The organism is Solidesulfovibrio alcoholivorans DSM 5433, from assembly GCF_000702665.1.
Taxonomy (GTDB): Bacteria; Desulfobacterota; Desulfovibrionia; order Desulfovibrionales; family Desulfovibrionaceae; genus Solidesulfovibrio; species Solidesulfovibrio alcoholivorans.
The window spans coordinates 167,986-223,421 of sequence record NZ_JNJA01000004.1; the positions used below are offsets into that span (position 1 = coordinate 167,986).

Consider the following 55,436-nt stretch of genomic DNA (forward strand, 5'->3'; position numbering starts at 1 on the left):
GGAGCAGCGCAGGATCGATTCCGGGTCGTCGATGACCACGAGGCCTTCGGCCATGGCCTTGCGCGCCATGCGGTAGGTATGGTGGTCCACGTTGGTCGTTTCGCGGATGAAAAGCGCGTCGAATTCCGACAGGCGGTTGGAATCCTCGCGGGTGATGAGTTCCACGCCGACGCCGAGGGTTTCGGCGGCCTTGACGAAGCGCTTGAGGGCCTTGGCGTTCGACGGGGGCCGCGTCTCCTCGGGATCGTGCAGGATGGCGATGTCGTAGCGGGACACGGGCCGCTTGGGGATGATGAGCTTTTTGCCGGCGAAATACTCCGTGGACACGGATTCGGCGAAGTCGCGTTCCTCGGGCGGGATGTCCTTGACCGACAGCGGCGAGACGTTTTGCAGCTGCCAGCCGTTTTGAAACGACAGGTCGGCGCGCAAAAACGGCGATGGAAAGAGCTTGAACAGCCGTGAGGCCAGCTGTTCGAGGCCTTTTTCAGGAGTTTTTCCGAAGTAGGCGGAAAAGCTCAGTTTCTCTGGTAGATGTTCGGCCAGGGCCTTGGCCATCACCTCCTCGAGTTCGTCGGAGGCGAGGCGGATGATGCCTATGGACTTCATGTCCTGGATGGCCGTTATGGATGGCACGGGCTTGTGTCCGCGCGCCTCGGCCAGAAGCGACACGTAGTAGCCCATGGATTGGTAACGGTAGGAGCGGCAGATGTTGATGATCTTGACGCCGCGGAGGCCGGTGAAGGTTTCGTCGGTAAGATAGGCCCGGGCCGCAACCGGCTCCACGCCGGAAAAAACCAGGGAACAGTCCTCGGGGTTTTCAATGACCACCAGAACGGACACGAGAGGAGGCTCCTTTTTTGCCGCCCTTGGGCGCGGCGTTCTTGCGGGGCGAGAGCACGAGCAGGTTGGCGTCACGGGTGATGATGCCGAGCATGACGGCGCATACGAGGTGGTTGAGCGTCACTTCGTAGTACTGGCCCTCGCTAAGGGGATTGGGCAACAGCGGATCGGCGATGTGTGCGGTGCGGTTTTCCCGGTCGTAGCCGCCGATGACCACGAAATGCCCGGAGGGCTCGCCACGCAGGTCGTCGTAGACCGTCCTGCCGTCCGCGTCGTCGCGTTCGCGCGCGGTGCGGTAGAGGTAGGTGGCGGAAAGCCCGGCCAGGATGGGCCGGTCGCGCTTGAGGATGTCGCGGATGAGCCCGGCGGTGAGGTCCTCGAAACGGACCTCGCCGCCCTGGCGCAGGAAATCCAGCATGGCGTCGGTGGTGGCTTGCAGCCGCGAACTGCGCTTCACGCGGCGCTGGCGGGCCAGCTTGTCGGCGAGGTCGACGCCGTGCGTGCCGTTGAACCACGTGATGTCGAAGACGGTCAGGTCAAAGGTGTAAAGCCTCGCCGCATAGCCCCGGCGCAGGGCGTGGCAGCCGAGCCAGGCGGCCAGCGTGCCGCCTCCGGGCAGGGTCGTGGTCTCGGCGATGACCGCGGACAGGGCCACGTCGTCCCCGTAATAGCGGTAGATGGCTTGCAGGCAGGTGGGGCCGCAGGTGGTGTCGTCGGGCTGGGCCCCGATGGGTATGTCGAGCATGGAGCGCACGGGTTTGCCAACTATCACGGCCCATGGGGGTTGGCCATGGGCGTTTTATGACGATTTTACGGATTTGTGCCGTGATGGCAAGTCGTTAGGAAAATGTGGCATCTGCTGGGAGGGCACGGGAAAACGCGCGATGCGGGGAAGGATCGCCTGCATCCCGGCGGGAAAGGCCGCCTCGTCCCGGTTGCTGTCGGGAAAGCCTTGCAAAACCGTCATGGCCGGCCGGCCGTTTATTCGAAGTGGATTTCCTCTTCCTTGACGATCTGGAAGGCCTTGTTGGACTTGACGAGGCCCGGGATGCCCCGGAACTTGCGCACGCCCTGGATCTCGGCGTCGAGCAGGTCGTCCACGTCGTTGTCGAGCATGATGATGTCCCCGGGCTTTAAGGAAAGCAGCTGGCGGCCGGTGATCTGGGAGCGGCCGAAGCGCACGAGCATCTCCACCGGGGTCTCCATGAGCCGCTCCTTGAAGCGCGCGATCCAGGCGTGGTCCACTTCCAGGCGCTCGGTCTGGAAGGAGGCGTAGAGCTTGGTGCGGATGGGCTCGATGGTGGCGTAGGGCAGGCAGACGATCAACGAGCCGATGGCGTTTTCCAGCTCCACCTCGAAGGTGACGACGATGACCACGTCGCTTGGGGGCACGATGGCCGCGAACTGGGGGTTGACCTCGCTGCGCACGAGCTCGATATGCACCTCGTGCACGGGTTGCCAGGATTCCTCCATGTTTTCCAAGGCGATTCGCACGACCCTGTTGATGATGGCCTGTTCGATGGGTGTGAAGTCGCGACCCTCGATCTTGGGTTGCGAACCGGCCCCGCCGAAAAAGCTCTCCACCATGGCGAAGACCAGGCGCGAGTCCACGACGAGGATGGCGTTGCCGCGCAGGGGGTCGAGCTTGAAGATGTTGATGGAGGTGGGCACGGGCAGGGAGCGCATGAAGTCCCCGAACTTGGACATGTCGATGGAGATGGGGTTGACGTCGGCGCGCTTGCGCATGGCGTTGGCCATGGCGTTGGAGGCCAGGCGGGCGAAGCGGTCGTTGATGATTTCGAGGACCGGCATGCGGCCGCGGATGATGCGGTCCTGGTTGGACAGGTCGAAGACCACGACCCCGGAGTCGTCCTCCAGGATGTCGTTTTCCGCTTCGATCTCGCCGCCGGAAAGTCCGCGCAGCAGCGCATCGACTTCGTCCTGATCGAGAATCTTGCTCATGTCCCCACCTTTCGACCGTTAACCCTTTGACTATAGGGGCGTCGCCCCGAAAAGGAAAGGGGCGTAAACGCGAACCGGCCGCTGGCGAGGCGGCCGGTCGTATCCGCGCGGCGGCGCGGCAGGGCATTGGGGGCCGCGGCTGCGGCGACCTACGGCCTAGAAGCTGACGTTGAGGCCTAGCGTGCCGCCGAAGCCGTTGACGCCCTGGTTGTTGAACTGGCCGATGTGCAGGTACTTGACCGAGCCCTTGATGCTCAACTGCTGGGTCAGGGCGTAGCTCGCGCCGAGCTCGCCGTTTTCGGTCACGCTGTTCTCGAAGCCGTTGTAGGGGACCTTGGCGTCGGCCCACAGACCGCCGAGGCCCGCGCCGACAAAGACCGTGGCCGGGCCGGTGTTCACGAAGTGCCAGCGGGCGTTGAAGTTTCCGCCGATGCCACTGGCCGGCGAGGACTTGCTGCCGATGCCGTAGGCGGTCTCGAAGCGCTTGTTCTGGTCCACGTAGACGCCCATGCCTTCCACTTCCACGCCCACGTTGTCGAAGATGAAGTAGGTCAGCGCGCCGCCGTACATGTAGATCGAGTTGACGCGGTCGTTAGTGGTGCCGAAGGCGCTGAAGCGCGGTTCGAAGCTGAAGCTGCCGGCCGCCAGGTTTTGCTGCGCCAGGACCCATCCGGCCGAAGCGGCCAGGATCAGGCAGGCGAACCCGAGGGCCATGAGCATTTTGCGAAACAGAGCATCCATATCCTTCTCCCTGTGCGAACGGTTTGCAATCGCCAGGAACAGATCAATTTCCATGCCAACGACAGGAGAAAGGAATGGTGGTGCTAATTACTTGCTTATGCAGAATAAAGCTCTCCGGCGCTCGGCGGAGACAGAGGAAGAAGCCTGGAGAATCGTGTGATTTTTTCAAACAATGAAACAGAAAGCGCGGACAGGAAAAACCGCGACGCCGGCGCAGACACGTGTTGGAAGGATGCTTTGAACCCGGGGAAATGACTGGTGAACGTGCAGGCGGCGGCAGGGCGCGCCGTCCCGCCCGCGGCCGCGGGCGGGACGGCGGAAGGCGGCGGATCAGACGGCGGCGCGCTTGTCGGCCAGGCGGCGGCGCAGCCAGTCGTACCAGGCGTCGAGGCCTTCGCCGCTGCGGGCGGAAACCGGAAAGACCTCGATGCACTCGTTGAGCACCCGGGCATGACGGCTGGCGCGCTCGAGGTCGAAGTCCACATAGGGGAGCAGGTCCACCTTGTTGAGCAGCAGCGCTGCCGAAATATGGAACATTAGCGGATATTTCTCCGGTTTGTCATCCCCTTCGGCAACGCTAAGAAGCGTGATCTTGAAATCCTCGCCCACGTCGAACTCCGCCGGGCAGACGAGGTTGCCGACGTTTTCGATGAAAAGGATGTCCAGGTCTTCGAGGTCGAGGCTCTTGATCGCTTCCTGGACCTGGGAGCTGGTGAGGTGGCAGCCGCCCTCGGTGTTGATCTGCACGGCCTGCGCGCCGGTCGCGGCCACGCGGCGGGCATCGTTGTCGGTTTGCAGGTCGCCTTCGACCACGGCCATGCGCATTTCCGGGGCCAGGGCGCTTAGGGTGCGCTCGAGCACGGTGGTCTTGCCTGCGCCGGGCGAACTCATGAGGTTCAGGACGAGGATGCCTTTTTTCGCGAAAAAGTCCTTGAGGTCCGCGGCGATGCGGGCGTTGGCCTCCAGGATGTTGCGCACCACGGGAATCTGCATGGCAAGCCTCCGCTATTCGAGTTCGAGGTATTCGATGTAGAGTTCGCGACCGGAGAGCACGGCGTGGCCGAGTTCCTCGCCGCAGGCCGGGCAGGGGGCGAAGGCCGAGGACCCTTCGGGCGTGAATTCCCTGGCGCAGGCCCGGCAGCGCAGCACCACGGGCGTTTCCTCAAGCACGATTTTGGCCCCGGCCAGGCGGGTGTCCATGGTCAGGGCGGTAAAGCCCATCTCCAGGGCCTCGGGCACCACGGCGGAAAGACGACCGTGCTTGATCTTGACGCTGACCAGGGTTTCTTTTCCGTGCTTGGCCATCTCGTCCTCGATGAGGGCGATCAGGCTTTGGGCGATGGAGAGTTCGTGCATGGCGGCATCGGTTTACGGCAAAACGCGGGCCGCGTAAAGGAAGGTTGGCGAAAACGGCGTCAGGTGAAATAGGGCGCGAGCAGCACGGCCACGACCATGGCCGGCAGCAGGTTGGCGACGCGGATCTTGAGCAGCCCCAGCATGTTGAGACCTATGGCCACGATGAGCAGGCCGCCGACCGCCGTGAGCTGGGTCAGGCGGTCCGGGGTGCAAGAGCCCTGGGCGGCCGCGCCGAGATAAACGAGCAGGCCTTCGTAGAGGGCCACGGGCAGGCTCGAGAGCAGGACGCCGGCTCCGTGGGTGGTGGCCAGGATGAGCGCCACGGAGCCGTCCAGGGCAGCCTTGGCGAAAAGGAGCGTGTAATCGCTTTTGAGGGCTTCGTCGAAGGAACCCAGAATGGCCATGGTGCCGGTGCAGAAGATGACCGAGGCGCTGACGAGGCCGTCGGTGAAAAGCGCGTTATCCGAGCGCAGGCGGGCTTTGACGGCGTCGCCGGCACGGGCCATGAGGCGTTCGATGTCGAGGAGTTCGCCGGCCACGGCACCGGCGAGCATGCTGATGACCACGAGCAGGGGGGCGTTGCCGGTCAGGGCCATTTTGAGGCCGATGAGCAGGATGGACAGGCCCAGGGCGTGGAACATGGTGGCGCGCACGCGGTCGGGGAAGCGGCCGTGCAGGGCGAGGCCGAGGAGGCCGCCGGCGACGATGGCCGCGCCGTTGACCAGGGGACCGATGGGGATCATGGGGATGCTCCTTGCCGGCGAGGGCAGGGGAGGGCTACCAGTTCCGGACGGGGGGCACAAGAGGGAAAAGATTTGACAGGCTTGCGCGGGTTCGGCTATATTTCTTAATTCGAGCCGGGATGGCGGAATTGGTAGACGCAGTGGACTCAAAATCCACCGGCCGCAAGGTCTTGCGAGTTCGAGTCTCGCTCCCGGTACCAGCATAATATCAGCGGGTCGCAGTTGGCCAGAAAGGCGCTGCAACCCGCTGTCTTTTTGATTTCAGCTGGTTTGTCCCACTGCTCCCCCCACCAGCCCCTATCCGTACGCGCCCTATCGGGTTTTCCTGTTCGGCCTTGCTCGCCCATGCGAAGGAGCCGTGCCCCGGCTTCCTGCATGACAGCCCCGGAAAAGCCCCATGACGCTGTCTGGGAAAAACGCTACGATCCCACGGTAAACGGGCGGCGGCGACGTTGGCGCGTCCCGCGAGCCGGAGGGCAGAGACATGATGCGACAACGCGCTCAAAGCCGCTTCCCGATCGTCCTTGCGGCGGTTTTCACGCTCTTTTTCACCCTGCTCGCCGTCCACCCGGCGTCGCGGGAGGTCTGGTGGGCGGAAAACATCCCGGTCATGGCCATGTTCGCGCTGCTGGTCGTCACATATCACCGCTTCCGCTACAGCGACACGGCCTACGCCATGATGGCCGTCTGGCTTTTCCTGCACGCCATCGGCGGCCACTACACCTTCGCCAACGTCCCCTTCGGTTTCGTCACGGACCTGTTCGGCTTCTCGCGCAATCATTTCGACCGCGTCGCCCATTTTTCCGTGGGCTTTTACGCCTATCCCCTGGCCGAGCTGCTGACGCGAAAACGCCTGGCCCATCCGACCGTGGCCTTGTTGTTCGGGCTGACCACCATCATGGCCGTGGCCTGCGCCTACGAAATCATCGAGTGGGGCTACGCCGTCCTCGAGGGCGGCGAGGCGGGCGTGGAATTTCTGGGCAGCCAGGGCGACGTCTGGGACGCCCAGAAGGACATGCTCGCGGATACGCTCGGCGCGGTGTTCGCCCTGGCGGTCTTTCGCCTGCGCCGTGAATTTCGCGACACGCGCGGCGCGGCGCGTCCCTCTCAGACCGGGTCGTAGCCCCGGCACAGGTAATGCCGGCGCAACAGCCGCGCGGCCAGGAACGGATAGACGAGCCAGGACAGCCCGAGCGTGGCCACGGCCGCCGCGAGGCAGAGCGCGGCATGGAACCAGGCTCCCCGCCAGGCGAAATACAAGGGGCCGAACAGGAGCGTCCACAACCAGGCGTAGCCGAAACGGATCACGCGCCCGGTCGCCGGGTCCACGAACGCCCGGGCGGTGAAGATGCCGCGCAGGGGACCCTTGGCGTGTTCGTGGGAGTGGTTTGCCCCGAAAGGGAGATCACACACCGGACAGCGGGTTTTGCCCTCGAGGTCGGCGGCGTTGAAGGCGATGCCGCACGCCGGACAGCGGAATACGGTTTCGGCGGTCATGGCGGTTCTCCTTGTCGAAAGCCCGGACGGGAAGAACGGGGTGGACGCGAGAGAATCCCGGAGCCGTCAGGCGGCCCATGCATCGCTTGAAGGAAACCGTATCGGCGCGACGCGGCCGCGTCGGGAGCATCGTGTGCCTTTAGGATAACGCGCGCGGAAAACCCTGGCAATGCGCGCGTCACGATTTGCCGGCGCGCGCGGCGGCGCGGGAATGCCGGCAGGGGAGCCGCATGGCCGGGGTGCCCCGGCTTCGCCCTCTTGCCATTCCCTGCCCCGTCACCATAATGTCACCGTGACCCCGGCGACGCCTTGTTCCCCGGCCGGGGCGCCAAGGAGAATACATGCCCTTCGATCACGCCGCCGCAAGCCGGCTGCTGGAAAAAAAACTCGCGGACATCACGAAGAAAACCGTGCTGCCCGCGCCCATGCTGGTCCTCGTCGCCGCCGCCGCCCGGGCGCAACTCGAAGCGCGGGCGCAGGAGACCGTGACGATCGACGCCGTGGACCTGGAGGACGTCGAGCGGGTGCTGCGCGGCGCGCCCCTGCTCCCCCGCGACGCTTTTCCCCTGGATATGGCCCGGGCGGCGGCGTTTTTCGACGATCTCACGCGCCTGGTCGGGGCGAGCGAACCCCACCTGGCCGAAGCCATGGCCGTGATCCGCGCCGACCGGGAGGCCGGCGCCCTGGATCTGCCCAAGGCCTTTTCCCGTTTTACGGCCGGCGACGATGCCTTTTTCGCCGCCTATGGCGAGAAGACGCCAAGCGCCCCGCGCCTGCTGTCCTTCCTCGTCCAGGCGGCGCTGACGCCGCGTCTGGCTGCCGTGGCCGAGGCCGTCTACGTCCATTTCCCCGAAAACCGCACCTGGAGTTTCGGCCAGTGCCCGGTCTGCGGCAGCCCGCCGCTCATGGCGCGCCTGGTCGGCAAGGTCGGGGCCAGGCATTTGACCTGCTCGTTTTGCCAGCTGGAATATCGGGCCAAGCGGCTCATGTGCCCCTACTGCGGCGAGGAGGAGCACAAGATGCTCGAGGTCTTCACCGCCCCGGACGAGCCCGGGTACGCCGTGCATGTCTGCCTGCGCTGCAACAACTACATCAAGACCACGGACTTTCGGGAGCTGGACCGGCCGAGCATCCCGGTCCTCGACGACCTGGAATCGCTGCCGCTCGACCTCGCCGCACGCAACCAGGGGTTCACGCGGCCGGTGCTCTCGGCCTGGGGGTTTTGACGTGGAGGCGCCGCTGACCCGGGAAATCGCCTGCCGGCGTTTCAAGAACGGCGTCATGCGGCCGTTTTCGGACGACGTGGCAGTGGAGATCCGCGTCCGGCTGCGCCTTGCCGGCTACGGGGAGCGGGAGCTTTTCGCCGCGCCCATCGACCCCGAGGGCCTCGCCCTGGGCCATGCCGCCCTGGACATGCTGCCGCAGGGCCTCGTGCCGGTCGTACGCCGGGCCGAGAGCCTGACGTTCGACCTCGACGCCGTGCCGGACCCGCGCCCGGCCGCCGACCCGGCTTTGCCGCCGCCCGTGGCCGCGCCGGATCTCCTGAGGCTCGTGACGCGGTTTATTGCCGCGCCCGGGCTCTGGGACGGCACGGGCTGCTTCCACCGCGCCGCGCTTTTTGACGCGGGACGCGGCGAATTCCTCACCCGGGCCGAGGACATCGGCCGCCACAACTGCCTGGACCGCCTTGCCGGCTACGGCGTGCGCCAGGGCGTCAGCCTTGCCGGGCAGCTTCTTTTCCTGTCCTGCCGGGTCACGGCCTCGATGATGGAAAAGGCCTTGCGCGCGGGGTTTCGCATGGTGGTCAGCCGCTCGGCCGTGACTGGCGCGGCCTATGACGCGGCCGTGGCCGCGGGCGTCACCCTGGTCGGATTCGCCCGCGACGCCGAAGCGCGTTTCACGGTCTTCACCGACGCCGCCGGCAGGGTGGCGGCGTGAACGCCGCGCCGCAGACGCCGCTCGGCGTGATCCTCGCCGGCGGCAAGTCGAGTCGCATGGGCCGGGACAAGGCCTGGCTCTCGTTTTTCGGCCAGCCCATGCTCGCGCGCGTGGCTTCGGTCGTGCAAAATGTCACCGGCGAGTTGTGCGTCTCGGGCCGCGACCCGGCCGTCTTCGGCATCCACGCGCCCTGGCTGCCCGACGTCCTGTCCGGGCAGGGGCCTGCCGGCGGCGTGCTCACCGTACTCGAGGCAACGGGCCGATCGTGCCTGGTGGTGTCCTGCGACCTGCCGTTTCTGGACGAGGCGACCCTGGCGCGGCTGGTCGCGGCCTGGCGGAATCGTCCGGCCGGGGCGCGCATGACCACCTACCGCATCGCGGACACGGGCTACGTGGAGTCCCTGGTCGCGATCTACGACCCCGAAGGCGCGCCGCTTTTGCGCGAGAGCCTCGCCCGGGGCCAGCGGCGGCTTTCCGCGATTTTTCCGGAATCGTTGCGGTGCCACATCGATTACGACAAGGCCGACCGGGATACGGCGCGGGCCTTTTTCAACGTCAATGCGCCCCCGGACCTGCTGCTGGCCCGGGACATGGAGACCGGGTCATGACAACGACGCACAAACGCCTACGCGACGGGCGGGGCAGGGAAGTCAGCTACCTGCGCCTTTCCGTCACCGACCGTTGCAACCTCAATTGCATGTACTGCCGGCCCAAGGACAAGGTGCCGTTCATTCCGCACCCGGATATTTTGCGCTACGAGGAGATGCTCGACCTCGTGTCGCTCGCGCGCGACCTCGGCATCGCCAAGGTGCGCCTGACCGGAGGGGAACCCTTCGCCCGGCGCGACATCATGGTCTTCATCGAGTCCCTCATGGGCCGCTACCCGGAACTCGACCTGCGCCTGACCACCAACGCGACCATGCTGGCGGGCAAGCCCGCGACCCTGGCCGCGCTCGGCGTTTCGGCCGTCAACATCTCCTGCGATACCCTCGACCGCGAGAAATACGCCCGCATCACGGGCAATGACCGCCTGGACGCCGTGCGCCGGGCCATCGACGAGAGCCTTGCGGCCGGGCTTCGCGTCAAGATCAATGCCGTGGCCCTGCGCGGCATCAACACCGACGAGGTCGCCGATTTCGTGCGCTTGGCCATGCAATTTCCCCTGGACGTGCGCTTTATCGAATTCATGCCCGTGGGCGACGGCAACCTCTGGAAGCCGGAAAACTACATTTCCGCCCAGGACGTCCTGGAACTGGCGCGGGGCGCGGCGGAGCTCACCCTCGAGACCAACCCCCACGAAACGGGCGGGCCGGCCAAGATGCACCGCATCGCGGGCGGACTTGGCCGCTTCGGCGTCATCTCGCCCTTAAGCGACCATTTCTGCGCTTCCTGCAACAGGCTGCGCATCACGGCCGACGGCAAGCTGCGCACGTGCCTGTTTTCCGAACGCGAATTCAAGTTGCGGCCCCTGCTGCGCAACCCCAAGCTGGGACTGCCCATGGTGCGGCGGGTGATCGCCCTGGCCCTTCGCGACAAGCCGCTCGGGTACGAGGTCCTCAACCCCGGCGCGACCCCCGAAGCCCGGGAGATGTCGGCCATCGGCGGCTGAGCGCGTCGCCGCGATGGCCCTGGACATCCGCCGCCACGCCAAGACGGACGCGGGCGCAAGGAAGGTCATCGAACGCCAGTGCTGGCCCGGCGGGCGCACGACGTGTCCGCGCTGCGGCGCGGTAAAGGCCTATGCCCTGGCCGAAGGGCGCATGCGCTGCGCCGCGTGCCGCTACACCTTCCACGCTCTGACCGGCCGTTTCGCCGGGCTGGCCGGGCTCACGCCCCGGCAGTGGCTGCGCCTGCTCGAGCTCTTCGCCGCCGAGGAAACGGCCAACGCCATGGCCGCGACCCTCGGCGTCGCCTACAACACCGCCTACAAGGCCGCCAGCCTCGTGCGGTTGGCCATCCTGGCCGCGAGCTTCGACGGCTTGGCCATCCTGCGCGGACCGCTCGGCCGCGAGCTCGGCTTTTCCGGCAAGACCCTGCGCCCCGTCTCCGCCGACGCGCCGCTGGCCCAGGTGCCGGTCTTCGGCATCCTGGAGCGCGGCGACATGGCCTTCGTGGACTACCTGCCGGACATGACGCCCGAGGACATCCTGCACTTCAACCTGCACTTCTCCCTGCCGCTGTCGCGCCTGGGGGCCATCGTCTTTTCCGACCGTTACCAGCGCTACCAGACGCTCGTGACCTGCGGGGCCGAGGTGCTCACACGCCGTTTCGTCGAGGTGGCCGGGCGCATGCCGGCCGTCGCGCCGCGCCAGGAGGGCTTCTGGGCCTACGCCCGCGACCGGCTCGTGCGCTTCCACGGTGTCACGGCCCGCAAATTTCCGCTCTATCTCAAGGAACTCGAGTTTCGCTTCAACTCCCGCGATAATGATATCTTGCCGATTTTGCTCGCCAATGTCTGCACTTTCGTGCCAGAACTTGCGTAATTCTTTTTTCTTTGACCGTGACTCTCCTGTTTTCTAGTTAATAAGTGACTCTTATTACGGAAGTCTATGTTATTTTTAACTTATGCTAAATTTAGCATAAGAAAGCGGCAAGCTCTCCCGACGGGAGGGGAAACGGCACGCCTGGCGGCGAAGGAGACGAGTTATGGAATGGAACCGGCGCGAGTTCCTCAAGATCGCGGGCGCGACCACGGCCGTGGCCGCGTTCGGCGGGCTGGGCTTCGACCTGGGGCAGGCCCAGGCCCAGGCGGTGGCGCAGGCGGACAAGCTCAAGTTCACGAAACAGAGCACCTCGGTGTGTTGCTACTGCTCCGTGGGCTGCGGGCTGATCGCCAGCACGGACAAGAACGGCGAAGGCAAGGTCGTCAACATCGAGGGCGATCCGGACCATCCGATCAGCGAAGGTTCCCTGTGCCCCAAGGGCGCGTCCCACTACCAGCTCGGGAAAAACGACCGCCGCATCTACAAGGTGCTCTACCGCGCGCCGTACGCCGAGAACTGGGAAGAAAAAAGCTGGGATTGGGCCCTGGACCGCATCGCGCGCAAGGTCAAGGACGTGCGTGACGCGAGCTTCACGGCCAAGGACGCCAAGGGCCGCACGGTCAACCGTTGCGAAGGGCTGGCTTCCGTCGGCTCCGCGGCCATGGACAACGAGGAATGCTGGATCTACCAGGCCATGCTCCGGGCCATGGGGCTGACATACATCGAGCACCAGGCCCGTATCTGACACAGCGCCACTGTAGCGGCTCTGGCAGAGTCGTTCGGACGCGGGGCGATGACGAACCACTGGATCGATCTCGCCAACTCGGATTGCATTCTTATCATCGGCAGCAACGCCGCCGAGAACCATCCCATCTCGTTCAAGTGGGCGCTTCGGGCCAAGGACAAGGGCGCGAAGATCATCCACGTCGATCCGCGCTATACGCGCACTTCGGCCCATGCCGATATCTTCACCCGGTTGCGCTCGGGATCGGACATCGCCTTCTTCGGCGGGTTCATCCGCTATATCCTGGCCAACAACCTGTACTTCAAGGATTACGTCGTCAATTACACCAACGCCTCGTTTATCGTTGGCGACAAGTTCGACTTCAAGGACGGCCTGTTCTCCGGCTACGACAGCGCCAAGCGCGCCTATGACAAGTCGGCCTGGGCGTTCGTCAAGGACGAGAACGGGTTGATCAAGAAAGACCCGACCCTGCGCGATCCCCGCTGTGTGTTCCAGCTCATGCGCAAGCACTACGACCGCTACAACATCAAGGCGGTCTCGGAGATCAGCGGCACGCCCGAGGCCGACCTTCAGCTCGTCTACCAGACCTTCGCGGCCACGGGCAAACCGGAAAAATCCGGCACCATGCTCTATGCCATGGGCCAGACCCAGCACACCGTGGGCGTGCAGAACATCCGGGCCATGTCCATCGTGCAGCTGCTCCTCGGCAACATCGGCGTGGCCGGCGGCGGCATCAACGCCCTGCGCGGCGAGGCCAACGTCCAGGGCTCCACGGACCAGGCGCTGCTCTTCCACATCCTGCCCGGCTATCTTCCCATGCCGACGGCGGCCTTGGAAAGCCTCGCGGTCTACGGCGAGAAAACCACGCCCATGACCAAGGATCCCCAGAGCGCCAATTGGTGGGGCAACCGGCCAAAGTACATGGCGAGTTTCCTCAAGTCGCTCTATCCCGAGCAGGATCTGGAAACGGGCTACGCCTACCTGCCCAAGCTCGAGCCGGGCAAGGACTACTCGTGGTTGTCCATGTTCGACGCCATGCACAAGGGAGCGTTCAAGGGCTTTTTCGCCTGGGGCCAGAACCCGGCCGCGAGCACCGCCAACGCCAACAAGACCCGCGAGGCCATGGGCAAGCTCGACTGGATGGTCACGGTCAACATCTTCGAAACCGAGACCGGTTCCTTCTGGAAGGGGCCGGGCATGGACCCGAAGAAGATCAAGACCGAGGTCTTCTTCCTGCCTTGCGCCGTATCCTTCGAAAAAGAGGGCTCCATCTCCAACTCCGGCCGCTGGATGCAGTGGCGCTACGCCGCCCAGAAGCCCTCGGGCGACACCAAACCCGACGGCGACATCATCTACGAGTTGTTCGAGAAGATCCGCGCCCTCTACGCCAAGGAAGGCGGCGCCTTCCCCGATCCCATCAAGAACCTCAACTGGGACGTGGCCACGAACCACGTCTTCGACCCGCACAAGGTCGCCAAGCGCATCAACGGCGTCTTTCTCAAGGAGAAGACCCTGAAAGTCGGCGACGCGGACAAGACCTTCAAGCCGGGCGATCCCGTGCCGAGCTTCGCGCTGCTTCAGACCGACGGCTCCACCTGTTCGGGCAACTGGATCTATTCCGGGTCCTACACCGACAAGAACATGGCCGCCCGTCGCGACAAGACGCAAACGCCCATGCAGGCCGCCATCGGCCTCTATCCCGGCTGGACCTGGGCCTGGCCTGTCAACCGGCGCATCCTCTACAACCGCGCCTCGGTCGATCCGCAGGGCAAGCCCTACCAGCCGCAAAAGGCCGTCATCGAGTGGAAGGACGGCAAGTGGATCGGCGACGTACCCGACGGCCCCTGGCCGCCCATGGCCGACTCCCAGAAGGGCAAGTACCCCTTCCTCATGCAAACCGACGGCATGGGCCAGCTCTTCGGCCCGGGCCGCAACGACGGCCCGTTCCCCGAGTACTACGAGCCGCTCGAATGCCCCGTGGGCGAACATCCCTTCTCCAAGCAGCTCAACAACCCCACGGCACTCAAGTTCGAGGGGCCGACCGAGGTGCACGCGACCTGCGATCCGCGCTATCCGTTCATCTGCTCCACCTACCGCGTCACCGAGCACTGGCAGACGGGCGTCATGACCCGCAACTCGCCCTGGCTGCTTGAGGCCGAACCGCAGATGTTCTGCGAGATGAGCCCCGAACTCGCCGCGATGCGCGGCATCAGGAACGGCGAAAAGGTCATCCTCGAAAGCACGCGCGGCTCGCTGTGGGCCAAGGCCATCGTCACCGAGCGCATCAAGCCCTTCACGGTCATGGGCCACACCGTTCACCAGGTCGGCGTGCCCTGGCACTACGGCTGGACCTGGCCCAAGCAGGGCGGCGATTCGGCCAACATCCTGTGCCCGTCCGTCGGCGATCCCAACACGGGCATTCCAGAAACGAAGGCCTTCATGGTCAACGTGAAGAAGGCGTAAAGGAGCGATGCCATGAACGGAAAGACCTTCTTCGTGGACCTGTCCCGTTGCACCGGCTGCCGCGGTTGCCAGGTGGCCTGCAAGCAGTGGAAGAACAAACCCGTGGAGCCGACCGAGAATACCGGCTCCCACCAGAACCCGCCCGACCTGTCCTGGCAGACGCTCAAGGTCGTGCGCTTCACCGAGACCACCATCGACGGGAAGTTCCATTGGCTGTTCTTCCCGGACCAGTGCCGGCACTGCCTGGACGCGCCCTGCAAGATGGTGGGCGATTCCGAGGTCCCGGACGCCATCGCCCAGGACCCTGAGACCGGCGCGGTGGTGTTCACCGACAAGACCAAGGGGCTCAATGCCGAAGCCGTGCGCGAGGCCTGTCCCTACGACATCCCGCGCGTCGATCCGGCCACGAAGCTCATGTACAAATGCGACATGTGCAACGACCGGGTCCATGCCGGCATGCTGCCGTCGTGCGTGAAGACCTGTCCGACCGGCACCATGAACTTCGGCGACCGCGAGGAGATGCTGACCCTGGCCAAGGAGCGCCTGGCCAAGCTCAAGCCGGCCTATCCCAAAGCCGAGCTGGTGGACGCCGGGACGGTGCGCTGCATCTTCCTGTGTCCGCAGCCGCCGACCGCCTACTACAAGTACGTCCAGTACGGCGACGCCGGGCCGCGGATGCTCACGCGCAAGGCCTTGTTCGCCAAGGTCCTGCGTCCGCTGCGCGCTTTCGGCTAGCCCCTTGTGCCCTTTGCGGGCGCTGCGCGGTGCAGCGCCCGCAAAGGCGTTGTTGTCCCGCAGACCCGCAAAGGCGGGGCTGCGGGACGATGCACGAGGCCGTTTCCGCTGCCCCGGACCGGCGCGTGTTCCCCTCCGTCCGTTTCGGGAGGCCGCTGCCACGGCCTCCCGGACCGGCCGGTTGCCTCCGGTCGCGGTTGACCGGAACAAACGATCTGGTATGCCCCCGCCATGACAGCACGCATGCCGCGCCAATTTTTCGTTTCCCTCCTGGCCGTCCTTTTTCTGACGTCGCTTGCGTCCTGCTCCCGGTCGCCAACCGCGGAGGAGATGGACGCAAGCACGCCGGGTGTGGGCGACGACCTCGTCGTGGTGGGTTCGTCCCTGCCGCTGACCGGCCATGCCAGCTACCTGGGCCGGCAGACGCTTTTCGGGGCGATGTCTTATATCAACGCCGTCAACGACGCGGGCGGCGTGGCCGGGCGGCGCATCAAGGTGATCGCCCTGGACGACGGCTACGATCCTCCGCGCTGCGTGGCCAACACGCAGCGCCTGATCGTGGACGACCGGGTCTTTTGCCTGTTCAGCTACGTGGGCACGCCGACCACGGCCAAGATCATACCGCTCCTGGAAGAGGCCAACGCGCCGCTGGTCGGCAGCTTCACCGGGGCCGACGCCCTGCGCACGCCGTTTCGGCGCGTCATCGTCAACATCCGCCCCTCGTACTACCAGGAGACCGCCGCCGCCGTGGACCACATGGTAGGCGATTTGCACCTCGACCGTGTGGCCGTCTTCTACCAGTACGACGCCTACGGCTTCGACGGCCTGCGCGGCACGGAAATGGCGCTCAAAGCCCATGGCCTGGCGCCGGTCGCCCGGGGCACGTACATCCGGGGCACCATGGAGGTGGAGGAGGGCATCTCGCGCATCCTCGAGGCCGACCCCACGGCCATCGTCATGATCGGCACGTCCGGGCCCTGCGCCAAGGCCATCCGCATCGCCCGAAGCAAGGGCTACACCGGCCTTTTCTATGCCGTCTCCTTTGTCGGGGCGGACGAACTCGCGCGTATCCTGGGGCCCGGCGACGACACGCCGCTCGTCATGTCCCAGGTGGTGCCGCCGCCGGGCCTGCCCGATACCGAGGGCCTGCTCTCCGGGGTGGTGGAATACGCCAGGCTGCTCGCCCGCTATTTTCCGGAGGAAAAGCCCAATCTGGTGGGACTCGAGGGGTTTATCAACGCCAAGGTGCTGGTCGAGGGTCTGCGCCGGGCCGGGCGCGACCTCACGCGCGAGCGCTTTCTCGACGCCATCGAATCCGTCCGGAATTTTTCCGTCGGCATCGCCAGTCCGGTGAGCTTCGCGCCGGACCGCCACCAGGGGCTCGAGCGCGTCTATTTCACGCTCCTCGACAAGGGGGCGTTCACCCTCGTTGCGGACTGGACCGGCCTGCGCGAGCGCCTAGCCGCGGCCGCGCGGCAGGGCGAGGCGTCCCTACCGGCTGCGGCGCCGGACACCCCTGCGGCCACGCCGGCCGCGCAGGGGCGGGAGTAGCCACCATGTTCGCCTACCGGCGGGTCAGCCTCAAGCTCAAGATGTTCGGCGGCGCCATGGCCGTGGTGCTGCTGGTCAGCGCCGTCATCGCGCTGCTTGCGCGCTGGATTCTCGTCACGAGCCTCAACAGGGAACTCGAACAGCGCGGCGTGGCCATCGGCCAGAGCCTGTCCGAGCGGGCCAGCGGCTTCATCCTCGACAAGGACAGGGCCAACCTCGTCAGCCTCGTCTTCGACGCCGCCCAGCTCGGCGAACGCCGCATCCTCGTTTCCTACATCTTCATCGAGGACACCGAGGGCCGCATCCTGGCCAACACCTTCATGCGCCCCTTTCCCAAGGAACTCCTTCGCGTCAACCGCATTCCCGAGGGCGCGGAATCACGTATCCGCCTCGTCGATTTCGAGGGCGCGCAGGCCATCGACATCGCCGTGCCCGTGCGCGAGGGCATCTACACCCTGGGCGCGGTCCATGTGGGCCTGTCCAAAAGCCACATCGATTCCCTCGTCGGGACGCTGCGCACCACGTTCCTCGGGTTTATCGCCGCGGTCACGGTGGTCATGTTCCTCATCGTCCTGCGTCTGTCCAACGCCGTGGCCCGGCCCATCACCCGCCTGACCAAGGCCGCCGACGCCGTCAGCCGCGGCAGCCTGGAAGAGCCGGCCAACCTGCTCGGGCTGCGCGACGCCGCGCCCCGGGATTGCCCGGCCTACGCCAACACCGACCTGCCGTGCTGGCACTTCGACCAGAGCCGCTGCGACGAGGCCCTGGCCGGCAGCCTGGAAAACGCGCCGACCTGCCGCGAGTGCCGCTTCTACCGCAAGGACGGCGGCGGCGACGAGGTGGCCCAGCTCGCCGAGTCCTTCGGGAACATGATCTGGAGCATGCGGCTGTACCGCCGCCGGCTGCGGGAATCCGAGGAAAAATACCGTTCGCTTTTCGACAGCAACCCCGATCCGGTCTTCGTCGTGGACGCGGAGAACGGGTGCATCCTTGACGCCAACTCCCAGGCCGAGGACGCCTACGGCTATACCCGCAAGGAATTGATCGGTCGCCCCGTCGCCGACCTGGAGCCCGATGCCGGCGCGCGCGGCGTCGCCGCCTATCTCACCGACCGCGACGCCCCGGAGCGGGTGCTTTTGCCCAAGCTGCGCCACGTGAAAAAGGACGGCGCGCCGCTCTACGTCAACCTCCACGCCTGCCGCATCGCCTACCGGGGCCGCGACGCGGTCATCGTCTCGGCCACCGACGTCACGGAGCTCGTGGAAAAGGACGCCCAGCTCATCCAGGCGAGCAAGATGAAGACGCTCGGCGAAATGTCCGCCGGCATCGCCCACGAACTGAACCAGCCGCTTAACGCCATCAAGATGGGCAGCGACTACCTGCGCCTGCTCAGCGAATCCGGCCGCGAGCCCCCGGCCGGGGACCTCGACGCCGTGACCGCGCAAATCAGCGAACAGGTGGACCGCGCCGCGGCGATCATCGCCCATTTGCGCGATTTCGGCCGCAAATCGCAGCCGACCTTGGAACATGTGGACATAAACGATCCCATCCGGGGCGTTTTCGCCATCATCGGCCATGAACTCTCCCTCCAGGGCATCGCCGTGAACCTGGACCTCGGGGCGCTTGCGCCGATCAAGGCCCACGCCAACCGGCTGGAACAGGTTTTTTTCAACCTCGTGGTCAACGCCCGCGACGCCCTGATCCAATCGCCCCGGCAGGGCGCGCCCGAGGGGCTGCGCAGCATCGACATCGCCACGCGCATGGCGGACGGCCGCGTCACGGCGACCGTGTCCGACAACGGCTGCGGCATCCCCGAAAGCGAGCGGCACAAGATCTTCGAGCCGTTTTTCACCACAAAGCAAGCCGGGCAGGGGATGGGGCTCGGGCTCGCCATCACCTACGGCATCGTCAAGGATTACGGGGGCGAGATCGTCGTGGACGAAACCCCCGGCGGCGGCTGCACCTTCCGCCTCACCTTTCCTGCGGCGTGCGATCCGGGCAATTTCGGGGCTTGACGCTTCCCCGGCTGGCAGCCACAAGGTAATCGGCACACTCGGGAGCACGGCATGCGCACGATTCTGGTCATCGACGACGAGCGGCCCACCCTCAGGATGTTCGAACTCTACCTCGGGGCATACGGCTACCACGTCCTGACCGCGGCGAGCGGTGAGGAGGGGCTCGGCATCTTTGCCGCGCAGCTCCCTCCCATCGTGCTCACGGACATCAAGATGCCGGGCATGGACGGCCTCGCCGTGCTGCGCGCCATCAAGGAACGGCGGCCGCAGACCGAGGTCGTCGTCATCACCGGCCACGGCGACGTGGATCTGGCGCTTACGGCTCTGGAACTGCGGGCTACGGATTTCATCGACAAGCCCATTCGCCGCGAAGCCCTGGAAGCGGCCCTGTCCCGGGCCACGGCGCGGCTTTCCCAGGCCGCGGCCTGCGAGGACAGGGGGGGCGTGGATGTGGAGCAGGATGCCGACGTGGCCGTTCTCACCATCCGCGGCAGCCTCACCGGAGAGGCCGAGCCCTACCTCGCGCGGGCGCTCAAGCAGACCGAAAACGCGGCCAAGCTCCTGTTCGCCTTCAGCTCCGACGCCTCCATCAACGGCGCGGGCCTTGACCTGCTCGTGCAGGCCGCCGAAGATGCCGGGGGCGGCGGGCGGCCCGTGGCCCTGTGCGGGCTTGCGGAGAATTTCGCCAAGGTTCTCGACAGGCTCGGCGTCACGGCCAGGGCGCCCCGGTTTGCCGGGCGCAAGGACGCCATGGTCCATCTTGCCGGGCAGGGCGGCGAAGCGCGCGCCGCAAAGACGGCCCCGGGCGACGGCTGATCGCAAACGGGCGTTTACACGCCGCCCCGGCCCCCTTATATTGCCGCCACCGCGAATCGACGACCGGAAACGGGCGCTTGTATGACAACCCGACGTGACCTCATCGGCCGGGGCTGCCTCTGGTGCAGCCTGGCGGCGCTGTACACCCTGCTCGGCATGAAGGCCTACGTGGCCTGGCGGGACGGGGTGTGGCTCGACTGGCCGCTCGGGAACGCCCTGCCCGACGCCCTGGTGCGCTGGGTGTTTTCCCTGCCGGACGGCCCGTTCCGCGCGGTCCTGGAGTGGCTCATGCGCCAGGACGTCATCTACCACGCCGCCGCCGTCACCCTGCTGATCTGGCTGCTCGGCCTTGTTGCCGGGTCGCCGGACGACAAGGGCGACGACCCGTCCGGACGCGTCAAGGAGGTTTGATTGATGCGAGGCTTGTTGCGGGCTCTGGCCCTGACCCTGGTGTTTTGCGGGGCGGCCGCCCAGGCCGGCGAGGCCGTGAATCTCGCTGGTCGGTGCACGGGCGTGTTCCAGTATCCCAAGACCGAGACCGTCTGCCTGTCCTTTGAGACGACGGACAAGAAGACCTATATGATCTGCGACGACGTGACCGCCAAGGAGATCATCGAACAGCTCTTCGCCCTGGGCAAAAAGGATGCCGCCTGCCTCATCGAAGGCTCCGTGGCGAAAAAGTCCGGCGAGGAAACCTACCTCAACGTCACCCGCGTGACCGAGGGTAAATAGCCCCGGCCGCGACGCCACAACCCCGATACCTTTCCATGCAGCACAATTCCCAAGCTCCCGCCCGCCATCCCACCCGCGCCGTGATCCTCCGCGGCGTCGGCGTCGGCGGCGAAAATCCCGTGCGCGTCCAGAGCATGACCAACACGGACACGCGCGACGTCGCGGCCACGCTCGCGCAAATTCGCGCCCTGACCGACGCCGGCTGCGAGATCGTGCGCCTGGCCGTGCTCAACGACGACGCGGCCAAGGCCCTTGCCGCCATCCGCGCCGGCACCGACGCGCCGCTTGTCGCCGACATCCACTTCGACCACCGCCTGGCCGTGGCCGCGCTTAATGCCGGCATCGACGCCCTGCGCATCAATCCCGGCAACATCGGCTCCGAGGCCGCCGTGGACACCGTGGTCGCCGCCGCCAAGGCGCACGGCGCGCCCATCCGCATCGGCGTCAATTCCGGGTCCGTGCAAAAAGACCTGCTCGCCAAATACGGCGGCCCCACGCCCGAGGCCATGGTCGAAAGCGCGCTCACCCACATCGCCCTGCTCGAACGGCGGGGCTTTCACGACATCAAGGTGTCGCTCAAGTCCTCGAGCGTGCCGCGCACCGTGGCCGCCTACCGTCTGCTCGCCGCCAGGGTCGATTATCCGCTGCACATCGGCGTCACCGAAGCCGGCACGCCCATGCGCGGCGCGGTCAAGTCCGCCGTGGGCCTCGGCATCCTGCTCGCCGAAGGCCTCGGCGACACGCTGCGCGTGTCGCTGACCGGCGACCCCGTGACCGAGATCGGCGTGGCCTACGAAATCCTGCGCGCCCTGGACATCCGCGCCCGCGGTCCGGAAATCATCTCCTGCCCCACCTGCGGGCGCACGGAAATCGATCTCGTCGGCCTGGCCGAGGCCGTGGAGGAGCGGTTGCGCGGCGTGACCGACGTCTTCACCGTGGCCGTCATGGGCTGCGTGGTCAACGGCCCCGGCGAGGCCCGCGAGGCGGACATCGGCATCGCCGGCGGACGCGACTGCGGCATCATTTTTCGCAAGGGCGAAATTCGCGGCAAGGTGCGCGGCGGCGAAAAACTCATTCCCGCCTTCATGGAAGAACTGGAACACTATCTCATGGAAAAAAAGGAATCCGCATGCGACTGAGCCGCTACTATGCCCCGACCCTCAAGGAGACCCCGGCCGAGGCCGAGGTCGTAAGCCACAAGCTGCTGCTGCGCGCCGGCATGATCCGCAAGCTGACCGCCGGCATCTATACCTATCTGCCCCTGGGGCTCAAAGCGCTCAACAACGTCGCCAGGATCGTGCGTGAGGAGATGGACCGCGCCGGGGCGCTCGAAATCCTCATGCCCGCCGTGCAGCCGGCCGACCTGTGGAAGGAATCCGGCCGCTGGGAGTTCTACGGCCGGGAACTGCTGCGCTTCGTGGATCGCCACGACCGCGAATCGTGCCTCGGGCCCACCCACGAGGAGGTCGTCACCGACCTTGTGCGCCACGAAATCCGCTCCTACCGCCAGTTGCCGGTCAACCTCTACCAGATCCAAACGAAGTTCCGCGACGAGATCCGCCCGCGCTTCGGCCTCATGCGCGGCCGGGAATTCGTCATGAAGGACGCCTATTCCTTCGACAAGGACGACGCCGGGGCCGATGCCAGCTACTGGAGCATGTACAAGGCCTACGCCCGCATCTTCGAGCGCCTGGGGCTCAAGTTCCGCGCCGTCTCCGCCGACTCCGGGGCCATCGGCGGCTCGTTCTCCCACGAATTCATGGTCCTGGCCGCAACCGGCGAGGACACCATCGCCTCCTGCCCGGCCTGCGACTACGGGGCCAACCTCGAAAAGGCCGAGGCCCTGTGTCCGCCCCCCGGCGAAATCGCCCCGTGCCCGCCGGCCGAAACCGTGGCCACCCCGGACCAGCACACCGTGGAGGAGGTCGCCGCGTTTCTTGGCGTCGCCGCCGCGAAGATCGTCAAGACCCTTGTCTATATGGCCGACGGCAAGCCCGTGGCCGCCCTCGTGCGTGGCGACCGGGAGCTCAACGAGATCAAGCTCAAGAACCACATCGACGCCAAGGACCTCCGCCTCGCCTCGCCCGAAGAGGTCGTGGCCGCGACCAAGGCCCCGGTCGGTTTCGCCGGCCCGGTGGGCCTTGCCGGCATCGCCATCTACGCCGACCAGGAACTCGCCCTGGAAAACGCCTGGATCGTCGGGGCCAACGCCGCCGACGCCCACCTGAAAAACGTGGACCTCGGCCGCGACGCCAACGTCGCCGCCTTCACCGACCTGCGCGAGGTCGCGCCGGGCGATCCCTGCCCCAAATGCGGCGCGCCGCTTTCCTTCACCAAGGGCATCGAGGTCGGCCACGTCTTCAAGTTGGGCCTTAAGTATTCCAAAGCCCTCGGCGCCACCTTCCTGGACGAAGCCGGCAAGGAACAGTTCATGATCATGGGCTGCTACGGCATCGGCGTCTCGCGCATCGTGGCCGCCTGCATCGAACAGAACAACGACGAGGCCGGCGTCGTCTTCCCGCCGCCCATCGCGCCCTTCGAAGTGGCTCTTTTGAACCTCGGCGCCAAGGACGAGGCCGCCGTCGCCAAGGCCGACGAACTCTATGCCGCGCTGACCGCCGCCGGTGTCGAAACGCTCCTCGACGACCGCGACGAACGCCCGGGCGTCAAGTTCAAGGACGCCGATCTCATGGGCTTCCCCATCCAGCTGACGCTCGGCGGCAAGGGCCTCGCGCGCGGCGTCGTCGAGACCAAGGACCGCCGCACCGGCGAGAAGGGCGAACTGCCCCTGGAAGGATTTTTGGAGGCCTTCATGGCCTGGCGCGAGACCGTGCGCCAAGGCTGGGGCCTGGAGTAGCAGGGGAGAGGAAGAGAAGATCAGGGCTCCGCCCCGAACCCCGCCGGGACGCTGTCCCGGACCCTGGCAGGGCGCTGCCCTGCACCCGCCGGGGGGGATCATCCCCCCCGGACCCCCTGGGCGGCGTCGTGTCGCGGGGAGGGCTGCGGTCACCGGCAGGGCAGGGTGAGGCGCTGCGAAGAAGGGGCCGGAATTTCGCCTGCCGCTGCCGCCGCTGTCGCGGCAGGCTCGGCAGGCGAAATTCCGGCCCCGGCCCGTCGCCCCTTCGGGGCGAAGTTCTTGGATTTTTTGCTTTGGAAGCCTGCTGCATCGCTGGTGCGGGCGCCCTTTTCACCCTTTAAAAGTTTTTCGGGGAAGGTGGGGGTCTGGGGGAGGGAACCCCCTTTTTTCAAAAAGGGGGTTCCCTCCCCCAGATTCTCTCGCTTTCCGATAATCTCATGCCACACGTGTTCGAAGTCAGCGAGCTGACCAGGTCGGTCAGGGACGTCATCGAGTCCGAGTTCCCCTTTGTCTGGGTGCGCGGGCAGGTGGTGAATTTGTCGCGTCCGGGCTCGGGGCATTTGTATTTTTCGTTGCGCGATGCCGAGGCGTCGTTGGCCGTGGTCTGGTTTCGGGGCGCGCAGGGCGGCAAGGCTTTGGCCGGAGGCGGGCGGTACGATCCGCTGACGGGCGAGGTGTACGAGCAGTCGCTGGCCGAGACGCTTGCCGACGGCATGGAGGTCATGGTCGCCGGCCGGCTGACGGTGTATGCGCCGCGCGGTAGTTATCAGCTGGTGGCCGAGCTGGTCCAGGAAGTGGGGGAAGGGCGGCTGTGGCAGGAGTTTGAAGCCCTCAAGAAGGACCTGGCCGCCAAGGGCTATTTCGAGCAGGAGCGCAAGCGGCCGCTGCCGCGCCATCCGACGCGGGTGGCCGTGGTCACCGCGCCGAAGGGTGCGGCGGTGCGTGATTTCATCCGCATCGGCCGCGAGCGGGGGTATGGCGCAGCCGTACGCGTCTATCCGACGCTGGTGCAGGGCGACGCCGCACCGGTCGGCATCGTGCGCGCGATGCTGCGCGCCGTGGCCGACGACTGGGCCGAGGTGGTGGTGCTCATTCGCGGCGGCGGTTCCCTCGAGGATTTGTGGGCGTTTAATACCATCGAAGTGGCCAAGGCCATTTTCGCCTCGCCGTTGCCGGTGCTGACGGGCGTGGGGCACGAGGTGGACGTGACCATCGCGGACATGGTGGCCGATGTGCGGGCGGCGACGCCGAGCCATGCCGCGCAGCTGCTTTGGCCCGAGCGCGTGCAGCTCGCCCAGCGCCTTGACGACCTGGAGATGGGGTTGCGCCGGGGCGCGGCGCGGCTTCTGGCCGTGCGCGAGCGCGAACTGGCCGCCCTGGCCCGGGGACTCTCCTGGTTGTCGCCGGCGAACCGATTGCAGCGGCTGGAGGAGCGTTTTGCCGCCGCGGGCGAGCGGCTCTCGCGGGCCGGCGAGGCTTGGCTCGACGTTCTTGGCAGGCGCGTCGGGAAACTCGGCGACCGTCTGGGCCTGCGTTGCGGGCCGCAGAGCCTGGAAGCGCGCGGACAGGAACTGGCGCGGCGGGCCGATGCGCTGGAGGCCGCCATGAAACTTTATGCAGCGGATCGCGACCACCGTCTGGAATTGGCGGCGGCGCGCCTTTCCGGCCTGGATCCCGAAGCGCCCCTGGCCCGTGGCTACAGCCTGACGACGCTGGCACGCACCGGCAAATTCCTGCGCCGGGCGGGGGATGCGCGGCCGGGCGACAAGCTGGACATCATGGTGTATGAAGGCCGCGTCCGGGCGGAGGTGGAAGCCGTGTCCCCGGACGGCGGCGCAAGCGGGGAGGGGAGCGGAGAGCGCCCATGAGCAACGTGAAGGAAGAATCCTTTGAAAAGGCCCTGGAACGCCTGGAGCGCATCGCCGCGCGCCTGGAAGCCGGGGATGTGCCGCTGGAAAAGGGCGTGGCGCTCTACAAGGAAGGCATGGGGCTTGTCGCCTCGTGCCGCAAGCGCCTGGAAGCAGCTCGTCTTGAAATATCCCTCGCCGGCGAGGACGGAACGCCCGTTCCCTTCGACGTCGAGGCCACGCAGCTTGCTGCGCGTGAATCCGGGGAGGACGACGCGTGACGGTGAAGGAACGTCTGGCCGCCCAGGCGGCCGAGGTCGAGGTTTATCTGCGGGAGCGCTTCGGCGTGCGCATGCGCGAGCGCGGCGTGCCCGAAGGGTTGCTCTCCGCCATGGAATATTCGCTCCTGGCCGGGGGCAAGCGGTTGCGGCCCTGCCTGTGCCTGACCTTCGCCGAGCTTTTCGGCGTGGACCGGGCGCGGGTCATGCCCTTTGCCGCCGGGTTCGAGATCATTCACACCTATTCGCTCATCCACGACGATCTGCCGGCCATGGACGACGACGACCTGCGCCGGGGCCGGCCGTCCAACCACAAGGTCTACGGCGAGGCCGGGGCCATACTGGCCGGCGACGCGCTTTTGACGGAGGCCTTCGGCTGCATGAGCCGCGCCTGGCCCGGCATCGAGGCGGACAAGGTGTTGCCGGCCCTGGCCGAGGCCGCCCGGGCCGCCGGCGCGGCCGGCATGGTCGGCGGCCAGGTGCTCGACATGGAATACACCGCGCGCCAGGGCCTGACCCTGGCCGAGCTGGCCCACATGCAGGCGCTCAAGACCGGCGCGCTGCTTACCGCCTCGTGCGTGTGCGGCGCGATCCTGGCCGGCGCGGGCGAGGACGGCGTGTGCCGGGCCCGGGAATACGGCGAGGCCGTGGGCGCGGCGTTCCAGATCGTGGACGACATCCTGGACGAAGTGGGCGACGCGGCGACGCTCGGCAAGCCCGTGGGCAGCGACCGCGAGCAAGGCAAGAACACCTACCCGAGCCTGGTCGGCCTTGACGAGAGCCGGCGGCTGGCCGAGGCGCGCGTGGACGCCGCCCTGGCCGCCATCGCCGCCTACGAAGGCCCGACCGCGGATTTCCTGCGGGAACTCGCCCGCTATATCGTGGTTCGGGTCCAGTAGCGGGGCGCAGTTGCGCCGGGAGGAAGGACATGGGCGGCAAGACGCGAAGGATGCCTCGCAGGAGAATACTCGGTCTGCTCGCGGCGGCGGCCCCGGCCGTGCTGCTCGCTTCCCGGGCCGGCGCCCAGGACAAGGCCGCGACCATGGACGCCATCGCGGCCATCAAGACCCGGCGCAGCGTGCGGACCTATACCGACGCGCCGGTGTCCGACGTCCTGGTCGAAGAGGTGTTGCGCTGCGGCATGCAGGCCCCGTCGGCCTGCAACGAGCAGCCCTGGCAGTTCGTGGTCGTGCGCGACAAGGCCACGCTGGCCAAGGTCGGGGGCATCAACCCCTACGCCGCCTATGCGAAAAACGCCCCGCTGGCCATCCTGGTCGCCGGCGATTTCGGCCTCGACAAATGCGGCGGCTATTGGATCGAGGACACCTCGGCCTGCGCCGAGAACATGCTGCTGGCCGCCCACGCCCTGGGGCTCGGGGCGGTCTGGACGGGGATTTACCCATTGCCCGAGCGGGTGGAGGCGTTTCGCGCCCTGCTTGGCATGCCGGAAAACGTCACGCCCATGGCGCTGCTCGTCATGGGGTACCCGGCCGGGCAGCCCGCGCCCCAGGACCGGTTTCGCCCGGAACGCATCCATCGCGAGAAGTGGTGAGTCCCGGCTCGCGGGCCGGCATGACGCTGCAAGCCGCGGGACGCCTGGAACGCGGGCGTCCTTGACGGACAAGGAAAGAAACTGATGACCGTACTTTCGGACACGGCGTTGCGCATATTGCCCCGGATCAGCCATCCCCACGACGTGGCGGACCTGACCGCCGACGAACGGACCGCCCTTGCCGAGGAGATCCGGCAGGTCATCATCGGCACGGTTTCCATGAACGGCGGCCACCTCGCGCCCTCGCTCGGCGTCGTGGAGCTCACCCTGGCGCTGTTGTCCGTGTTCGACCCCGGCCGCGACAAGCTGGTCTGGGACGTGGGCCATCAGGCCTACGCCTACAAGCTTCTCACCGGCCGCCAGCAGGAATTCCACACCCTGCGCACCCTCGGCGGGGTGAGCGGCTTTCCGCGTCCGGCGGAAAGCCCGTTCGACCATTTCGGCGTGGGCCATTCGAGCACGTCCATCTCCGCCGCCCTGGGCATGGCCATGGCCCGGGACCTCAAGGGCGAAACGCACGACGTGCTGGCGGTCATCGGCGACGGTTCCATGACGGCCGGCCTGGCCTACGAAGGCCTCAACCAGGCCGGCGGCTGGGGCGGGCGGCTCATCGTCGTACTCAACGACAACGAGATGTCCATCTCGAAAAACGTGGGCGCGTTGTCGCTGTTTTTAAGCCGCAAGCTCAACCAGCGCTGGGTCAAACGGCTGAAAAAGGACATGGAGGGCTGGATCGGCTCCCTGCCCTACGGCAGCGACCTCATGAGTTACGTGCGTCGGGGCGAGGAGTCGTTTAAAAGTTTTTTCACGCCCGGCATGCTGTTCGAGGCCTTCCGTTTCAACTACCTGGGCCCCATCGACGGCCACGACACGGCGCGGCTGATTGAGGTCTTCAAGGAAGTCAAGGAGATCGACGGGCCGGTCCTCGTCCACGTGCTGACCAAGAAGGGGCGCGGTTACGCTCCGGCCGAGAACAACCCCACCTATTTTCACGGCGTGGGCTGTTTCGAGCCCGAGACCGGGCTCGTGGAAAAGCCGGGCGTGTGCCCGCCGAGCTACACGCAGGTGTTCGGCCAGGCGCTGACGGCCCTGGCCAAGGCCGATGAGCGCGTCATGGCCATCACCGCGGCCATGCCCGAGGGCACGGGACTGTCCGAATTCGCCAAGGACATGCCCGAGCGCTTCGTGGACGTGGGCATCTGCGAGCAGCACGCCGTGACCTTCGCCGCCGGCCTCGCCATGGAGGGCTTCAAGCCCGTGGTCGCGGTCTACTCGACCTTTCTCCAGCGTTCCTACGACCAGATCGTGCACGACGTCTGCCTGCAAAACCTGCCCGTGACCTTCTGCCTCGACCGCGCCGGCCTGGTCGGCGAGGACGGAGCCACCCACCACGGCGCGTTCGACCTCTCCTATCTGCGCCATATCCCGAACCTCGTGGTCATGGCCCCGGGCAGCGAGGCCGAACTTCCCGCCATGCTGGCCACGGCCCTGTTCCACGGCGGCCCCACGGCCATCCGCTACCCGCGCGGGGCGGGCGAGGGCCTGCCTTTGCCCGAACATCCCGCGCCGTTGCCGCTTGGGCGCGGCGAACTGGTCCGGCCGGGCAGGGACGCGCTGGTCGTGGCCATCGGCAGCCGCGTCATGCCGGCCGTGGCCGCCGCCAACGAATTGGCCGCCGCCACGGGCAAGGAGGTGGCTGTCTTCAACGCCCGCTTCGTCAAGCCCCTGCCGCGCGAGCAACTGCTGGAACTGGCCCGGGAGTTCCCGTTGTGGCTGACGGCGGAAGAAAATGTCCTGGAGGGCGGTTTCGGCTCGGCCGTTCTGGAGATGCTCGAGGACGCCGGGGCGCTCGACCGCCTGACCGTACGCCGCCTGGGCCTGCCGGACGCGTTCGTGGAGCACGGGGCGCAAAAGGCGTTGCGCGCCTTGTGCGGCATCGACAAGGACGGCATCGCCAAGGCGCTGACGTCGTTGCTCGGATTGTAGCGCACGTTTTTTCGGTTGCGGCGCGCCTGTTGCGCCCCTGGACGGTCCGCAAAAGAGCGGGTATGCTTTCTTGCTTGCGTCCCGGACCTTGCCGTCATCGCGGGGTACCGATGCCCCCCATTCCGGGCGACGCGCGGACAAGCGGGCGCTGCAACAAAATTTCGCCCGTCACAACCCAAGGAGACATGATGTCCACCATATCCCGTTTCATGGAAACCCACTTCCGTCACTTCAACGCCCGCGAGACCCTCGACGCCGCCAAGGCCTGGAATGACCTGCTCGGGCGCGGCGGCAAGATGTTCCTCACCATGGCCGGCGCCATGAGCACCTGCGAGCTCGGCATCTCCCTGGCCGAGATGATCCGTCAGGACAAGGTGCACGCCATCAGCTGCACCGCCGCCAACCTGGAAGAGGATCTCTTCAACCTCTTCAACCACAACGAATACAAGATGGTCCCCGAGTACCGGGACCTTTCGCCCGAGGCCGAAAAAGAGCTCTATGAAGCCGGTTTCAACCGCGTCACCGACACCTGCATCCCCGAGGGCGTCATGCGCCAGGTGCAGCGCCGCATCTCCAAGCTCTGGGCCGACGCCGCCGCGGCCGGCACGCCGAAATTTCCCTACGAGTTCATGTACGCGCTGCTCGACCAGCCCGACATCAGCCAGTTCTTCCAGGTGCCCCGCGAGCATTCCTGGGTGCTCGCCGCCAAGGAGAAAGGCCTGCCCATCTTTACCCCCGGCTTCGAGGACAGCACGCTCGGCAACATCTTCTGCGCCGAAATCATGATGGGCCACGTCAAGGGGCACGGCGCCGTGCGCCACGGCACCGAGCAGATGCAGATGCTTGCCAACTGGTACACCGAGCAGGCCAAGGCCAAGGTGCCGGTGGGCTTTTTCCAGATCGGCGGCGGCATTGCGGCGGACTTCCCCATCTGCGTCGTGCCCATGCTCATCCAGGACCTCCAGCGCGACGACACCCCGTTTTGGGCCTACTTCGCGCAGATCGGCGACTCCACCACGTCCTACGGCTCCTATTCGGGCGCGGTGCCCAACGAGAAGATCACCTGGGGCAAGCTCGATGTGGACACGCCGCGCTTCATGATCAATTCCGACGCCGCCATTGTCGCGCCGCTCATCTTCGGCTACGTGCTCGGCTGGTAGGGGGAAAAACAGGCGGGAAAGGCTTGGCAGAAGGCGGGCTTGGGCGTAACGTGAAATTGCGCACAAAGGCTTTCTGCCCGCGCGGGCGGGTTTTATGACAAGAGTCGGTAAACCGCCAACCTGGAGGATGCCATGAGCTACTTCACCGAAGCCGACCTCCCTGTTTCCATTGACCATGAAGAGATGGTGACCCTGGAAGACGGGACCACCATCCGCTTCGAGACCAACGGCGAAGCCAAGGACCTGTACGTGGGAGATTCCTTCACCCCGACGGTCCAGCTGTTCCCGGGCAGCGACTTTTTTGTCGATTCCGGCGACAAGCACTTCAAAATTGTCGCAGAGTTCGACGACAAGATCACGGTCTCCAAGGAATAGCCTCCCCCTGGAAAAAGGAAAGGCCGCGAGCGCAGCTTGCGGCCTTTTTTTATTCGGGTCATGGCGGAACCCTCGCTGCCCCGTGCGGGGATCGTCTTAATCCTGGTCGGCTTCCGCCTCTTCGGCCAGGCCCAGATGGTCCAGGATCAGGCCGTAGAATCCAATGCCGTCGGCGGTTTGATGCTGCCAGCCCAGATGGTTGCCGCAATGCGCGCAGACGCCCATGCGCCACTCGCCGTCGCTGCCGCCGGAGAAATCCAGGGCGAAATGGCCGACCGGCACGCAGCCCGGGGCCAGGGAGAACATGCCGATTTCCTGCTCCAGGCCGTGGGGACCGGGCACAAGATGGCGGTGGGAGCCGGCCACGGCGATGCGCTGGCTCGCCCGGGTCACGTCGGCGCCGCACTGGGCGCAGACGAAGCGGTCGCCGAACGCCAGTTCCGTGTTGGTGAGCACGGGTTTTTCGCGAAGCCCAAGGGTATCGCCGTCTTCGTCCCAGGCGACGGTGATGGGCGGATTGGTCGTGATAAGCGTCAGATGTCTGTCCATGGGGTCCTCCCCGGCCGCGTCATGCCGCGCCGCAATTGGGTTTCGGTGGGAGGTGCGGCGCGGCTGCGGCAGTATTCATACTTTGTTGGTCTTGTTTCAGGTAGCCATGTTCCCACCGTTGACAAGAGTATAGCAAGATTAATGCCAGACAATGTTCCCCCGCGCGGGGAAGGGCAAGGCGTGCGTTGCCACGCGCGTCAAGACGTGCCAGGCCGTTGCAGACATGCCCGGCTTGGGCAAGGGCAGCCCGGCGCGGGTGTTTCACGCAAGGCGTTCTCTCGACCTGGGGATTCGTGAAGCGGGGACGTCGTGCCGCGGGGCGCGGCGTGGACTGGCGCAAGGGGCGGTTGCGCTGCGCCCGCAAAGGCGGCGCGATGCGGGCGCAACGGGGAACAGGGGAGCGGGCCTAGCGGGGATCGTTCTCGGGGCTTTCCGGCTGGGCCTTGAGCCTGTCGAGGATGAGGGTGAAAAAGCCCAGGCCCTTGGACGAGAGGTAGTACCAGCCGAGGTGCGCGCCGCAGGTGGCGCAAAAGGCGGTTTGCCACAACCCGTCGTCCTCGCCGGAAAAATCGAGCTTGAAATGGCCGATGACCCGGCAGCCCGGGGCCAGGGAAAAGCAGCCGACTTCCTCTTCCACGCCGTTGCCCGCCGGGAAATAGTGGCGGTGGCGGCCGCCCACGGCGATGCGCATGGTGGCCTGCGTCACTTCGACGTTGCAGGCGGCGCAGGCGATGCGGTCGGCGTTGGCCAGCTCGGGGTTGTCGAAGACGGGCACGGGCTTGTGTTCAAGGATCAGGTCATCTGCCGTATTTTCGGTAAACAAGTCAGCGAAGGCGTACACAGGAGACTCCCTGGACCGGGGGTAAGGCTGCCGGTCCATTTGTCGTTTGCATTTCTGCCAAAAGATGCTAAGCTGCTAAATTCGTCAAGTGAAAAAAAGCACGATCCCCGTGCTGTCCCCCGTTACACGCGGCCCGTGGCGCGCGGGCCGCATGTCGTATCCGCCCGCCGGCGCTACCGATCCGTGTCGCCGGCCGGTCCCGGTGCGGCCACGAGGCGGTCGAGAAGCAGCCCGAAAAAAAATCGCCCGCGGCCCGTGCATAGCGCCAGCCCAGATGCGCGCCGCACGCGGCGCACAGCGCGACCTGCCAGCGCGTGCCCGGAAACCACGTGAACACGTCGCTCGGCTGCCCCACGACCGCGCAGCCCGGCGGCGCGAAGAATCCCTGCCGGCTGTGATTTACATTCCCCGCGGGGTGGTTATACCTTGCCATCCAGGCCGAAAGCGCCGCGCGGCAGGTCGCCGCGCGCCAAAGACCCCGGCCCGGCAAAGCATCTCCCATGCGCCAATACATCGGTCACCTCTCGCTCAGCGACCCCCTGCAAGGCTATCTGCGCGACGCCATTCTGCCCCAGCTTGCCGCGCCCGAGCGCGAACCCCGTTGGCGGGTGTTTCGCGTCTCCGCCGTGAGCGACGTCTATCTCTACGAGGACAAATGGACCGGTTGCCGGGTGGTCGGCAAGTTCTACGCCCGCGCCCGGGGGCTAAACGGCAGCAACGCCCCCCAGTCCGCCCAACACGAATACGACAGCCTGGCCTCTCTGCGAAGCCTCGGTTTCGACGCGCCGCCGGACTACGTCGCCCGGCCGCTCGGCGTCAACGCGGCCCTCGGCGACCTGCTCGTCACCGAGCTCGTACCCGGCGAGCAGCTCGACGGCGTCATCGAGGACGCCCTGCGCGCCGGGCGCGGCGAGCGCCTCTACCGCAAGCTCGGCGGCCTTGCCCGTTTCCTGGCCCGGCTCCACAACCGCGCCGCCGGTCCCGAACGCGTGGATTTCGCCCCGACCCAGGGCTACTTCGAGCGCGTGGTGGGCTACCTCGTCGCCCACTGCGGCTTGACGCCCCGGCGTGCCGACCGCCTCATCGCCCTCGGCCACGCCTACGCCGCCAGGCCCACCCACTGGCAGGACTTGCGCGTGTTCGTCCACGGCGACGCCACGCCCTCCAACTTCCTGTTCGGCCGCGCCCAGGACGTTTTCGTCATCGACCTCGAGCGTATGCACCGCGACGACCGCGTCTACGACGTGGGCCGGCTGTGCGGCGAGCTCAAGCACTGTTTCCTGCGCGCAACCGGCGACCCGGCCCGGGCCGAGCCCTACATCGGGCATTTCCTCTGGGAATACGCCGGGCATTTTCCCGACCGGGAACCGACCTTCGCCGCGGTCACCGCCCGGTTGCCGTTCTACATGGGCCTGACCCTTCTGCGCATCGCCCGCAATACCTGGCTTGACGAAGCCTACTGCCGCCGGCTCGTCCACGAAGCCAAGGCCATACTCGCCGGAGGCCTGCAATGAATGTCCGGGGCATCCTCTTCGACCTCAACGGCACGCTGATCGACATCAACACCGACGAGGGCAACGAACAGATCTACCGTTCCATCAGCCATCTGCTCAAGTACTACGGCATCCGCACCAGCCGGGGCGACGTGCGCGAGGGCTACTACCAGATTCTCAAGGATCAGCGCCGCCGTAACGGGGAGGCGTTTCCCGAGTTCGACGCCGTGGCCGTGTGGCGCGAGTTCGTCGCGACCCGCGCCGCGCGCTCGGGCGCGTCCATCCCCAAAAACAAGCTGGCCGTGCTGCCGCATTTTTTAGCCGAGCTCTACCGGGGCATTTCGCTCAATCGCCTGGAACTCTACGCCGACGTGCGTGAAGTCCTCGACGAGCTGCGTCCACACTACCGTTTGGCGGCGCTTAGCGACGCACAAAGCGCCTGGGCCGTGCCGGAGATGCGCATGGTCGGCCTTGGCGACTACTTCTTTCCCGTCGTCGTCTCCGGCGACTTCGGCTACCGCAAGCCCGACCAGCGGCTCTTCGCCACGGCGCTGAAGCGCATGCACCTGCCTGCCGACGAAGTGGTCTTCGTCGGCAACGACATGTACCGCGACGTCTACGGCGCGCGCCAGGCGGGCCTGCGCACCGTCTTTTTCGCCACCGGCCAGGGCCAGCAAGCCATGGAAGGCGTCCAAGCCCACTACAACATCTACCGCTTCGCCGAACTGCGCAACGCCATTCGGTTTTTCGAGGAAGAGTAGGGGAGATGGGGAAGAGAAAAGCAAAGATGCCTCCGGCGGCCAGGAGGGGGTGACCCCCTCCTGGACCTCCTCGATAGGGGGGAGCGATGTACTGGGATGAAAGTTCAAGCGTTCCTTCAACTTTGGAACTGGATGCGAGGGTTGCCGGGTACTTGCGGCCGGGAGATCGTGTGCTCGACCTGGGCTGCGGCCCGGGGCGGATGCTGGGGCAGCTTGTTGCCCAGGGCTTTCGCGTTGCGGGCGTCGATCGCAACAAGGCGAGCCTGGCGCTGGCCCGGGAAAAGGGCCTGCCTGTGGTGCGGTCCGACCTCGCGGCCCTGCCGTTCGGCGACGGGGCGTTCGATGCCGGCATCCTCCATGCCGTGCTGACTACGCTCGCGACCCCCGGGGTGCGCCATGGCGTCCTCGGCGAGGCCAGGCGCGCGGGCTGCCGCGTGTTGTGCATCGCCGATTTTCTCCAGAACTGGGACCTGCCGTACTACAAGGCCCGCTACGAGGCCGGGATCGCCGAAACCGGCGAGCGCGGCAGCTTCGTCGTGCGCGAAGGGGACCGCGTGCTCTACACGGCCCACCATTTCACCCTGGACGAACTGACGCGGCTGCTCGCCACGGCCGGCTACGCCGTGGCCTTCGCGGACACCCCCGTCGTGACCACGCGCTCGGGCAAGCGCGTGACCGGCGTGGTCCTCGCCGCCGTGGCCGCGCATTGACTTTTGCGGGGCAGGGCGGGTAGAAAATCGTTTTTTGCCGCAGCCAAAAAGGAGCCTTCCCATGAGCGTGGCCGCCGACATGGAACAGATGGCCGTCCGGGCCAAGGAAGCCTCGCGCGCCCTTGCCGCCGCTTCCGGCGCGGCCAAGGACGCCTTCCTCGCCGCCCTGGCCGAGTTGCTCGTCACCCGCCGCGAGGCAGTGCTCGCCGCCAACGCCAAGGACCTCGACGCCGCCCGCGCCGCCGGCATGGACGCCCCGCGCCTGGACCGTCTGACGCTGACCCCTGCCGTCATGGACTCCATGGCCGACGCCTGCCGCCAGATCATCGCCCTGCCCGATCCCGTCGGGGCCATTGAGCAAGCGCGCCCCCGGCCCAACGGCCTGCTCGTCGGGCGCATGCGCGTGCCGCTCGGCGTCATCTGCATGATCTACGAATCCCGGCCCAACGTGACCGTGGACGCGGCCATCCTCTGCCTCAAGGCAGGCAACGCCGTGATCCTCAAAGGCGGCTCCGAGGCGCTGGCCTCCAACATGGCCCTGGCGGACCTCTTGCGCGAGGCGCTCGCCGCCGCCGGCCTTCCCGCCGACGCCGCCCAGCTCGTCGCCACCACCGACCGCGCCTCGGTCGCGGCGCTGTGCAAGCTCGACCAGTATATCGACGTCATCATCCCGCGCGGCGGGGAAGGGCTCATCCGCGCCGTGGTCTCCCAGGCGACCATGCCGGTGCTCAAGCATTTCAAGGGCGTGTGCCACGCCTATGTGGACGCGGGCGCAAACGAAGACCGTGCCGAAAAGGTGGTGGTCAACGCCAAGGCGCAGCGCCCCGGGGTCTGCAACGCCCTGGAGTGCCTGCTCGTGCACGTGCGCGCCGCGCCCACGTTTCTGCCGCGCGTCGGCAAGGCCCTTGCTGCGGCCGGCGTCGAGCTGCGCGCCTGCCCGCGCGCCCTGGCCCTGCTCGGCAACCTGGCCAAGGCCGCCGCGCCCGAGGACTTCGGCCACGAGTTCCACGACCTCGTTTTGGCGGTCAAGGTTGTCGACGACATGGACGACGCCCTGGACCACATCCACCGCTACGGCTCCAACCACACCGAGGTCATCCTCACGGAGAACCACGACAGGGCCATGGAATTCCTGCGCCGGGCCGACGCCTCCATGGTCGGGGTCAACTGCTCCACGCGCTTCAACGACGGCGGTGAGCTCGGCCTTGGGGCGGAAATCGGCATCTCCACTTCCAAGCTCCATTCCTACGGCCCCATGGGCCTTGTGGAGTTGACCAGCGCCAAGTTCGTGGTCCTGGGCCAGGGGCAGGTGCGCGGCTAGGACGCCGCTTCGAGCCCATGCCCCAGTCGCTGATCGGCATTTTCGGCGGGACGTTCAATCCCGTGCACGTCGGCCATGTCCGCGCCGCCATCGAAGTGGCCGAGGCCCTCGGCCTCGGCGGCGTGGAATTCGTGCCCGCCGCGCGCCCGCCGCACAAATGCGGCGAACCCATGCTCGATTTCCCGTTTCGCGAAAAATTGTGCCGGCTGGCCGTTCGCGGCGTGCCCGGCTTTTCCGTCAACCCCATGGAAGCCGGCCGGCCGGGTCCCTCCTATACCTGGGACACCCTCGAAGCCCTGGGCCGGGAGCGTCCGGACACGGCCTTCTGCTTCATCCTGGGCCAAGCCGATCTGCCCCAGTTGCCGACCTGGAAAAACGGCCTTGCCCTGGGACGGCTGGCCCATCTGGCCGTGCATTCCCGGGAAGGGCAGGGGCTCGAGGCCTTTGCCGCGTTCATGCGCGCGCACGCCCCGGTCATGGAGGCCGCCCCCACCGCCGACCCGGCCCGCTGGAAACTGCCGCAGGGGCGCAACATGACGTTCGTGCCCATCACCAGGCTTGACGTGTCGGCCTCGGATGTACGAGAGCGTTGGCGGCGCGGCCGTCGTATCCACGGCCTTGTGGCCGAAGCCGTGCGCCATGAACTCGAAAACCACGCGGAAGCGCTTGAGGCCGTCTGGGGCCGGCGCGACCCGGCGTGACCCCTGGAAGTCCTGCCTTGCAAAATTCCCCGACCGCCCTGCGTCGCGGCATATATGTCTTGTCCGCACTGGTGTTCTTGACCCTCATCCTCGCGCCGACCGCGGACAGGTTCCTGCATTTCGCGCCCCGCACCCTGGTTGCCGAAGTGAACACCGGCAAGCTCGCGACGCTGGGCCTTGCTCCGGACACATGGCTCAAATGGTTCAACACCGTGCGCCGCGGCTATCTCGAACGCCACTACAACCTGCGCACCCTGCTCATCACCTGGAACAGCTTTCTGGACACCATCGTGCTCGCTTCCACGGCGGCCAATTCCCAGGTCATGGCCGGCAAGGACCACTGGCTTTTCCTGGCCCAGGACGGCTCGCGCAATATCCTGGAAGACGCCCGCTCCCTGACCCCTCTCCCCGAACAGTACGTGGACGACGTGGCCCGGGAACTGGAGCGCCGCCGGGAGTGGCTGGCCGCGCGCGGCATCCGCTACCTCGTCATCGTCGCGCCCAACAAGAACACCGTCTATCCGGAAATGCTGCCCGACGCCCTGCGCCCGTTGCAGCCGGAAGGACACCTCGCCCAATTCGTGCGCTACGTGAAGGACTACACCAAGGTCGATATTGTCGATGTGACGCCGGCGCTCGAGGAACAGAAGAAACACACGCAGGTCTTCTATAAGACGGACAGCCACTGGAATGCCTACGGCGCGTTCGCGTCCTATCAGGCTATCATGCGGCATCTGGCCAAGGACTTTCCGCAACTGCATCCACTTTCCCGGGAGCTGTTTAACGTGGAGCAGTTCAACTGGCTGCCCGGGGACCTGGCCAACATGATGGGCCTTTCCGACCACCTCAAGGAAGACCGCATCATGTTCGTCAACAAGGAGTGGTACAAGGCCAGGGGCGACTCCTACTACGGTCCCGTCAACCACTACTATTTCGAGGAACCGCAGTATTCCTACACCGGAAACGCCGCGTTGCCGAACGCCCTCGTGTTCCACGATTCGTTCTGGTGGGAGCTTTTGCCGTTCATTGCCGAATCCTTCGACAAGGCGCTCTACGTCTGGCTGCGGCCGCAGACGGACCACGAATTCCGTTTTTTTGACGAGGCGCTGATCGAACGGGAAAAGCCGGACCTCGTCATCGATGAATTCACCGAACGCTACATTCTGCCGCCGCTGCGCGGCCGGTTTGCGCCCAAGCTCGCCGAGCTCAAGGCCGCGGGCGAGTAGGGCGGGCCGCCTTTACAAGTGGCGAAAAATACGTAAAGAAGAAAAAGAAACAAAGTTACATCGCGCCCCGCGCGAGGAGCCCCGCCTTTTCTTATGGAACACGATACGCCCGCCTCTCCTTCGACCGATTCCCCCGAACCCCCGCAACCTCCGTCGCCGCGCGCCTTGTTGCGAAGAGGACGCCGCCCATGGTGACCCTCATCGTCTCGGTCGGTGTCGCCATCCTTATTTCCGCCTTCTGCTCCATGAGCGAGGCGGCCCTGTATTCCTTGCCCTGGAGCTGGATCGAGCGGTTGCGCAAGGACGGCCGGGCCAGCGGCGAAATCCTCTTTTCGTTGCGTTCCAACGTGGAAAAGCCCATCACGGCCATCCTGACGCTCAACACCATCGCCAACACCGCGGGCGCGGCCGTGGCCGGCGCGGCCGGCGCGGCGGTCTTCGGTCCGGACGAATTGTGGCTTTTCACCGCGATCTTCACCGTGCTCATCCTGGCTTTCGGCGAGATACTGCCCAAGACCATGGGCGTGACCTACAGCCGTACCATTGCCGTGCTGATCGCCGCGCCGCTCAAGTACATGATCCTGGCCCTGCTCCCCATCATCTGGGCCGGCGGCTTTCTGGCCAGGCTGGTCTCGCGCCGGCGCAAGGACCCGCTTTCCACGGAGGAGGACCTGCGCGCGGTGGTGAGCCTCACCCGGCGCGAGGGCGTCATCAAGCCCCTGGAAGAGCTTTCCATCAAGAACATCCTCTCCCTTGACCGCAAGACCGCAAGCGACATCATGACCCCGCGCACCGTGGTGTTCTCCCTGCCCGCGCAGATGACCGTGGCCGAGGCCAAGGGCGAGCGCCGGGGCGTGTGGCCCCACAGCCGCATCCCGGTCTACGATGCCGACGACCCTGAAAACATCGTCGGCATCGTCTACCGCCGCGAAGTCCTCGAGGCCCTGGCCAACGACCAGGACGACGTGCGCCTGTCGGACCTCATGAAGCCCGTGCGCTTCGTGCTCGACACCATGACCCTCGATCGGGTACTGGTAAAATTCCTGGAATCGCGTATGCACCTCTTCGTCGTTCTCGACGAATATGGTGGGGTTTCCGGCGTCGTCAGCCTGGAGGACGTGCTGGAGGAGATTTTAGGCAAGGAAATCATGGACGAAACGGATCAGGTGGCGGACATGCGGCAACTGGCCCGCACGCGGCGCGAAGAACTGCTGCGCCAGCGGCACGACCGCGAGGACGCCCCGGTTCCCTGAACCCATACGGAAGAAGTCATGGCCAAAAAACGCAACACGCCCGTTTATCTCTGCGCCCTGGTCCTGTTTCTCGGCGGCCTGGGTTACCTGCTTTATTCGGGCCTGGGCGAAAACACCGCCTATTTTCTCAACGTCTCCGAAGCCCTGGCCATGCCGCCCAAGGACCTGGGCAAGGCCCGGCTGTTCGGCACCGTGGCCGAACAGGGCATCAGCCGCCCCGACGACGCCATGGGCGTGAGCTTCATGCTCGTGGACAAGGACCAGGCCGCCAAGACCATCCGGGTGGATTTCAAGGGCGCGGTGCCCGACACCTTCAAGCCCGGCGTGGAAGTCATCGTGGAAGGCGGCGTCAATCCCGCTTCCGGCGCTTTCGCGGCCAACACCCTCATGACCAAGTGTCCTTCGAAGTACCAGAAGGAAAATCGCGGCTGAGTATCCGGGAAAACGCCCCTGCCCATAGTCGCGGCGCGCCTGTCCGGCGCGCCGCTCCTCCCGCCTGTCTCATCGTGGCGCACGCGCCCATGCCCCGGCGGCCGGGAAGCGGGGCGCGCATCCGCCGGCCGACAAAGGAGTCTTGATGCACGTTACGGCGTATTTTGCCTTGCTCGTCGCCATGCTGGTCTGTCTGGCCGGTGCGGCCACCGCGCTTTTCGGGCTGTGGAAGCGCGATGCGCTTCGCCTGCCCCTGCTCGAACGCGCCCACCATATCGTTTTCGTCGCCACGCTCCTGGCCTCGGCTATTTTGACCATCGCCCTGTGGCGGCGCGATTTCTCGTTCGTCTACGTGGCCGAATACACCGATACGCTCCTGCCGCTTTTCTACGCCGTGACGGCGTTCTGGGCCGGACAGGCCGGTTCGCTGCTCTTCTGGATGCTGGCGCTGGCCGTCTTCGGCGCGGGGTTCGCCCTGTCGCGCTCCTACAAGGACCTGGGCGCGGCCACGCGTTGCGGCTACTGGCTCTTTTTCTTCACCATCGAGGCCTTTTTCCTGCTGCTGCTCACGGGCCCGAGCAATCCCTTTCTCGAGGCCGTGCCGCCGCTGGCCGAGGGCAGGGGGCTCAACCCGCTGTTGCGCAACCCCGGCATGATCTTCCATCCGCCGCTGCTTTTCCTCGGCTACGCCGGCTTCGCCATTCCCGCCTGTCTGGCGCTTTCCGGCTGGCTCGTCGGCGAAAAGCGGCCCTTTGCCGCCGTGGCGCGCAACACCGTCATCCTTTCCTGGATCTTCCTCACCGCCGGCATCATCCTCGGCGGCTGGTGGTCCTACATGGAGCTCGGCTGGGGCGGCTACTGGGCCTGGGACCCGGTGGAAAACGCCTCGCTCATTCCCTGGCTCGTGGGCACGGCCTTCCTGCACACGGCCATCGTCGAGCGCCGCACCAAGGCCCTGCCCAAGACCAACGTGGCCATGGCCGTGATCACCTTCGTCACCTGCATCCTCGGTACCTACCTCGTGCGCAGCGGCGTGGTCGATTCCCTGCACGCCTTCGGCGAGGGCGGCGTCGGCGGCCCGCTGCTCATTTTCATGATCTTCGCCCTGGTGGCGCTCGGCGCGACGCTCATGGCCGGCGCACCGCTGCACGAGGGCCGTTCCAAGCCCCTGGCCACGCTCGTGAGCGTCCCCGGGTTCCTCGTCATCCTGGCCTGGCTCATGCTCGCCCTGTCCGGCGTGGTGCTGCTCGGCACCATGTGGCCGGTTATCAGCAAGCTCTGGAGCGCCAATCCCGTGGGCCTGGACGCCGGGTTCTACAACCGCGTCTGCCTGCCGCTTTTCGCCGTGGTCACGTTCCTGGTGGCCTTTTGCCCGCTCATGTCCTGGACCGAGGGCCTGCGCGACAGGACGGGCCTTGGCGTGGTACTCGGGGCCCTGGTCGGCGGCGGGGCGGTGCTCTACGCCGTTGGCCTGCGTCTGCCCGTGGCCCTTTTCGCGGGCGCGGCGTCCGTGGCCGCCTTGGCCTGCGCCCTGTACGTGTTCCTGCGCCACCGCCACGCGAGAAGCCTGGCCGGGGCGCTCGGGGCCTACTGGGTCCATGTCGGCCTGGCGCTGGTCACCCTCGGCGTGGCCTTTTCCGGCCCGTATCAGATCAGCAAGGAAGCCGTGCTCACGCCCGGGCGTTCCATGGAGGTCGGGGGCTTTACCCTGACCTACAAGGACCTCGAACAGGAGCACAACCCGGCCATGACCATCGCCCGCGCCCTCATCGACGTGCAAAAGGGCGGCAAGCCGGTGGGGCAGCTTACGCCCGAACGCCGGGTTTACAAGGGCTTCGACCAGCCGTTCGCCGAAGTCTCGACCATCCCGTCGCTGGGTGACGAACTCTACGCCACGCTCCTTAGCACCACCGACAAGAAGGCCGCGAGCATCAAGATCAGCGTCAATCCGCTGGTCAACTGGGTCTGGATCGGCGGCACGATCATGTGCCTCGCTCCGTTTTTGAGCCTGCGCCGGCCGAAATCCGGGGCGGAGCGCATCTAGATGGCCAACCCCGTGGCCAGGCTGCGTCGGGTGAGCCGGTTTTTCGGCGAACGCCTGGTGCTGCGCGACATCGACTTGGCGCTTGCGCCGGGCGAGGTGCTGCTGGTCGTCGGTCAAAACGGGGCGGGCAAATCCACGCTCATGCGCATCACGGCCGGGCTCATGCCGCCAAGCGAAGGCGAGGTGGACGTGGACCTTGCGCCGGGCGAAATCGGCTACGTCGGCCACCGCACGCTCATTTACCCCAAGCTCACCGCCCGGGCCAACCTGCGTTTCTGGCAGCGCCTGTCAGGCCAGGGCGGCGATGACGCCGCCGTTCTGGCGGCGCTTGCCCGCGTCGGGCTCGAGCGCTTCGCCGACGAGGAGGCCGGGATCTTTTCGCGCGGCATGTCCCAGCGCCTGAGCCTCGCCCGGGTCTTTCTCACCGCGCCGAAAATGCTTTTGCTCGACGAGCCGGCCACGGGCCTGGATCCGGCTTCGGCGGCAATGCTGCGCCGGGAGATCCGCGCCGCGGCCGATGCCGGCGCGGCCGTCATGTGGGTCAGCCACACCATCGCCGCCGACCTGCCGGCCTGCGACCGCGTCGTGGTCATCGGCAACCGGCGCATCGCCCGCGACGTGCCCGCCGCCGCCTTCGATCCGGCGGAACTGGCCGGGGAGGGCGTATGCTGAAGGCCGCCCTGGTCATCGCCGGCAAGGACCTGCGCCTGGCCCTGGCCGGGGCGCAGGGGCTTGTCCAGACCGTGCTGCTCGGGCTTTTGCTCATCTTCATCATGAGCCTTTCGCGCGAACCCGGCGAGATGTCGCCGCCGCTGGCCGCCGCCGCCGTCTTCTGGCTGGCCACGGCGTTCGGCCAGGTGCTCGTTTTCAATTTCCTCTACGGCCTGGAAGAGGCCGAGGGCGCGCGTCTGGGGCTTCTGCTCGCGCCGTGCCCGGCCCAGGCCGTGTGGCTCGGCAAGGCGCTCGCCGGCTGGGTGTTGCTTTTTTGCTGCCAGATGGTATTCGCCCCGGCGGCGGTGGCCTTTCTCGGCCAGACCGTACGCGGCTCGCTTGTCGCCGGGCTTGGCGTGGTCGCGGCCGTGGACTGGGGGCTTTGCGCCCTGGGCTCGCTGCTCGGCGCGCTGTCGGTCGGCCGGTCTTCCCGGGAATCGCTTTTGACGGTAATCCTTTTCCCGCTGCTGGTGCCTGTGCTCCTGGCCGGCATACGGCTCCTGGAAACCGTGCTTTCCGGCCGCGGGGCCGAGGCCGTGTCCGCCTGGACCGGCACGGTGGGCGCGTTCGACGCCGTCTTTACCGCCGCGGCCCTGGTGCTTTTTCCGTTTCTCTACTCCGGGGAGGAATGACGTCCGCCATGATGCAGTTTTTCGCCCTGGCCGCCGCGGCCTGCGCCATCCTCGCCCAGTGGGCCATCTGGTTCTACGCCCCGGTCGAAGCCTCGATGGGCGTGGTCCAGAAGATCTTCTACACCCACCTGCCCATGGCTTGGTGGTCGTTCGTCAGCTTCTTCGTCGTGTTCGTGGCCTCGATCCTCTATCTGGCGCGACGCCGGGCAAAATACGCCCGCATCGCCGGCGCGGCCTGCGAGATCGGCGTGCTCTTTTCCGGTTTGGCCCTGGCCACGGGCATGTGCTGGGCCCGGCCCATCTGGAACGTCTGGTGGACCTGGGACCCCAGGCTCACGACGACGCTCGTCATGTGGTTCGTCTACGCCGCCTACCTGCTCCTGCGCGCCTCGGACGTGGGGGGAGGGCGCAAGGACGCGGTGCTCGCCGTCCTTGGCGTGGTGGCCTTTCTCGACGTGCCGCTGGTCTTTGTTTCGGCCCGGTACTGGCGCAGCATCCACCCGGCGGTCTTCGGCCCCCAGGGCGGCGGCATGGAGCCGGAAATGTGGCGGGCCATGATTGCAAACCTCGTGGCCATGGGCTTTCTGTGGCTGGCGATCCTGCTTGTGCGCGTGCGCCAGCTCGCCTCCGGTGCGACGCTTTCCGCGCTGGTGCGCCATGGCGCGATAAGGGACTGAGATGGGAAAGGAATCGTATCTTTTTGCCGCCAACGTGATCGTGTGGGTCGGCATCGCGTGTTACGTCGTTTTTCTGGCAGCGACGCAGAAGCGGCTGGAAAAGCGCCTCAAGCGCCTGGAGATGTCTCATGACGACTGAGAAATCGGCTGCCCCGAACGCGACTGGCCCCAATGCGTCGGGCCGCATGGTCCTGGCCTTCGTGGCTTTTCTGCTGCTCGTGCTGTTTATCGGCTCGTTCGTCTACCGCATGGAGCGGCCGAGTCTCGAGGTGCACCAGAAGAAGTCCCAGGGCGCGATGCCCGGCGCCATGCAGGAGGCCATGAACGGCCCCATGAAGGAAGTGCTGGCGCTGATGCAAAAGCTCCAGGAGAATCCCGACGATCCCGGCCTGCAGCTGGCCATGGCCGAGAAGTTCATGGCCATGGGCTCCTTCGACCGGGCCAAGGTTTTCCTGGACAAGGTGGCCAAGGTGCGCCCCGACGATCCCGATGTGCAAAACGCCATGGGCGTGACCCTGTACAACCTCAAGGACCCGGACGGGGCCAAGGCCGCCTTCGAGGCCATCCTCACCCGCGACGCGGGCGACTACCGCGCCCGGTTCAACCTGGCCCTGCTTTACAAATATGCCTTAAACGACCCCGCCAAGGCCGCGGAGGGGTTCAAGGCCGTCGTCGCTTCGGACAAGGCCGACCCCGAAACCAGGGCCACGGCGCAAAAGGAACTGGAAACCAAGGCTCCCCAATAAGGTTTCGCATCCGGCCCGCCGGCCGGTCGCCGGCCGCCGGGGCGTTTTTCGAGGTGCGGCCCGGGCGGGCATTCCCGCATCTGCCGATTCCCTTGGCGACTGCCTGCGCCCGGCCTTCGTCCAGAGGGCGCAGGGCGGCGCATACGTTGCGGCTGCTGCGCCGTTGCGCTGAACACCGCGTTGCCTTTTTTGGCGATTTGGTGAATGTTGCCGCATAACGCGTACCAAACCTGGGCCGGGTTCGACGGGACCGGCGACCGGATGCCGTGGAAACGCTGGTGGACGACAACCGCAACGGGAGGAGATGCGATGTTTGGCAAAGTGACGACCCGCGCGATGGTGTTCGCGGCGGCATGGGGATTGGCGTTGGGCTTCGCCGGGTCCGCCCAGGCCGCCGACACGATCAAGATCGCCGTGCCCGCCGCCTTCACCGGCAGCGCCGCCGGTTACGGTGAAAACGTCAAGGCCGGCGTGAGCGTGAAGATCGACGAGATCAACGCCGCCGGCGGCGTGGGCGGCAAGAAGATCGAGGCCGTCTATCTCGACGACCAGTGCGAGCCCCGCGAGGCCGCGACCGTCTCCTCCTCCATCGTCAACGACGACGCCATTGTCGGCATCGTCGGCCACCTGTGTTCCTCGGCCCACCTCGCCGGCCTGCCTGCCTACGTGCGTGAAGGCATTCCCGCCATCACGCCTACGGCCACCAGCGTCGCCATCAGCAGCAAGAACAAGGACGAGAAGGGCAAGGTCTGGTCGTTCCGCAACGTCTACCGCGACGACTTCCAGGGCATCTTCCTGGCCGAGTACATCGACAAGGTGCTGGGTCTGAAAAAAGTCGCCGTCTTCTACGAGAACAACGACTACGGCATCGGCCTCAAAGAGGCCTTCGCCAAGGAAGCCAAGAAACTCGGCCTGACCGTGGTCGGCGAGGAAGCCTACAAGAAGGGCGACCAGGACTTCACGCCCCAGCTGACCAAGATCAAGGGCGCCGCGCCCCAGGCCCTTTTCGTCGCCGGCTACTACCCCGAAGGCGCGCTGATCGCCGACCAATCCAAGAAGATCGGACTTGTCGTGCCCAAGTTCGGCGCCGACGGCTTCGACAACGCCGACTACATCAAGCTCGGCGGCGCTGCCACCGACGACACCTACCTGACCGCTCCGTTCCTGGCCGAGATCGCCAGCCCCGACGCCAAGAAGTTCATCGAGTCCTTCAAGGCCAAGTTCAAGCGGGAGGTTGACTGGATGAGCGCCAACTCTTATGACGCGGCCGGCATCCTCATCGAAGCCATCGCCAAGGCCGGCCCGGATCGCGAAAAGGTCCGCGCCTACCTGGCCGGCATGAACACCCCCGAGAAGGGGTACAAGGGCGTCACCGGCATCAACTATTTCGATGCCAACGGCGACTGCCAGAAACCCGCCTTCGTCAAGATGGTCAAGGACGGCAAGTTCGTCCCCGCGCCCAAACAGATGAACTAGGCGCGCCTTCAAGGAATAAGAGACGAAGCGAACAGGCTGGACCCCGATCCAGCCTGTTCGCGTTCAAGCCCAAGCGTAACACTTTACTTCGTTTCGGAGCCGACGTTGTTCGAACAGCAGCTCGTCAACGGTTTCACCCTGGGCCTGATTTATGCGCTCATCGCCGTAGGCTACACCATGGTCTACGGCGTCATCGAGCTCATCAACTTCGCCCATGGCGAAATCTACATGCTCGGGGCCTTCCTGACCGTGTCCTTTATTTCCATGGGGCTGCCCCTGCCCCTGGCGGCGTTACTGGCCATGCTGGCCACGGCCGCCATCGGCGTGCTGCTCGACATCGTGGCCTACCGGCCGCTGCGCGAGGCTCCCAGGCTGGCGGCGCTCATCACCGCCATCGGCATGTCCATCTTCCTGCAAAATCTCGCCATGATCATCTGGGGCAGCCGGCCGTTGCCGTTTCCCCGCCAATCCCTGCCGGCCTTTTTCGGCGAGCCGGCCCTCCGGTTTTCCGACGTGACCGTCACCTGGATGCAGATGGTCATCTACCTCGTGGCCCTGGCGCTCATGGTGGGACTCAACCTCATCATCACAAAGACCCGTACCGGCACGGCCATGCGCGCCCTGGCGCAAAACCGCACCGCGGCGGCGCTCATGGGCATCAACGTCAACCGCGTCATTTCCTTCACCTTCGCCCTGGGTTCGGGCATGGGCGCGGTGGCCGGCGTCATGGTCTCCATGTATTACAACACCATGTACCCGACCATGGGCTACCTGGCCGGGGTCAAGGCCTTTGCCGCGGCCGTGCTCGGCGGCATCGGCTCCGTGCCCGGAGCCATGCTCGGCGGCGTGGCGCTCGGCATCGCCGAGACCCTCGGCGCGGGCTACATTTCCTCTCCCTACCGCGACGGCGTCGCCTACGCGGTCATGATCCTGGTCATCATCTTCCGCCCCTCGGGATTTTTGGGGCGGTCCATGGTGGAAAAGGCGTAACCCGGCCGGCCGGGATACCGGCCGTCCCCTACCGATCGGAAAGAGCATGCGCGGCGCGTTTAAATCATTCTTTCTGCTCCTGGCTGCGGCGGCCCTCGTCTATCCGCTGACGCCGTTTCGGGACGTCTACGTCCTGCACGTCCTGGTCCTTGTCATGGTCTACATGGTGCTGGCCATGGGACTCAATATCCTGCCCGGGTTCTGCGGCCTGCTCGACCTCGGCTTCGTGGGTTTCTACGGCATCGGCGCGTATACCGCCGGCCTCCTCACCATCCACTACAACATGTCCTTCTGGCTGATCGTGCCGCTGGCCGCCATAAACGGCGCGTTTTTCGGCGTCATGCTCGGCGTGCCCACCCTGCGGCTGGTCGGCGACTATTTCGCCATCGTCACCTTCGGCTTCTCGGAACTGGTGGTGCTTTTCTTCACCAACGAGATCTGGCTCACGCGCGGCCCGCTTGGCATTCCCGGCATCGCGCCGGTGTCCATCGACTTCACCTGGCTCGCTTCGCTGTTCGGAGTCGATTCCCGTTGGCGCTACGCCTTCCGGGGCGAGGTGCCGTATTTCTATCTGGGGTTGCTCATGGTGCTTCTCGTCTACTGGGGCATGCGCCGCCTGGAGGATTCGCGCCTGGGCCGGGCGTGGCTCGCCATCCGCGAGGACTCCATGGCCGCCGCGTCCTGCGGCGTGGACCTGCTCGCCTACAAGGTCATCGCCTTTGCCGTCTCCGCCGGCATCGGGGCCATGGCCGGCGCGTTCTTCGCCCGCTGGACGCTTTTCATCTCCCCGGACATGTTCAAATTCTGGGAATCCTTCCTGGTGCTGTGCATGGTCGTGCTCGGGGGACTCGGCAACATCAACGGCGCGCTGGTCGGGGCCGTGATCCTCATCGCGCTTGGCGAAGTGCTGCGGGTGGCGCTGCCCAAACTCGGGCTGCCCACGGAAACCCGTTTTCTGGCCTACGGCCTCATCATGGTCCTCATCATGCGCTTCCGTCCGGGCGGCATCTTCACCCAGGTGGCGGAAACGACCATGCAAAGCGGACTGATCAAGGAATTGCGGGCAAAGCTTGCCGCGCGGCGGACGGCGTAATATGGATGCGATCTTGAAAGTGGACGGCGTGAGCAAGCGCTTCGGGGGGCTGCTCGCCCTCGGCGACGTTTCCTTCACCGTGGAGCGGGGGGCGATCCTTGGCCTGATTGGCCCAAACGGTGCGGGAAAGACCACCATGTTCAACTGCGTGGCCGGCATCTACAAGCCGACCGAGGGCCGCATCCTCTTCGCCGGCGACGGCACCGAGCGGGACGTGGCCGGCAGGAAGCCCGAGCGCATGACCGCGCTCGGCGTCGCGCGGACGTTCCAGAACATCCGGCTCTTCGCGTCGCTGACCGTGCTCGACAACGTGCGCATCGGCCGCCATTGCCGCACTTCCGCCAACTTCTTCGGCGCGGTGCTGCGCACGCGCTCCCAGCGCGCCGAGGAGCGCCGCATCGTGGACGACGCCATGGAGTGCCTGGATTTCGTGGGGCTTGGCGATGCCGCGCTCGCCTGCGCCGCGAGCCTTTCCTACGGCGACCAGCGCCGCCTGGAGATCGCCCGCGCCCTGGCCACGGGCCCCAAGCTCCTGCTCCTCGACGAGCCGGCCGCGGGCATGAACCCCCGCGAAACCGAGGCCCTCGTCGACCTGATCTACGCCATCCTCAAACGCGACGTCACCGTCATCCTCATCGAACACGACATGAAGCTCGTCATGCGCATCTGCAAGCATCTGGTCGTGCTCGACCACGGCGTGAAAATCGCCGACGGCACGCCGCAGGAAGTCCGGGCCAATCCCGACGTCATCGAAGCCTACCTCGGCAAGGGGGCGGCCCATGCTTGAGGTCCGGGACATCCACACCTACTACGGCAACATCCAGGCCCTGCGCGGGGTATCGCTGCGCATCGAGGCCGGGGAGATCGTCACGCTCATCGGCGCCAACGGCGCGGGCAAGACCACCACGCTCATGAGCATTTCCGGCGTCACCCCGCCAAAAAACGGCGCGATCACGTTTTTGGGCCAGGATGTCACGCGGTTGTCCACGGAACGCATCGTGTCGCTCGGCATAACGCAAGTGCCCGAGGGGCGCATGATCTTCCCCCGGCTCACGGTCAAGGAGAACCTGCTCATGGGCGGGTACCTGCGCCGGGACAAGGCGGGGGTAAGGGCCGACGAGGAACACGTCTACGAGTTGTTCCCTGTGCTGCGCGAGCGGCGCGCGCAGATGGGCGGCACGCTTTCCGGCGGCGAGCAGCAGATGCTGGCCATCGGCAGGGCGTTGCTCGCACGGCCCAAGCTCCTGCTTCTCGACGAGCCCTCGCTCGGCCTTGCGCCGCTCGTCGTGGAAAACATCTTTGAAATCATCCAGCAGATCAACAAGGACGGCGTCACCGTTCTTCTGGTCGAACAGAACGCCCAGATGGCCTTGCAGATCGCCCATCGCGGCTATGTGCTCGAAACGGGACGGCTCACCCTGGAAGGGCCGGCCCGGGATCTGCTCAACGACCCCAAGGTGCGCTCGGCCTATCTTGGCCTGGACTAAAGAACCTTCCCGAAAACCAGGAGATTCGCGCAATGGAAAAAATCATCGAAACCGGGCTCACTTTCGACGACGTGCTGCTCTTGCCGGACTACTCGGAAGTGCTCCCGGACGAAGCCGACGTCTCCTCGTGGCTGACCCCGGACATCAAGCTCAACATCCCCCTCGTCAGCGCCGCCATGGATACCGTCACCGAGTCCCGCATGGCCATTTCCCTGGCCCGCAGCGGCGGTGTCGGCGTGGTGCACAAGAACATGACCATCGCCGAGCAGCGGCTCGAGGTGGAAAAGGTCAAGAAGTCCGAATCCGGCATGATCATCTCGCCCATCACCGTGCCGCCCGACATGACCGTGGAGCAGGCGCTGGTGGTCATGGGCGAATACAGCATCTCGGGCCTGCCCGTGGTCGACGGCGACACCCTCGTCGGCATCGTCACCAACCGCGACGTGCGCTTCGTCAAGGACTCCGTGACCAAGGTCGGCGACGTCATGACCCGGGAAAACCTCAAGACCGTGCCCGTCGGCACCACGCTCGAGGAAGCCAAGTACCACCTGCACAAAAACCGCATTGAAAAGCTGCTGGTGGTGGACGAAGACAGCAAGTTGCGCGGACTGATCACCATCAAGGACATCGAGAAGATCCGCAAATACCCCAATTCCTGCAAGGACAGCCATGGCCGGCTGCGCGTGGGCGCGGCCATCGGCGTCGGTTCCGATCGCGACGAGCGGGCCGAGGCGCTGCTTGCCGCCGGAGCCGACTTCCTGGTCCTCGATTCCGCGCACGGCCACTCCCGCAACATCCTCGACGCCATCCGCGCCATCAAGGCCGCCCATCCGGACAGCCAGCTCGTGGCCGGCAACGTCGGCACCTACGAAGGGGCCAAGGCGCTCATCAGCGCCGGGGCCGACGCGGTCAAGGTCGGCATCGGGCCGGGATCGATCTGCACCACCCGCGTGGTCGCGGGCGTCGGCGTGCCGCAGATCACGGCCATCATGGAAGCCTCCCGCGCCTGCCGCGAAGCCGGCAAGCGGCTCATCGCCGACGGCGGCGTCAAGTTCTCGGGCGATATCGTCAAGGCCATCGCCGCCGGTGGCGACACGGTCATGATGGGCGGGCTTTTCGCCGGCACCGAGGAAAGCCCGGGCGAAACCGTGCTCTACCAGGGCCGCACCTACAAGATCTACCGCGGCATGGGTTCCATCGACGCCATGCGCGAGGGCAGCTCCGACCGCTACTTCCAGGAGAAATCCAAAAAGCTCGTTCCCGAAGGCATCGTCGGCCGGGTGCCGTTCAAGGGCCCGGTCACCGAAAGCCTCTACCAGCTCGTCGGCGGCCTGCGCTCCGGCATGGGCTACTGCGGCTGCGCCACCATCGGGGAGTTGCAGGAAAAGTCGCGGTTCGTCCGCATTTCCCCGGCGGGCCTGCGCGAAAGCCATGTCCATGACGTCATCATCACCAAGGAAGCCCCCAACTACCGCGTGGAGACCTACTAGCATGTCCGCCACAGACACCGTCGTCATCCTGGACTTCGGTTCCCAGTACACCCAGCTCATCGCCCGCCGCGTGCGCGAAGCCGGCGTGTATTCCGAAATCCATCCCTGTACCGTCACTGCCAAGGAAGTTGCGGCCATGCATCCCAAGGCCGTGATCCTCTCCGGCGGCCCCTCGAGCGTCACCGACGCGGACGCGCCGCCTTTCGACCCGGCCGTGTTCGACCTGGGGCTGCCCACGCTTTGCATCTGCTACGGCATGCAGTTGCTCGCCCATCACCAGCCCGGCGGGGCGGTCGCCGCTTCCACGGACCGGGAATACGGCCGGGCGGAGCTCACGGTCCTGGCCGACGTGCCGCTTTTCGCGGGCCTGCCCGATGGCGGCTCGCGCACGGTCTGGATGTCCCACGGCGACAAGGTGGTTGCGCCGCCGGCCGGCTTCGTCGTGGCCGCGCGCACGAAAAACGTGGACATCGCCGCCCTGGCCAATGTCGAGCGCCGCATGTACGCCTTGCAGTTCCACCCCGAGGTGGCCCACACCGAGGACGGCGAGCGCATTTTGCACAATTTTCTGTTCGGCATCGCAGGCTTGACCCCGGGCTGGACCATGGCCGGCTTCGTCGAGACGGAGCTTGCCAAACTGCGCGAAAAGGTCGGCGAGGATGAAGTGGTCTGTGCGCTCTCCGGCGGCGTGGACTCCACGGTCGTGGCCGTCATGCTGCACAAGGCCATCGGCAAGAAGCTCCACTGCATCTTCGTGGACAACGGTCTGCTGCGCCTGGGCGAAGGCGAGGAGGTGGCCGCCTACCTGCGCGAGCACTTCGCTCTGAACCTCCATTACATCGACGCCTCGAAGCTGTTCCTGGGCCGTCTGGCCGGCGTGACCGACCCCGAGCAAAAGCGCAAGATCATCGGCACGACCTTCATCGAAGTTTTCGAGGTCGAGGCGGCGAAACTGCCCAAGGTCAAGTATCTGGCCCAGGGCACGCTGTACCCCGACGTCATCGAGTCCGTGTCCTTCAAGGGCCCCTCGGCGGTCATCAAAAGCCACCACAATGTGGGCGGGCTGCCCGAGCACATGAAGCTCGCGCTGATCGAGCCGTTGCGGGAACTTTTCAAGGACGAAGTGCGCAAGGTGGCGGTGGAGCTCGGCATGCCGGACTTCATCATCTGGCGCCATCCCTTCCCCGGGCCGGGGCTCGCCATCCGCATCATCGGCGAGGTTACCGAGGAACGGCTTGAGATTTTACGGCGAACGGATAAGATCGTGCAGAACGAACTCCAGGCCTCGGGCTGGTACCGCAAGGTCTGGCAGGGGTTCGCCGTGTTGCTGCCGCTCAAGACCGTCGGGGTCATGGGCGACGGCCGCACGTACGAGAACGTGGCCGCCATCCGGGTGGTGGACAGCCTGGACGCCATGACCGCGGACTGGTCCCGACTGCCCTCGGAGCTCGTGGCCGCCATGTCCAACCGCATCATCAACGAAGTCAAAGGCGTCAATCGCGTGGTGTTCGACGTGTCGTCCAAGCCGCCAAGCACCATCGAGTGGGAATAAACCTCTTGCCCGAAACCCCGGCTGACGCTGGAAATAAGCGAGTTGCATCATGTTCGGCATCGGTTCCACGGAGCTACTGGTCATCCTGGTGGTGGCCCTCATCGTCATCGGCCCCTCCAAGCTGCCCGATATCATGCGTACCCTCGGCAAGGGCATGGCGGAATTCCGCCGCATGAGCACGGACGTCAAATCCACCCTGGAAGCCGAGGTGGACCGGGCCGACCGTGAGCATCGCCAGACCGAGGCCAAGAAGGAACTCTACCCCGAAAAGGCCGCTGAAACCGCTGCGACCGTGGATACGACCGCGACCGTGGAAACGGCCGCCGCCAAGCCGGCCGAGACCGCGTCCGTCGGCAAGGACGCTCCGCACGCCTGATCGGGCGCAGTCATCCAGGGGGCGCGAGGCACAAGGCTGCGGCGTTCCCGTCATGCGTGAAGGGGAAGCGCGCCGGGGCGCAAAACGGGCAACGATCAGACCGAACGCCGGAAAGGGCGATCGGGGAGCGTCATGAACGAACGTTTCGGGGCGTATTCGCGTGAGACCGGGGAAACCCGCGTGGCCGTGGAAATCGGGCTGGATGGCTCGGGCGCGGCGGCGGTGGACACCGGCTACGGATTCGCCGACCACATGCTCAATCTGCTTGCTTTCTGGGCCGGCTTCGACCTCAAGCTCACCTGCCGGGGCGACCTCGAGGTCGACGCCCACCATTCCCTGGAGGACGTGGCCATTTGCCTCGGCGAGGCCTTCCGCCAGGCGCTCGGCGACCGGGCGGGCATCGCCCGCGTGGGTCTGGCCAAGGTGCCCATGGACGAAGCCCTGTGCGAGGTGGTGGTGGACCTCTCGGGCCGGGCTTATCTCGTCTACCGCGAAAACGTGCTGCCCCCGGTCATCGCCGGCGAGGAAAAGGACGTGTGGCGGGAATTCTTCAAGTCGTTTTGCCACAGCGCCCGCGCCAACCTGCACATCCACTACGAATACGGACAAAACGGCCATCATCTGGTCGAAGCGGCCTTCAAGGCGTTGGGATTGGCCCTGCGCCGCGCCACGGCCGTGGAGGGAGCCAGGGTGCCGAGCACCAAGGGGAGCCTGGACTGATGCGAAAGAAATCATTGCTGCTTCTTGTCGTCGCCATCGCGGCGACCGCGTTCCTGTCGACAGGCTGCGTGCGCCGCACCGCGCCGACGGCGGCCAAGGCCCCGGCTTCGGGCGACGCCGCCACCTCGGCCGTGGCGTTCCTCGGCAAGGCGTTCGTCGTGGCCCCCTTCACCATCCCGGCCACCGACGCCGACCTGCTCGCGGGGTACCTGCCCGCCAACAGCAACGTCCCCGAGGTCGTGCCGGTGCACCTCGACGCCGCCCTGGCCTCGGACCTGGCCGGCTCCAAGCAGAACATCCTCCCGGCCCGCATGGGTCTCGACTGCTCCCGTAGCGCGCCGCGCGGCGAGGAGTCGGGCCGGCTCGCCACCATGCGCTACTGGCAAAACGTGGGCAAATGCGCCGGCGCGGACTTCGTGCTGGTGCCCCAGGTCATGGACTGGCGCGAGCGCGAAGGCGGCGAAGCCGGCGCGACCAAGCCGGCCAGCGTGGACCTGAGCCTTACGCTCCTCGACGTCCGCACCGGCGGCATCGTCAAGAAATTCCACTTCGATGAAACCCAGCAGTCGTTGACGGACAACATCCTCAACGCCAAGCAGTTCGTCGCCCGTAACGGCCGCTGGCTCTCGGCCATCGAACTGGCCCAGGAAGGCCTCCGGAAAGGCCTCGCGGAGCTCGGGCTGTGATCGTATTTCCGGCGGTCGACATCAAGGACGGCCAGTGCGTGCGCCTCAAGCAAGGCCTGGCCGAGGAAGTGACGGTCTTTTCGCCCGATCCCGTGGCCATGGCCCGGCATTGGGCCGACCTTGGCGCGCTGTGGCTGCACATCGTCGATCTCGATGGGGCGTTTAGCGGCGTGCCGCGCAATTTCGAGCTGATTAGAAATATCTGCGCCGGCGTGTCCGTCCCGGTGCAGCTCGGCGGCGGCATCCGCGACGCGGCCACGGCCGCCGCCTACCTCGAAGCCGGGGTGCGCCGGCTCATCATCGGCACCCTGGCCCTGGCCGATCCCGAAGCCTTCGCCGCCATCTGCGCCGCCCATCCCGGACGGGTGGGCGTCTCCCTTGACGCCGTGGACGGCCGTCTTAAAGTCAAGGGATGGGTCGAGGACGCGGGGCTGACCGTCGAGGACGTGCTGCCCCGGCTCAAGGAGCAGGGTGCCGCCTTCATCGTCTATACCGACATCAGCCGCGACGGCATGCAGACCGGCGTCAACACCGCGGCGCTCGAGCGCCTGCTGGCGCTCACCGACCTGCCCGTGGTCCTGGCCGGCGGCGTGGCGACCCTGTCCGATGTCGAAACCCTGTTCCCGTATTCCAAAAAAGGGCTCCAAGGCGTGATCACCGGCCGGGCCATCTATGCCGGGACGCTCGATTTCGGCCAGGCCATGGCCTACATCGCCAGCCAGTCCGAGGAGGTCGCATGACAACCCTGAAAGTCGAGGGCATGCACTGCCCCAAATGCGTCGCGTCCGTGACCAAGG

58 protein-coding genes and 1 tRNA gene (2 of these 59 only partly in view) are annotated in these 55,436 nt (G+C 66.2%); 49 read left to right on the forward strand and 10 right to left on the reverse strand.

Annotated elements, in window-relative coordinates:
• From Q368_RS0109190 to Q368_RS0109220, 7 genes are all read right to left on the reverse strand, one after another.
• Positions 1–840 carry the 5' portion of a RimK family protein gene (locus tag Q368_RS0109190; RefSeq protein WP_029458774.1) on the reverse strand. The gene continues 630 nt to the left of window position 1, outside the view, so 840 of the gene's 1,470 nt are visible here — the first part of the coding sequence; its start codon is at positions 838–840; its stop codon lies off the left edge, out of view.
• The gene (locus tag Q368_RS0109195; protein ID WP_052360109.1) at positions 818–1,585 is read right to left on the reverse strand and encodes a C39 family peptidase; all 768 of its coding nucleotides are present in this window, start codon (positions 1,583–1,585) and stop codon (positions 818–820) included. Before Q368_RS0109195 ends, Q368_RS0109190 begins: the two co-directional genes overlap by 23 nt.
• Positions 1,586–1,821: 236 nt before the next feature.
• Positions 1,822–2,802: a flagellar motor switch protein FliM gene (gene fliM / locus Q368_RS0109200; RefSeq protein ID WP_029458776.1), complete on the reverse strand. Its 981-nt coding sequence runs from the start codon at positions 2,800–2,802 to the stop codon at positions 1,822–1,824.
• A gap of 156 nt (positions 2,803–2,958) precedes the next feature.
• Positions 2,959–3,543, reverse strand: a complete 585-nt coding sequence (locus Q368_RS0109205) for an outer membrane beta-barrel protein (RefSeq protein WP_029458777.1) — start codon at positions 3,541–3,543, stop codon at positions 2,959–2,961.
• A gap of 330 nt (positions 3,544–3,873) precedes the next feature.
• A complete protein-coding gene (gene hypB / locus Q368_RS0109210; RefSeq protein ID WP_029458778.1) occupies positions 3,874–4,536 on the reverse strand; it encodes a hydrogenase nickel incorporation protein HypB in 663 nt (220 codons plus the stop codon).
• A 12-nt stretch (positions 4,537–4,548) separates the two neighbouring features.
• A complete protein-coding gene (locus Q368_RS0109215; RefSeq protein ID WP_029458779.1) occupies positions 4,549–4,899 on the reverse strand; it encodes a hydrogenase maturation nickel metallochaperone HypA/HybF in 351 nt (116 codons plus the stop codon).
• A gap of 59 nt (positions 4,900–4,958) precedes the next feature.
• Positions 4,959–5,642, reverse strand: a complete 684-nt coding sequence (locus Q368_RS0109220; RefSeq protein WP_029458780.1) for a DUF554 domain-containing protein — start codon at positions 5,640–5,642, stop codon at positions 4,959–4,961.
• Between the two features lie 113 nt (positions 5,643–5,755).
• On the opposite strand from Q368_RS0109220, the gene Q368_RS0109225 reads away from it, so the two are divergent.
• A tRNA-Leu gene (locus Q368_RS0109225) sits at positions 5,756–5,842 on the forward strand.
• 287 nt (positions 5,843–6,129) lie between these two features.
• Positions 6,130–6,765, forward strand: coding sequence for a DUF2238 domain-containing protein (locus tag Q368_RS0109230; protein ID WP_084158734.1), 636 nt, complete (start codon positions 6,130–6,132; stop codon positions 6,763–6,765).
• Here Q368_RS0109230 and Q368_RS23070 read toward each other — a convergent pair.
• Complete coding sequence (locus tag Q368_RS23070) at positions 6,750–7,139, reverse strand: hypothetical protein (RefSeq protein ID WP_043785484.1); 390 nt, start codon at positions 7,137–7,139, stop codon at positions 6,750–6,752. The two genes, Q368_RS0109230 and Q368_RS23070, sit on opposite strands and share 16 nt — an antisense overlap.
• 341 nt (positions 7,140–7,480) lie before the next feature.
• On the opposite strand from Q368_RS23070, the gene Q368_RS0109240 reads away from it, so the two are divergent.
• From Q368_RS0109240 to Q368_RS0109345, 21 genes are all read left to right on the forward strand, one after another.
• Positions 7,481–8,365, forward strand: a complete 885-nt coding sequence (locus Q368_RS0109240; RefSeq protein WP_029458782.1) for a formate dehydrogenase accessory protein FdhE — start codon at positions 7,481–7,483, stop codon at positions 8,363–8,365.
• Position 8,366: 1 nt separating this feature from the next.
• A complete protein-coding gene (locus tag Q368_RS0109245) occupies positions 8,367–9,077 on the forward strand; it encodes a formate dehydrogenase accessory sulfurtransferase FdhD (RefSeq protein WP_029458783.1) in 711 nt (236 codons plus the stop codon).
• Positions 9,074–9,685, forward strand: coding sequence for a molybdenum cofactor guanylyltransferase (mobA, locus tag Q368_RS0109250; RefSeq protein WP_029458784.1), 612 nt, complete (start codon positions 9,074–9,076; stop codon positions 9,683–9,685). Before Q368_RS0109245 ends, mobA begins: the two co-directional genes overlap by 4 nt.
• Positions 9,682–10,686 (forward strand): GTP 3',8-cyclase MoaA, encoded by a 1,005-nt coding sequence (moaA, locus tag Q368_RS0109255; RefSeq protein WP_029458785.1) that lies wholly within the window; start codon positions 9,682–9,684, stop codon positions 10,684–10,686. The genes mobA and moaA overlap by 4 nt, the downstream gene beginning before the upstream one ends.
• A gap of 13 nt (positions 10,687–10,699) precedes the next feature.
• Positions 10,700–11,560, forward strand: a complete 861-nt coding sequence (locus tag Q368_RS0109260) for a transposase (protein ID WP_029458786.1) — start codon at positions 10,700–10,702, stop codon at positions 11,558–11,560.
• Positions 11,561–11,723: 163 nt separating this feature from the next.
• A complete protein-coding gene (gene fdnG / locus Q368_RS0109270) occupies positions 11,724–14,768 on the forward strand; it encodes a formate dehydrogenase-N subunit alpha (protein ID WP_156955675.1) in 3,045 nt (1,014 codons plus the stop codon).
• 12 nt (positions 14,769–14,780) lie between these two features.
• The gene (locus tag Q368_RS0109275; protein ID WP_029458789.1) at positions 14,781–15,503 is read left to right on the forward strand and encodes a 4Fe-4S dicluster domain-containing protein; all 723 of its coding nucleotides are present in this window, start codon (positions 14,781–14,783) and stop codon (positions 15,501–15,503) included.
• 231 nt (positions 15,504–15,734) lie between these two features.
• Positions 15,735–17,054, forward strand: coding sequence for an ABC transporter substrate-binding protein (locus Q368_RS0109280; RefSeq protein WP_052360090.1), 1,320 nt, complete (start codon positions 15,735–15,737; stop codon positions 17,052–17,054).
• A 5-nt stretch (positions 17,055–17,059) separates the two neighbouring features.
• Positions 17,060–19,069: an ATP-binding protein gene (locus Q368_RS0109285; protein WP_029458791.1), complete on the forward strand. Its 2,010-nt coding sequence runs from the start codon at positions 17,060–17,062 to the stop codon at positions 19,067–19,069.
• A gap of 51 nt (positions 19,070–19,120) precedes the next feature.
• Positions 19,121–19,885 (forward strand): response regulator, encoded by a 765-nt coding sequence (locus tag Q368_RS0109290; protein WP_052360091.1) that lies wholly within the window; start codon positions 19,121–19,123, stop codon positions 19,883–19,885.
• Between the two features lie 81 nt (positions 19,886–19,966).
• Positions 19,967–20,296: a hypothetical protein gene (locus Q368_RS0109295; protein ID WP_029458793.1), complete on the forward strand. Its 330-nt coding sequence runs from the start codon at positions 19,967–19,969 to the stop codon at positions 20,294–20,296.
• Between the two features lie 3 nt (positions 20,297–20,299).
• Positions 20,300–20,617 carry a hypothetical protein gene (locus Q368_RS0109300; protein WP_029458794.1) on the forward strand — a complete coding sequence of 106 codons (318 nt, stop codon included), beginning with the start codon at positions 20,300–20,302 and terminating at the stop codon, positions 20,615–20,617.
• A gap of 35 nt (positions 20,618–20,652) precedes the next feature.
• Positions 20,653–21,756 (forward strand): flavodoxin-dependent (E)-4-hydroxy-3-methylbut-2-enyl-diphosphate synthase, encoded by a 1,104-nt coding sequence (ispG, locus tag Q368_RS0109305; protein WP_029458795.1) that lies wholly within the window; start codon positions 20,653–20,655, stop codon positions 21,754–21,756.
• The gene (locus Q368_RS0109310; protein ID WP_029458796.1) at positions 21,747–23,474 is read left to right on the forward strand and encodes a proline--tRNA ligase; all 1,728 of its coding nucleotides are present in this window, start codon (positions 21,747–21,749) and stop codon (positions 23,472–23,474) included. The genes ispG and Q368_RS0109310 overlap by 10 nt, the downstream gene beginning before the upstream one ends.
• A gap of 437 nt (positions 23,475–23,911) precedes the next feature.
• Positions 23,912–25,342, forward strand: coding sequence for an exodeoxyribonuclease VII large subunit (gene xseA, locus Q368_RS0109315; protein ID WP_043785487.1), 1,431 nt, complete (start codon positions 23,912–23,914; stop codon positions 25,340–25,342).
• Positions 25,339–25,602, forward strand: a complete 264-nt coding sequence (gene xseB / locus Q368_RS0109320) for an exodeoxyribonuclease VII small subunit (protein WP_029458798.1) — start codon at positions 25,339–25,341, stop codon at positions 25,600–25,602. Before xseA ends, xseB begins: the two co-directional genes overlap by 4 nt.
• Positions 25,599–26,498, forward strand: a complete 900-nt coding sequence (locus Q368_RS0109325) for a polyprenyl synthetase family protein (protein WP_029458799.1) — start codon at positions 25,599–25,601, stop codon at positions 26,496–26,498. The genes xseB and Q368_RS0109325 overlap by 4 nt, the downstream gene beginning before the upstream one ends.
• A 50-nt stretch (positions 26,499–26,548) precedes the next feature.
• On the forward strand, positions 26,549–27,151 hold the full coding sequence (locus tag Q368_RS0109330) for a nitroreductase family protein (protein ID WP_245611310.1): 603 nt from the start codon (positions 26,549–26,551) through the stop codon (positions 27,149–27,151).
• A gap of 84 nt (positions 27,152–27,235) precedes the next feature.
• The gene (dxs, locus tag Q368_RS0109335) at positions 27,236–29,137 is read left to right on the forward strand and encodes a 1-deoxy-D-xylulose-5-phosphate synthase (RefSeq protein WP_029458801.1); all 1,902 of its coding nucleotides are present in this window, start codon (positions 27,236–27,238) and stop codon (positions 29,135–29,137) included.
• A gap of 188 nt (positions 29,138–29,325) precedes the next feature.
• Complete coding sequence (locus Q368_RS0109340) at positions 29,326–30,297, forward strand: deoxyhypusine synthase family protein (protein ID WP_029458802.1); 972 nt, start codon at positions 29,326–29,328, stop codon at positions 30,295–30,297.
• A gap of 132 nt (positions 30,298–30,429) precedes the next feature.
• On the forward strand, positions 30,430–30,672 hold the full coding sequence (locus Q368_RS0109345; RefSeq protein ID WP_029458803.1) for a hypothetical protein: 243 nt from the start codon (positions 30,430–30,432) through the stop codon (positions 30,670–30,672).
• Between the two features lie 96 nt (positions 30,673–30,768).
• Here Q368_RS0109345 and Q368_RS0109350 read toward each other — a convergent pair whose 3' ends face one another.
• Positions 30,769–31,221: a cereblon family protein gene (locus Q368_RS0109350; RefSeq protein WP_029458804.1), complete on the reverse strand. Its 453-nt coding sequence runs from the start codon at positions 31,219–31,221 to the stop codon at positions 30,769–30,771.
• A gap of 406 nt (positions 31,222–31,627) precedes the next feature.
• The gene (locus tag Q368_RS0109355; protein WP_052360092.1) at positions 31,628–32,062 is read right to left on the reverse strand and encodes a cereblon family protein; all 435 of its coding nucleotides are present in this window, start codon (positions 32,060–32,062) and stop codon (positions 31,628–31,630) included.
• Between the two features lie 500 nt (positions 32,063–32,562).
• Between Q368_RS0109355 and Q368_RS0109360 the strand changes: the two genes are divergently transcribed.
• From Q368_RS0109360 to Q368_RS0109485, 26 genes are all read left to right on the forward strand, one after another.
• Positions 32,563–33,576 carry an aminoglycoside phosphotransferase family protein gene (locus Q368_RS0109360; RefSeq protein ID WP_029458806.1) on the forward strand — a complete coding sequence of 338 codons (1,014 nt, stop codon included), beginning with the start codon at positions 32,563–32,565 and terminating at the stop codon, positions 33,574–33,576.
• On the forward strand, positions 33,573–34,316 hold the full coding sequence (locus Q368_RS0109365) for an HAD family hydrolase (RefSeq protein WP_029458807.1): 744 nt from the start codon (positions 33,573–33,575) through the stop codon (positions 34,314–34,316). The genes Q368_RS0109360 and Q368_RS0109365 overlap by 4 nt, the downstream gene beginning before the upstream one ends.
• 86 nt (positions 34,317–34,402) lie before the next feature.
• Positions 34,403–35,026: a class I SAM-dependent methyltransferase gene (locus Q368_RS0109370; protein WP_029458808.1), complete on the forward strand. Its 624-nt coding sequence runs from the start codon at positions 34,403–34,405 to the stop codon at positions 35,024–35,026.
• Between the two features lie 61 nt (positions 35,027–35,087).
• Positions 35,088–36,347, forward strand: coding sequence for a glutamate-5-semialdehyde dehydrogenase (locus Q368_RS0109375; RefSeq protein WP_029458809.1), 1,260 nt, complete (start codon positions 35,088–35,090; stop codon positions 36,345–36,347).
• 17 nt (positions 36,348–36,364) lie between these two features.
• Positions 36,365–37,048, forward strand: coding sequence for a nicotinate (nicotinamide) nucleotide adenylyltransferase (gene nadD, locus Q368_RS0109380; RefSeq protein ID WP_029458810.1), 684 nt, complete (start codon positions 36,365–36,367; stop codon positions 37,046–37,048).
• Between the two features lie 59 nt (positions 37,049–37,107).
• Positions 37,108–38,274, forward strand: coding sequence for an alginate O-acetyltransferase AlgX-related protein (locus Q368_RS0109385; RefSeq protein ID WP_245611312.1), 1,167 nt, complete (start codon positions 37,108–37,110; stop codon positions 38,272–38,274).
• Positions 38,275–38,462: 188 nt separating this feature from the next.
• Positions 38,463–39,527, forward strand: a complete 1,065-nt coding sequence (locus tag Q368_RS0109390) for a hemolysin family protein (RefSeq protein ID WP_029458812.1) — start codon at positions 38,463–38,465, stop codon at positions 39,525–39,527.
• A gap of 18 nt (positions 39,528–39,545) precedes the next feature.
• Positions 39,546–39,959 (forward strand): cytochrome c maturation protein CcmE, encoded by a 414-nt coding sequence (locus tag Q368_RS0109395; RefSeq protein WP_029458813.1) that lies wholly within the window; start codon positions 39,546–39,548, stop codon positions 39,957–39,959.
• 145 nt (positions 39,960–40,104) lie between these two features.
• Positions 40,105–42,003, forward strand: coding sequence for a heme lyase CcmF/NrfE family subunit (locus Q368_RS0109400; RefSeq protein ID WP_029458814.1), 1,899 nt, complete (start codon positions 40,105–40,107; stop codon positions 42,001–42,003).
• On the forward strand, positions 42,004–42,675 hold the full coding sequence (gene ccmA / locus Q368_RS0109405; protein ID WP_029458815.1) for a heme ABC exporter ATP-binding protein CcmA: 672 nt from the start codon (positions 42,004–42,006) through the stop codon (positions 42,673–42,675).
• Positions 42,669–43,346: a heme exporter protein CcmB gene (locus Q368_RS0109410; protein WP_029458816.1), complete on the forward strand. Its 678-nt coding sequence runs from the start codon at positions 42,669–42,671 to the stop codon at positions 43,344–43,346. Before ccmA ends, Q368_RS0109410 begins: the two co-directional genes overlap by 7 nt.
• Positions 43,347–43,354: 8 nt before the next feature.
• A complete protein-coding gene (ccsA, locus tag Q368_RS0109415; protein ID WP_029458817.1) occupies positions 43,355–44,023 on the forward strand; it encodes a cytochrome c biogenesis protein CcsA in 669 nt (222 codons plus the stop codon).
• A 1-nt stretch (position 44,024) separates the two neighbouring features.
• Positions 44,025–44,162 (forward strand): CcmD family protein, encoded by a 138-nt coding sequence (locus Q368_RS24490; protein ID WP_084158723.1) that lies wholly within the window; start codon positions 44,025–44,027, stop codon positions 44,160–44,162.
• Complete coding sequence (locus tag Q368_RS0109425; RefSeq protein WP_029458818.1) at positions 44,152–44,769, forward strand: tetratricopeptide repeat protein; 618 nt, start codon at positions 44,152–44,154, stop codon at positions 44,767–44,769. Before Q368_RS24490 ends, Q368_RS0109425 begins: the two co-directional genes overlap by 11 nt.
• Before the next feature lie 309 nt (positions 44,770–45,078).
• Positions 45,079–46,245 carry an ABC transporter substrate-binding protein gene (locus tag Q368_RS0109430; protein ID WP_029458819.1) on the forward strand — a complete coding sequence of 389 codons (1,167 nt, stop codon included), beginning with the start codon at positions 45,079–45,081 and terminating at the stop codon, positions 46,243–46,245.
• 105 nt (positions 46,246–46,350) lie between these two features.
• The gene (locus Q368_RS0109435) at positions 46,351–47,235 is read left to right on the forward strand and encodes a branched-chain amino acid ABC transporter permease (RefSeq protein WP_029458820.1); all 885 of its coding nucleotides are present in this window, start codon (positions 46,351–46,353) and stop codon (positions 47,233–47,235) included.
• Positions 47,236–47,281: 46 nt separating this feature from the next.
• Positions 47,282–48,328, forward strand: a complete 1,047-nt coding sequence (locus tag Q368_RS0109440; protein WP_029458821.1) for a branched-chain amino acid ABC transporter permease — start codon at positions 47,282–47,284, stop codon at positions 48,326–48,328.
• Position 48,329: 1 nt separating this feature from the next.
• Positions 48,330–49,115 (forward strand): ABC transporter ATP-binding protein, encoded by a 786-nt coding sequence (locus Q368_RS0109445; RefSeq protein WP_029458822.1) that lies wholly within the window; start codon positions 48,330–48,332, stop codon positions 49,113–49,115.
• Positions 49,108–49,815: an ABC transporter ATP-binding protein gene (locus tag Q368_RS0109450; protein WP_029458823.1), complete on the forward strand. Its 708-nt coding sequence runs from the start codon at positions 49,108–49,110 to the stop codon at positions 49,813–49,815. The genes Q368_RS0109445 and Q368_RS0109450 overlap by 8 nt, the downstream gene beginning before the upstream one ends.
• A 32-nt stretch (positions 49,816–49,847) precedes the next feature.
• Positions 49,848–51,305 carry an IMP dehydrogenase gene (gene guaB / locus Q368_RS0109455; protein ID WP_029458824.1) on the forward strand — a complete coding sequence of 486 codons (1,458 nt, stop codon included), beginning with the start codon at positions 49,848–49,850 and terminating at the stop codon, positions 51,303–51,305.
• A gap of 1 nt (position 51,306) precedes the next feature.
• A complete protein-coding gene (gene guaA, locus Q368_RS0109460; protein ID WP_029458825.1) occupies positions 51,307–52,857 on the forward strand; it encodes a glutamine-hydrolyzing GMP synthase in 1,551 nt (516 codons plus the stop codon).
• Positions 52,858–52,906: 49 nt separating this feature from the next.
• Entirely contained in the window at positions 52,907–53,233 is a 327-nt protein-coding gene (tatB, locus tag Q368_RS0109465) for a Sec-independent protein translocase protein TatB (protein ID WP_029458826.1), read from the forward strand.
• Positions 53,234–53,365: 132 nt separating this feature from the next.
• On the forward strand, positions 53,366–53,953 hold the full coding sequence (gene hisB, locus Q368_RS0109470; protein WP_029458827.1) for an imidazoleglycerol-phosphate dehydratase HisB: 588 nt from the start codon (positions 53,366–53,368) through the stop codon (positions 53,951–53,953).
• Entirely contained in the window at positions 53,953–54,639 is a 687-nt protein-coding gene (locus Q368_RS0109475) for a hypothetical protein (protein ID WP_029458828.1), read from the forward strand. Before hisB ends, Q368_RS0109475 begins: the two co-directional genes overlap by 1 nt.
• The gene (hisA, locus tag Q368_RS0109480; protein WP_029458829.1) at positions 54,636–55,379 is read left to right on the forward strand and encodes a 1-(5-phosphoribosyl)-5-[(5-phosphoribosylamino)methylideneamino]imidazole-4-carboxamide isomerase; all 744 of its coding nucleotides are present in this window, start codon (positions 54,636–54,638) and stop codon (positions 55,377–55,379) included. The genes Q368_RS0109475 and hisA overlap by 4 nt, the downstream gene beginning before the upstream one ends.
• Positions 55,376–55,436, forward strand: partial view of a heavy-metal-associated domain-containing protein gene (locus tag Q368_RS0109485; RefSeq protein WP_029458830.1) — the 5' portion only. Its footprint extends 140 nt past the window's final position; only the first 61 of its 201 coding nucleotides appear in the window; its start codon is at positions 55,376–55,378; its stop codon lies off the right edge, out of view. The genes hisA and Q368_RS0109485 overlap by 4 nt, the downstream gene beginning before the upstream one ends.

What these genes read in the sequence shown, in the direction of transcription:
- Q368_RS0109410 (WP_029458816.1), top strand. Translation starts at nt 42,669, where the DNA reads ATGCTGAAGGCCGCCCTGGTCATCGCCGGCAAGGACCTGCGCCTGGCC.
- Q368_RS0109280 (WP_052360090.1), top strand. Translation starts at nt 15,735, where the DNA reads ATGACAGCACGCATGCCGCGCCAATTTTTCGTTTCCCTCCTGGCCGTC.
- Q368_RS0109285 (WP_029458791.1), top strand. Translation starts at nt 17,060, where the DNA reads ATGTTCGCCTACCGGCGGGTCAGCCTCAAGCTCAAGATGTTCGGCGGC.
- Q368_RS0109440 (WP_029458821.1), top strand. Translation starts at nt 47,282, where the DNA reads ATGCGCGGCGCGTTTAAATCATTCTTTCTGCTCCTGGCTGCGGCGGCC.
- hypB (WP_029458778.1), bottom strand. Translation starts at nt 4,536, where the DNA reads ATGCAGATTCCCGTGGTGCGCAACATCCTGGAGGCCAACGCCCGCATC.
- dxs (WP_029458801.1), top strand. Translation starts at nt 27,236, where the DNA reads ATGACCGTACTTTCGGACACGGCGTTGCGCATATTGCCCCGGATCAGC.
- hisB (WP_029458827.1), top strand. Translation starts at nt 53,366, where the DNA reads ATGAACGAACGTTTCGGGGCGTATTCGCGTGAGACCGGGGAAACCCGC.
- Q368_RS0109240 (WP_029458782.1), top strand. Translation starts at nt 7,481, where the DNA reads ATGCCCTTCGATCACGCCGCCGCAAGCCGGCTGCTGGAAAAAAAACTC.
- Q368_RS0109375 (WP_029458809.1), top strand. Translation starts at nt 35,088, where the DNA reads ATGAGCGTGGCCGCCGACATGGAACAGATGGCCGTCCGGGCCAAGGAA.
- Q368_RS0109475 (WP_029458828.1), top strand. Translation starts at nt 53,953, where the DNA reads ATGCGAAAGAAATCATTGCTGCTTCTTGTCGTCGCCATCGCGGCGACC.
- Q368_RS23070 (WP_043785484.1), bottom strand. Translation starts at nt 7,139, where the DNA reads ATGACCGCCGAAACCGTATTCCGCTGTCCGGCGTGCGGCATCGCCTTC.
- Q368_RS0109310 (WP_029458796.1), top strand. Translation starts at nt 21,747, where the DNA reads ATGCGACTGAGCCGCTACTATGCCCCGACCCTCAAGGAGACCCCGGCC.
- Q368_RS0109450 (WP_029458823.1), top strand. Translation starts at nt 49,108, where the DNA reads ATGCTTGAGGTCCGGGACATCCACACCTACTACGGCAACATCCAGGCC.
- moaA (WP_029458785.1), top strand. Translation starts at nt 9,682, where the DNA reads ATGACAACGACGCACAAACGCCTACGCGACGGGCGGGGCAGGGAAGTC.
- Q368_RS0109340 (WP_029458802.1), top strand. Translation starts at nt 29,326, where the DNA reads ATGTCCACCATATCCCGTTTCATGGAAACCCACTTCCGTCACTTCAAC.
- Q368_RS0109350 (WP_029458804.1), bottom strand. Translation starts at nt 31,221, where the DNA reads ATGGACAGACATCTGACGCTTATCACGACCAATCCGCCCATCACCGTC.
- Q368_RS24490 (WP_084158723.1), top strand. Translation starts at nt 44,025, where the DNA reads ATGGGAAAGGAATCGTATCTTTTTGCCGCCAACGTGATCGTGTGGGTC.
- Q368_RS0109360 (WP_029458806.1), top strand. Translation starts at nt 32,563, where the DNA reads ATGCGCCAATACATCGGTCACCTCTCGCTCAGCGACCCCCTGCAAGGC.
- Q368_RS0109445 (WP_029458822.1), top strand. Translation starts at nt 48,330, where the DNA reads ATGGATGCGATCTTGAAAGTGGACGGCGTGAGCAAGCGCTTCGGGGGG.
- Q368_RS0109425 (WP_029458818.1), top strand. Translation starts at nt 44,152, where the DNA reads ATGACGACTGAGAAATCGGCTGCCCCGAACGCGACTGGCCCCAATGCG.
- guaB (WP_029458824.1), top strand. Translation starts at nt 49,848, where the DNA reads ATGGAAAAAATCATCGAAACCGGGCTCACTTTCGACGACGTGCTGCTC.
- ccmA (WP_029458815.1), top strand. Translation starts at nt 42,004, where the DNA reads ATGGCCAACCCCGTGGCCAGGCTGCGTCGGGTGAGCCGGTTTTTCGGC.
- nadD (WP_029458810.1), top strand. Translation starts at nt 36,365, where the DNA reads ATGCCCCAGTCGCTGATCGGCATTTTCGGCGGGACGTTCAATCCCGTG.
- Q368_RS0109205 (WP_029458777.1), bottom strand. Translation starts at nt 3,543, where the DNA reads ATGGATGCTCTGTTTCGCAAAATGCTCATGGCCCTCGGGTTCGCCTGC.
- Q368_RS0109345 (WP_029458803.1), top strand. Translation starts at nt 30,430, where the DNA reads ATGAGCTACTTCACCGAAGCCGACCTCCCTGTTTCCATTGACCATGAA.
- Q368_RS0109215 (WP_029458779.1), bottom strand. Translation starts at nt 4,899, where the DNA reads ATGCACGAACTCTCCATCGCCCAAAGCCTGATCGCCCTCATCGAGGAC.
- Q368_RS0109430 (WP_029458819.1), top strand. Translation starts at nt 45,079, where the DNA reads ATGTTTGGCAAAGTGACGACCCGCGCGATGGTGTTCGCGGCGGCATGG.
- Q368_RS0109400 (WP_029458814.1), top strand. Translation starts at nt 40,105, where the DNA reads ATGCACGTTACGGCGTATTTTGCCTTGCTCGTCGCCATGCTGGTCTGT.
- xseA (WP_043785487.1), top strand. Translation starts at nt 23,912, where the DNA reads ATGCCACACGTGTTCGAAGTCAGCGAGCTGACCAGGTCGGTCAGGGAC.
- Q368_RS0109300 (WP_029458794.1), top strand. Translation starts at nt 20,300, where the DNA reads ATGCGAGGCTTGTTGCGGGCTCTGGCCCTGACCCTGGTGTTTTGCGGG.
- Q368_RS0109275 (WP_029458789.1), top strand. Translation starts at nt 14,781, where the DNA reads ATGAACGGAAAGACCTTCTTCGTGGACCTGTCCCGTTGCACCGGCTGC.
- Q368_RS0109365 (WP_029458807.1), top strand. Translation starts at nt 33,573, where the DNA reads ATGAATGTCCGGGGCATCCTCTTCGACCTCAACGGCACGCTGATCGAC.
- Q368_RS0109395 (WP_029458813.1), top strand. Translation starts at nt 39,546, where the DNA reads ATGGCCAAAAAACGCAACACGCCCGTTTATCTCTGCGCCCTGGTCCTG.
- ispG (WP_029458795.1), top strand. Translation starts at nt 20,653, where the DNA reads ATGCAGCACAATTCCCAAGCTCCCGCCCGCCATCCCACCCGCGCCGTG.
- Q368_RS0109230 (WP_084158734.1), top strand. Translation starts at nt 6,130, where the DNA reads ATGCGACAACGCGCTCAAAGCCGCTTCCCGATCGTCCTTGCGGCGGTT.
- Q368_RS0109260 (WP_029458786.1), top strand. Translation starts at nt 10,700, where the DNA reads ATGGCCCTGGACATCCGCCGCCACGCCAAGACGGACGCGGGCGCAAGG.
- tatB (WP_029458826.1), top strand. Translation starts at nt 52,907, where the DNA reads ATGTTCGGCATCGGTTCCACGGAGCTACTGGTCATCCTGGTGGTGGCC.
- Q368_RS0109195 (WP_052360109.1), bottom strand. Translation starts at nt 1,585, where the DNA reads ATGCTCGACATACCCATCGGGGCCCAGCCCGACGACACCACCTGCGGC.
- Q368_RS0109370 (WP_029458808.1), top strand. Translation starts at nt 34,403, where the DNA reads ATGTACTGGGATGAAAGTTCAAGCGTTCCTTCAACTTTGGAACTGGAT.
- ccsA (WP_029458817.1), top strand. Translation starts at nt 43,355, where the DNA reads ATGATGCAGTTTTTCGCCCTGGCCGCCGCGGCCTGCGCCATCCTCGCC.
- Q368_RS0109390 (WP_029458812.1), top strand. Translation starts at nt 38,463, where the DNA reads ATGGTGACCCTCATCGTCTCGGTCGGTGTCGCCATCCTTATTTCCGCC.
- Q368_RS0109330 (WP_245611310.1), top strand. Translation starts at nt 26,549, where the DNA reads ATGCCTCGCAGGAGAATACTCGGTCTGCTCGCGGCGGCGGCCCCGGCC.
- fliM (WP_029458776.1), bottom strand. Translation starts at nt 2,802, where the DNA reads ATGAGCAAGATTCTCGATCAGGACGAAGTCGATGCGCTGCTGCGCGGA.
- Q368_RS0109295 (WP_029458793.1), top strand. Translation starts at nt 19,967, where the DNA reads ATGACAACCCGACGTGACCTCATCGGCCGGGGCTGCCTCTGGTGCAGC.
- xseB (WP_029458798.1), top strand. Translation starts at nt 25,339, where the DNA reads ATGAGCAACGTGAAGGAAGAATCCTTTGAAAAGGCCCTGGAACGCCTG.
- guaA (WP_029458825.1), top strand. Translation starts at nt 51,307, where the DNA reads ATGTCCGCCACAGACACCGTCGTCATCCTGGACTTCGGTTCCCAGTAC.
- Q368_RS0109220 (WP_029458780.1), bottom strand. Translation starts at nt 5,642, where the DNA reads ATGATCCCCATCGGTCCCCTGGTCAACGGCGCGGCCATCGTCGCCGGC.
- Q368_RS0109290 (WP_052360091.1), top strand. Translation starts at nt 19,121, where the DNA reads ATGCGCACGATTCTGGTCATCGACGACGAGCGGCCCACCCTCAGGATG.